We start from the raw sequence: 57,671 nt of genomic DNA on the forward strand, positions 1-57,671 counted from the left end.
TCCAACTCCGAGCGCGTCCGGCCCGCCATGGGCGAGCCCACGCTCACGTCATCCTGACCGGAGTAGCGCGCGAGCACTGTCTGCCAGCCCGCCAGCAGCACCATGAAGAGCGTCGCGCCTTCCTGCTGCGCCAGGACCTTCAACGCCTCCGTCAGCGGCCGGGGCCACTGGACAGGCTTGCGAGCCCCCCGGAAGGCACTCACCGCGGGCCGGGGCATGTCCGTCATCAACTCCAGCGCGGGCGGCGCGCCCCGCAACTGCTCGCGCCAGTACCCCAGCTGCTTGTCCAGCACCGCGCCGCGCAGTTGCTCGCGCTGCCAAACCGCGTAGTCCGCGTACTGGATGGGCAGCTCTGGCAGCGGCGACGGCTGTCCCTGCGCGAACACCCCGTAGAGCACCGCCACTTCCCGCACCAACACCCCCACCGACCACCCGTCCGACACGATGTGGTGCAGCACCACCATCAGGAGGTGGTCCATCTCCCCCAGCTTCACCAGCAGCGCGCGCATCAGCGGGCCCCGAGCCAGGTCGAACGGCTGCCGTGCACCGGCCTCCACCCGACGCCAGGCCTCCGCCTCGCGCGCGTCGGCGGGCTCCGCCGTCACATCGCCATGCTCCAGTTCCAGCACCCCGTCGTCGCTGAAGCGCTGCACCGGCCCCGCATCGTCCGCGTGGAACGTCGTGCGCAGCGATTCATGTCGGCGCACCACCTCGCGCAGCGCTCGCTCCAGCACGCCCACGTCCAGCACGCCCTCCAGCCGGACCGCGACCGGGACGTTGTAGAGCGCGGTGCCCGACTCGAGCTGATCCAGGATCCACAGCCGCTTCTGCGCGAACGAGAGCTCCGCCGGAAGTGCTCGATTCCTCCGGGGGAACGCCCCATGCCCCCCCGCGTCGCCGCCGGCCTGCTTCTGCGCCGCCAGCTTCTTCAGCAACTCCGAGCGCTTCTCTGGCGACAGATTCGCGATTCGCTTCGACAGATCGCTGCTGCTGCTCATCGAATTGACTCCGCACTCTGGACGGGAGCCGGCCCGTGACGGGCGCCCGGAACTCCGGACGCGGGCCCTCGAGGCAGTGCCACCCGTTATCGATCACGCACGGCCCACCGCTCCTGCGAGAGCGGTGTGGAGGGCCGGAATCCAGGTGCTCACATTATTCGCTCAGCAACCCGCCTGCCATGCGAACCACGTAACGTGGCTCGCCTGCTCTGCGGCGGGCCAGGCCCTCGTGAGACATGACGCGACAGGTACGTGAAACACGTGTTTCACGCAGCGTCGCAGAACGGATGAGGTCGGGCCCGCGCGAAGCGGATCAGTGCCCCGTGGAGCCGGGCGGCTCGATGCGCTCCACCTGCTGCTGGACGGTGGCGTCGGAGGCCACGTCCGGTCCCAGCTGCAGGTACGTCAGCAGGTAGGTGCGCCCGGTCGCCGGACCACTGGCCGCCGCGGTGCGGGCCAGGGCATCGCGCCGGGCCTCGAAGGAGGCCAGCGTCTCCTGGAGGGAGCGGCGCGCGTCCTCGTTCTTCTCCGTCTTGAGCCGCTCGTTCACCCGCGTGATGTTCGCCTCCACCATGCGCTGGCTCTCCCGGGCGCGGTTCGCTTCGCCCAGGTCGCTGAAGGGACCGGTGCCCTCCAGGGACACCTCCAGCTTCGCCAGCTGCCGGCCCCGCTCACCGGGCGGCACCAGCGTGGACACGCCCTGGCGCTGCGCCATGCCCACGCCCCGGCCGTCGTGCGACTGCACCACGAAGTCCACGCCCTCGGCCCCCTGGGCCAGCCGCACGGACTCCACGTAGGGCACCGCGGCCAGCACCACCACCAGGTCCACCGGGGCCGTCTGGCGCAGGCGCTTCACCTCCGCGGCCACCGCGGGCCCCACCGGCAGGCCCCGGACCCCTGGGGGCAGGAAGGCCGAGCCGTCCGAGCCTCCCGCCGGAGCCTGGGGGTCCGGCGACGCGGGCGACACGCCGATGATGCCCACCTTCAGCCCGCCCACGGACGTCACCACGGACGCGGGGAACAGGGGCTGGCCCTTCGCGTCCACGAGGTTCGCGGACAGCAGCTTGAGCTTCGCCCCCTTCGTCTTCTTCTTCAGGAAGTCCACGCCCAGCACGAGGTCGCGCTGGCCCACGGCCATCGCCGTGTAGCCCTGCGCGCCCATCTGCTCCAGCAGGAGCCCCGCGCGCAGCTTCGCCGTCGCATCCTGGCCATCCGCCAGGGTCTTGAAGAGCGCGTTGCCCGCGTCCAGTGCGAGCACCGGCACGCCCTTCGCGCGCTCCTGGTTCAGGACCGTCGTTCGTCTGGCCAGACCGCCAGACGGGTTGTAGCGTCAACCACAGGGGGCGATTTCGCCCCCATTGTCTCCGGTGAAGAGCAGCACGAGCTTCTTCGGCGCGGCCCCCGCGATGAGCGGCAGGAGCAGCAGCAGCGCCAGCGCGGCGAGCCGGGGCGCGCGCGGGCTCACTTCTTCGCCTTCTTCGGAGCGGGGGCGGCAGGGGCGGGGGCGGGCTTCTTGTCCAGCTCCGCCAGCTTCGTCTTCGCCGTCTTGGCCGCCTCCGACTTGGGGTAGCTCTTCACCAGCTCCTCCAGCGCGAGCTTCGACTCCTCCTTCATCTTCAGCTTCTGGAAGCACTCGGAGGAGCGCAGGTACGCGTCCGGCGCGGAGGCCGTCTTCGCGAAGTCCTGCACCACCTTGCCGTACTCGAAGAGGGCCTCGCGGCACTTGCCCTCGGTGAAGTACGTCTCCCCCAGGCCGAAGTGCGCCTCGCCGACGAGCGGGTCCTTGGGCCACTTCTTCACGAACTCGTTGTAGAGCTGGCGCGCCACCAGCGCGTCGCCCGCCTTCGCCTTGTCCTGCGCGAGCGCGAGGAAGTCCTTCTTGTCCGCGGGGCGCTGGAGCTCCTCGGCCTTCTTCTTCGCCTCGGCCTCCTTCACCGCCTCCGTGCCCTGGAGCGCCAGGAGCCGCTGGTTGGTCTCCTCCGTGCTCTTGCCGAGCGCCGCCTCCAACTCCCCGATCTTGTAGAGGTAAGTCTCCACCTGGCCGCGCAGCTGCGCCAGGTCCTCCACCGTCTTCTGGAACTGCACGCCGATGTCCGCGTCCTTGCGGCGCGCGGCGGTGTCCAGGCTCTGCAGGGCCTGGGTCACCTGGGCGACCTTCTCGTCGATCTTCGGCTGGGTGGCGGCGAGCTGCTCACGCGCCTCCTTCAGCTCCTCGGCGAGCCGGGCGTTGTCCGCTCCCAGGCGGTCCACCTTGGCTTCAAGGGCACGACCCCGGTCGGCGGGGTAGAAACATCCGGGGACGGCGGCGGTCAACAAGGCGAAGAGCACGAGCCTGCGCATGGGCCCGGCATCCTAGGTCCAAAGCGCTCCGCGCGCCGCTTCTGTTTCCAGGGGCGCCCGGCCGCACCGGCCAGGCAGGCAGGCCCCCCGGACCTCAGCGCGGGCCTTCGACCTCCAGCCGCTCCACCGCCCGCGCGCAGGCCACCCGGAGCCGGGACAGGTTGAGGAAGAAGGGCACGGGCCGGGCCCGCCCGGAGTCCACCGCGGCGAGCGCCCGGCGGTACGCGTCCACGGCCGCGCCGGGCTGGCCGCACTGCTCCAACAGGAGCCCCAGCAGGTAGCGGGCGGCGACGTGGTCTGGATCCAGCTCCAGGCACCGGCGCAGGTCGCGCTCCGACTCCGCGTCGGAGACGCCGGTGGAGGCGCCATCGAGCACGCAGGAGAAGAGCCAGTCCGCCTCCGCCATCCGGGACGCGAGCGCTTCGGGCGCCGCGACCTCCGAGGGCACCGGGCCGGGGTCCCGCTTCGGCGGCCCCTCCACGGGGAGCGCCGGGAAGCGACCGGAGCCCCGCTTCGGCGCGGGAGCGGACACGTCATCCAGGCGCACGTAGAAGAACGCGTGCTCGAACGGCAGCAGCCGCAGCATCCGGGGCACCTGGAGCAGGGGCTCCGCGGCGGACAGCACCAGCACGCCGCCGGGGACGAGCCGCTCCCCCAGGTTCCACACGGTGCGGTGGAAGGCCTCCGGGGTGAAGTAGATGAGGACGTTGCGGCAGAAGATGATGTCGAAGCCGCCGCCCCCCACCGGCTCCGGGTAGGGCGTCTCCATCAGGTTGTGGCGCCGGAAATCGGCCTGCGTGCGCAAAGCCTCCACCAGCGCGTGGCGCCGGCCCCGGGGCTCGAGGTAGCGCGCGCGAGGGCCGTCCGGAACCCGCCGCAGCGCCTCCGCCGGGAAGCTCAGCTCACGTGCCCGGGTCAGCACCTGTTCGGAGATGTCCGTGCCCAGCACGCGGCTGGCGGGATCCGCGCCCTCCTGCGCCATCAGCATGAGCAGCGTGGCCACCTCCTCGCCCGCGGCGCAGCCGGCGCTCCACACGCGCAGCGGCGCCTTCGAGCGCTGCACCCGGGGCGACAGCACGTGCTCGCGGAAGGCGGCCAGCTGCACCTCGTCCCGGAACACCTCCGACGTGTGCACGGCCGCCGCGTCCACCAGCCGCGTCAGGTCCGCCGCGCCCGCCGGCGAGCGCAGGTGTTTGAGCACCTGCGCGGCGGGGCCCTCCAGGCCCAGCGCCTCCAGGCGCGCGTCCAGCCTGCGCCGCTGGGCACCGCTCAGGGCCATGCCCGTGTGCGCCTGGAGCCACGCGTGGACGGGGGCCCAGCGCTCGGAAGGAGGCGTCATCGCGCGCGGTCAACGGCTCGCGGCCAGCGACTCTCCGCGCGCCAGCCGCGCCAGCGTGGCGGCGACGTCATCGCCGTGGATGAGGTGATCCACCGCCTTGCGCTCCACCGCCGCGCCCGGCATGCCGAACACCACGCAGGACTCCTCGTTCTGGGCCAGGGCCAGGCCTCCGGCCTGCTTGATGGCCAGGAGCCCATCCGCCCCGTCCGCGCCCATGCCCGTGAGCACCACGCCCACCGCGCGCCGGCCGTAGGCCTTCGCCACGCTCTCCAGCAGCACGGTGCCGCTGGGCATGTGCCCGTCGCGCTCCACCCCCGGCTTGAGCGCCACCCGCCCGCGCAGGGGCACCACCAGGTGCTGATCCGGCGGCGCCACCAGCACCTGACCGGCCACCAGGGTGTCTCCGTCCTGCGCCAGCCGCACCTTGAGCTTGCTCGCGTTGGCGAGCCAGCTGGCCAGCGACTCGGAGAAGGCCGCGTTGATGTGCTGGACGATGACGATGGGCGCCGGGAAGTCCGCGGGCAGCTCCGACAGCATCCGGTAGAGCACCTGCGGGCCCCCGGTGCTGGCGGCCACCGCCACGATGCCCATGGAGGCCGCGGGCAGGACCGCCGCGGGGTGCGGCGTCCCGGCGTGCCCGCGCTTCTGGCCGCGGACGTGGCGGATGACGCGCACGGAGGAGATGAGCTTCACCTCCTTGGTGAGGTTCCACGCCTCCGGGCCCGCGTCGATGGAGGGCTTGATCTGCAGCGCCAGCGCGCCCAGCTCCAGCGCGCGGTAGGTCAGCGCGGGGGCCTGGGAGCGAGGGTCACCCGTCAGCACCAGGATGGGCGTGGGGACCTCCGCCATGATGTGCTCCACGGCGGTGAGCCCGTCCATGACGGGCATGTCCACGTCCATGGTGATGACGTGGGGGCGCAGCTCCTTGGTGAGGGCAACGGCCTCCTGGCCGTTCGAAGCGGTGCCAACGACCTCGACATCCGGGTCGTCGCTCAACGCCGCGCTGATGAGCTGTCGGCAGATGACCGAGTCATCGACCACCAGCACCGACACTTTCTTGCCCATGGACGTTCCATACCCCGTACGCGCTCCGGGAGTATAGCAATGCGCGTGGCCCGGCCTTCAGGGACTTGTGCCCAGGAGCCGCCCCACGACATCCACCAGGTCCTGCCGGACGAGATCGCCCTTCGTGATGTAGCCGTCCGCCCCGGCCGCCAACCCACGCGCCCGGTCCTCCTCCCCTCCCCGGGTGGTCAGGATGACGACGGGCAGCTGGCCATGGGCGGGGGCCGCCTTGAGGCGCCGGGTGAGCTCCACGCCGTCCATCTCCGGCATCTCCAGGTCGGTGACGACCAGCTCCACCGGGGGCCCCTCCTCCAGCCGCTCCAGCGCCGAGGGCCCATCCGGCGCGCGGAGGGTGTCGTACCCCACCGCCTCCAGCAGGTTCGCCACCAGCTCGCGGGTGAGGGGCGAGTCGTCCACCACGAGGATGCGGCGGCGGCGCGGCGCGGGCGTGCGGAGGGAGGGACGGGCGAGCTTCAGGGGCGCGGTGCCATGCACCCCCGCGGCCAGCGCGGCCGCCGACAGCACCATGGCCAGACGCCCGTCCGCGAGCGACGTGGCCCCGGTGAGGTGGGTGAAGCGCGCGAGGATGCCCTTCAGCGGGAGGATGGCCTGGACCCGCTCCTCCAGCACGCGATCCACCGCCAGTGCGGCCTCCATGCCCTGGCCCTTCACCACCAGCACCAGCTCACCCTCACGGGCAGGGCGCTCGGGGCCCATCCCGAGCAGCGACGCCAGCGAGGCGAAGGGCAGCACGCGGCCCTCCATCCGGAGGGTGGGCCTGCCAGCGACCTCGCCCACGTCGGAGGCGTCCACCTTGAGGGCGCGGGAGACGTGGACGGCGCTGAGGGCGAGGGTTTCGTCGCCCACCTGGACGAAGAGCAGGGGCGCCACGGTGAGGGACACCGGCACGCGCAGGGTGAAGATGGTGCCCCAGCCGGGCGCGGACTCCACGCCCACGTCGCCGCCCAGGGCCTGGAGGGAGGTGCGCACCGCATCCAGGCCCACGCCCCGACCTGACAGGTCGGTCACCACTTCGCGGGAGGTGAAGCCGGGCAGGAAGACCAGGTCGCGCGCGGCGGCGTCGGACAGCGCGTGGGCGGCGGCCTCGTCGAGCATGCCCCTGCGCACGGCCACGCGCCGGAGGAGGACGGGGTCCATGCCCGCGCCGTCGTCCTCCACGCGGAGGATGATCCGGCTGCCCTCGCGCGCGGCGCGCAAGGTGAGGCAGCCCCGGGGGTGCTTGCCGGAGGCGACCCGGTCCACGCGCGTCTCCAGGCCGTGGTCCAGGGCGTTGCGAACCAGGTGCATGAGCGGTTCGCGCAGGGCCTCCACGACGGCGCGGTCCGCGCGGGTGTCCTCACCGTCCACGACCAGCTCCACCTCCCGGCCCAGCTCCCGGGCCAGGTCCCGCACCATGCGGGGGTAGGGTTCGAAGAGGACGGACAGGGGCAGCATGCGCAGGCCCTGGATCTCCTCCGACACCTGCCCCAGGTCGCGGAGCTCCGCGTTGGCGAGCAGCTTGGCCTCGCGGTGCAGGGTGGCGGCCAGCTCCTTGGCGCGCCCCAGCCGCTCCGCGAGCGGCATGCCGGCGGGGCCCAGGTCCTCCGCGGCGCGGGCCAGGTCGCTCAGCTCGCGCACGAGCTCCAGGCGACGGGCGGTGGCCAGCTCTCGGCGGCGCGCGACCTGTCCCAGGTTGGTCACCGCGCTGGTGAGCATGTCCAGGCTGGCCACGCCGATGCGCACGGCGGTGTCCATGCGGACGTCCCCGGTCCGCACCGGGCTGGCGCCATGCTTCGACGAGGCCCCGGAGCGAGCGCGCGCGGAGGGCTCGCCCATCCGCGGGCCCGGCAGCGCGCCAGTCGTCGAGAGGTGCCCGCTCACAACGCTTCCAGTGGCGGGGCCCACGAGGAACGCGCCCCCCGAGCCACCAGCGCCGAGGCCTCCCAGGTGCGAGCCCGGCACGACACCGGGGCTGGCAACCGGCGCGTGCGCACCCGGCGAAACTCCCGCACCGACAGCCGGCGCGTGCGCACCCGGCGCGGCTCCGGAACCCGCGGTCGGAGCGTGAGCCCCCGGCACGGCACCGGGGCCAGCAGACGACGCCGGCGCCCCCTGCGGAACAGCAGCACCCGAAGGCAGCGCGTACGTCCCCGGCACGGCACCAGCGACAAGCCCATCAGGGCTCGCCCCAACGGACTCCGACCGGAGGGCCGCCGTCAGGAACTGCGACGCTCCACCGGTCGCCGACGTTCCTCCGGGCGGGGAGACCTCCGGGCGCGGCGCCCCCGCGCCCCAATGCGCGCGCCCCCCCGAGCCCCCCGGCGGCTCCGGACGGGCCGCCACGAGCAGGTGAGACACGACAGGCGACGCGCCTTCTCCCCTGGCCACGGGCCCCGTGGCACGCCCGAGGCCCTGCCCCATCCAGCCGCTCTCCTCCGGACGGGGAGCCGCCGGAGGGCGCGCGGCCTCCACGATGGCCCGCTGCTGGAGCGTCGCCACCAGTGTCTCCACCGCGAGCAGGGGCTCCCCAGCCTGCATCGCGCCCGACAGCGCGAGCACCGTGTCCGCCGTGGCCAGCAGCGCGTCCGTGGACTCCGGCGACAGCCGGTAGCGGTGGGGCTCCGCGCAGCGGACCAGCTCCTCCATCTGGTGCACGAGCGTGTTGATCTCATCGAAGCCCATCATCCGGGCCTCGCCCTTGAGCCCATGCAGCTCGCGCAGCACCCGCTGCCCGGCCTCCAGGCTGCCCCCGGTCTCCAGCTCCATCAGGGAGCGGTTGATGCGCTCCAGGCGCACCGTGACCAGGTCTCGGAACTGCTTGAGGAGCCGTTCGCTGGGGTTCACCCGCCGTCCCCCTTGCGCAGCGTCTCATGGTGGATCTGGAAGCGCTCCACCACCCCTCGCAGATCCTGCGCCAACCCCAGCAGGTCCCCGTTCGCGGCGCCCACCTGCTTCGTCGCGTTGAGGCTCTGCTGCGTGATGCGCAGGATGTCCGCCATCGTGTCCGCGAGCTGATCCGTTCCCGCCTGCTGCTGCTGCGTGGACCGGGAGATGATCCGCACCGCGTCCGACGTCTGCCCCGCCAGGCTCACGATCTGCCGGAGCGACTCCGACACCTGCTCCGCGAGCCCCGTCCCCGTCTCCACCGCGCGCACGCCGCCCCCCGTCACCATCACCGCCGCGGCGGACGCCTCGCGCACCTCCTCGATGAGCCCTTCAATCTCCTTCGTGGACTCCAGCACGTTCTCCGCCAGCCGGCGCATCTCCGCCGCCACCAGCGAGAAGCCCCGCCCCACCTCGCCCGCCTTCGTCCCCTCCAGCTCCGCGTTGAGCGCCAGCAGGTCCGACTTGTCCGCGACGCCGTTGATGAACTCGACGATCTTCCCGATCTGCTGCACGCGCTTGTTGAGCCGCGCCACCGCCGAACCAATGGCCCGGTTGTCCTGGCGCATGCGCGACATGGCGCCCAGGAATGACTCCGCGCTGCGCTGTCCCCCCTGGGCCGCCGCCAGCGTGCGCTGGGCGATCTCCGCCACCGACCCCGCGTTCTCCGCGATCTGCTTCGCCGAGCGCGCCAGCTCCTCCGTGGTCGCGCTCGTCTCATCCAGGCTGCTGGCCTGCTCCGCGGCGCCCGCCTCGTAGCGCCCGGAGGTGCTGAGGATCTCCTCGGTGGTGGCCGAAATCTGGGCGCCCGCGCGCTTCAGCTGCGCGAGCACGTCCGCCAGGTGCGCGCGCATCGTGGTGAAGGCCGCGGACACCGCCCACACCTCGTCCTCCGCGGGCACGAGCCGGGGACTGGCCAGGTCGCCCCCGGCGATGCGGCGCGCCTCGCCGGACAGCTCCCGCATGGGCCGGCCCAACAACGTGCCCCCCAGGTACGCCGTGGCGAGCGCCAGCCCGAACACCACCGCGCCCAGCAACACGCTGGACGTGAACGCCTCCACGCGCAGCGCCTCCACCAGCACGCCCTGCACGTCCGGGCTGCCCGCGTCCAGCAGGCGCATGAAGACGCGGTCCGACAGCGCCGTGACGACCTGGGAGCACAGGACGGCGGGCGTCACCACGCAGATGGCGGTGAAGGCCACGAGCCGCGCGCGGATCCGCGCCCGCCGAGGCAACGCGGCGATGACCTGCGCGTGCGTCAGCCCCTGCTCCACCACCCACAGCACGCCCCGCCGGGCCCGCAGCGTGACGAGCCCGTACACGAGCAGCGACGTGAGCGGACCGAACAGCGCCCCCAGCCCCGCGACCCGCAGGGTGACGTCCCCCGGCAGCTCCATCACCGTCCAGAGCGCCAGCGCCACCACGCCCGTGGTCAGCCCCCACAGCCCCAGCGAGCGGAAGAACGCCTCGCCCGGAGCCCGCGCCACCTCGCCCACCGCCACCGACAGGTGCTCGGGCGTGGGCAGCAGGTCGCCCCGCTCCAGGGCCCGCAGCGTGGGGAAGCGGCGCAGCGACACGCCCACGCCCAGGAGCATGTGCAGCGCGCTCACCCCCACCACCAGGATGACGAGCGTGCCCAGGCGCTCCACCACTGGCCGGCCCATCACGAGCGACGCGAAGTGCAGCCCCAGCGTGGAGCCCACCAGGTTCGCCAACGGGATGGGGAACATCAGGTGCCGGCTGAAGGAAGCCCGCCGGGGACCCGCGCGCGAGGCCATGGCCATCTCACCCTTCTCCAGAGCCACCGGGCGACTCGATGTGGAAGCGCCGCACCACGTGTTGCAGGTCGTGCGCCAGGGTGGACAGGTCCGCGTTGGCCGCCACCATCTGCTTGGTGGCCGCGGCGTTCTGTTCGGTGACGCGCAGGATGTCGCCCATGGCCGCCGCGAGCTGATCCGTGCCCGTCTGCTGCTGGAGCGTGGCCAGCGAGATGCTGCGCACCGCGTGCGACGTCTGCCGCGCCAGCTCCAGGATGAGCCCCAGGCTGTCGTCCACCTGCGCCGCCAGGAGCGTGCCCAGCTCCGTCGTCTTCAGGCCCGCCTCGGTGGCCATCACCGCCGCGTTCGTCGCGTCGCGGATCTCCCCGATGAGCCCTTCGATCTCCTTCGTGGAGCGGATGACGTTCTCCGCCAGCCGGCGCATCTCCGCCGCCACCAGCGAGAAGCCCCGCCCCACCTCGCCCGCCTTCGTCCCCTCCAGCTCCGCGTTGAGCGCCAGCAGGTCCGACTTGTCGGCGATCTCGTTGATGAACTCCACCACCTTGCCAATCTGCTGCACGCGCTTGTTGAGGCGCACCACCGCGTCCGCGATGGCCTCGTTGTCCTCCTTCATCCGCTGCATGGAGCCCAGGAAGGCGGTGGCGCCGCGCTGGCCGGACTGCGCCGCGCCAAAGGTCGTCTCCGCGATGGCGGACACCGACTCCGCGTTGTCCGCGATCTGCTGCGCCGACCGCGCCAGCTCCTCCGTGGTGGCGCTGGTGGCGTTGAGCGCCCCGGCCTGCTCGTCCGCGCCGACCTCCTGGCCCGTGCTGGTGGCCACCAGCTGCTCGGTGGTGGTGGAGATCTGGATGCCCGCGCGCCGCAGCTGCGACAGCGCCTGCACCAGCTGCACCTGCATCTGGGTGAAGGCCGCGGACGTGGCCCACACCTCGTCCTCCGCGTGGATGACGCGCGGGGGACGCACCTCGCCGCTCGCGATGCGCGTCGCGTCCTCCGTGATGGCGCGCAGGGGCTCCGACAGCGCCGTGCCCGCGAGCGCCGCGGTGCCCAGGATGAACAGCGTGACGAGCCCCGGGACGAGCCCCAGGGGAGGCCCCCCGCCCTCGCGCGCCCGCGCCACCACCTCCGCCCGCGCCTCGGGCGTGGAGGCCCGCGCCCACGCGTCCACCACCGTCACCGTCCGCGTGAAGGCCACGTCCAGGATGAAGAGCGACGGACTCACGACGGCGATGGCGGTGAACAGCACCAGCCGCCGGCGGATGTGCATGCGCCGGGGCGGCAGCGCCGCCAGCACCTCCAGCGGCGACGGCCCCAGCGCCACCAGCCGCTCCAGCGTGACCCGCGCCCGGCGCACCATCATCAGGTAGACGAACATCCCGCTCAGGGGGCCGATGGACATCCCCAGCACCATCACCCGCAGGCCCTCCGTCCACGACACGTGCGCCAGCAGGGGCAGGGCGAGCGACACCATCAACGTCCCGCCCAGCCACCCCTGCATCACGAAGCCGAAGCTGCGGCCGGGGATGGCCGCCACCTCCTGGAGCGCCACGCGCAGGTGCTCGGACTGGACAGGCAGCCGCCCGTCGCTCAGCGCGAACAGCGTGCGCAGGGCCCGGTTGTCGCGCGCGAACCCCACGCTGACGAACAGCACGAGCGCGCACAGCATCAGCCCCGACAAGGGCGTGCGCGCCGCCTCCGGCAGCGTGCGCGGCACGTGGATGTGCAGCAGCGCCAGCACCACGCCAACGCAGCTGCCCGTGATGCGCGGCCGCGTCGTCCACCGGCCCAGCGAGCGCAGCTCCGGAAGCGGACTCATGCGCCCTCCCGCGCCAGGCCGCGCAGGTAGCGCTGGAAGGTGTCCAGGTGCAAGAGCGGCCAGAGCACCCCGCGCGTGAGCACGAAGCCGCGCAGGCTGCCCCCGGAGGCGCCGGCCACGAGCGGGGATGGCGGCAGCACCGACAGGACCTCCGCGTCGATCTCCAGACCGTCCACGCCCACGGCCTCGCCCAGGGCCGTCAGGAGCACGCGCTGGGCACAGCCCTCCTCCCGGAAGGCCCGATGGGCGGACAGCGACGCGCTGTCGGGCGCCGCGATGGAGGCCACCTCGCCCGCCTCGAAGGCGATGCGGTGGGGCCCTACGTGGCACAGGAGCGTCCCCTCGACCCGGCCCGCGGGAGCCATGGGGCTAGCCGCCCTGGCTGAGGTGGTCGAAGAGACCTTCCGGGTCGATGACCGCCACGTCGCGCGCGCCGCTCTTGACGGGGCCGCGCAGGTGGACGTGGACGCCCGAGGGGCCCAGGGGCTCCAGCGCGCCCATCAGGGCGGACACGCCCGCGACGGTGCTGGCGGTGAGGGCCAGGGTGCCTCGGGTCAGCCGCACCAGCACGGCGCGGCGGGACCCGGCGGTGGCCCCGCCCACCAGGAGGCTCATGTCCACGACGGGGATGACTTCACCCCGGTGCGCGAACACGCCCAGCAGGTGGGGCGGGGAACCCGGTACCCGCGTCAGCTCGGGGAAGGTGACAACCTCCGCCGCGGCTTCCGCGGGCACCGCGTACCAACTGCTTCCACACGCGAAGACGAGGTAGGACTGACGCGTTTCCGACTCAAGAGCGGCCATTCGCGCCAGAGCCTACCTCAGAACTAGCGCTGGAACTCCACGCGGCGGTTCTCCGCCCAGCCTTCCTCGGTGGACGCGTTGGACACCGGGCGGGTCTCGCCGTAGCCCACCGTGGACAGCCGGTTGGACGGCACGCCCAGGTCCACCAGGTAACGCTTGACCGCGGCGGCGCGGCGGTTGGACAGCTGGAGGTTGTACTCTTCCGTGCCGCGCTCGTCGGCGTGGCCGCCCAGGGTGATCTTCCCCTGGCTCGCCTTGATGCAGGCCGCCAGGTCGCTCAGGCGCGACTGCGCGCTGGAGTCCAGGGTGGACTCATTGAAGCCGAAGCGCACCGGCGAGTAGTCGCAGCGCGAGCTGGTGTTCGCCGCCACGCAGCGGCCGGACTCGCACTCCTGGCCCTCGGCGCAGTCGGTGCTGGCGGAGCAGGTGTCCTTGGGGGCCTGGCAGCGGCCGGCCTGGCACTTGCCGCCGTTGCAGGAAGAGTCGTCCTTGCACTGGGCCTCGGCGCACTTGCCGGCCTCGCAGATGCGGCCGGAGCCACAGGCCGCGTCCGTGGTGCACTCAGGGGGCTTGGGGGCGCACTTGTTGGCCTGGCAGGTGAAACCCTCACGGCAGTTGGCGTCCGTGGCGCACTCCTGGCACTGGCCCTGGACGCAGACTTCGCCCTTCTCCTTGCAGTTATCGTCGTTGTTGCACTTGGGGTAGGTGGGCGGGCACCCGGTCATCACGGCCACGGCGAGGGCCAACCCGGCCCAAAGCGAAATCCGACGCATCATTCCTCCGACAGCAACCACGGGAAAAAGGGGACCCACGCGCGCGCGGGCCAAGGCTGTCGCGTGTAGTCGGACCCGCCGGGGAGAGTCAAAAGATTTGTCTTTTCCCTGCCCTTGGGGATGGCACGAGACCCTTGATGCCCCGATTATTTCCGTGAGAGTGTGAGCGGTTTGCCCATGCCCGCCGCCGTCCTCATCGTCGATGACGAAAAGAACATCCTCCTGACCCTCAGCCAGTCGTTGCAGCTGGCGGGCTACCGCACGGAGCTGGCCAGCAGCGGCCAGGTGGCCCTGGACGTGGTGAGCGCACGCCCGGTGGATGCGGTCTTGATGGACGTGAAGATGCCGGACATGGACGGACTGACGGTGCTGGCCCGGCTCACGGAGCTCAAGCCGGACCTGCCGGTCATCATGATGTCGGGCCACGGCACCATCGACACGGCGGTGAAGGCGACGCAGCTGGGCGCGCGCGACTTCCTGGAGAAGCCCCTGGCGCGCGACCGGCTGCTGGTGGCGCTGCGCAACGCGCTCAAGCACCAGGCGGCGATGGAGGAGTTGCAGGAGTTGCGCGCGCAGCTGGGCCGCTTCGACATGGTGGGCGGAGGGCCCGCCATGCAGCGCATCTTCTCCCTCATCCAGCGCGCGGCGCCCAGCGAGGGCCGCGTGCTCATCACCGGGGAGAACGGCACCGGCAAGGAGCTCATCGCCCGCGCGCTGCACCAGCACTCCCGGCGCAAGGGCGGGCCGTTCGTGAAGCTCAACTGCGCCGCGGTGCCGCACGACCTCATCGAGAGCGAGCTGTTCGGCCATGAGAAGGGCGCGTTCACCGGCGCGGTGAGCGTGCGGCGCGGCAAGTTCGAGCTGGCGCACGAGGGCACGCTCTTCCTGGATGAGATCGGCGACATGCCGGCCGCGATGCAGTCGAAGCTCCTGCGCGTGCTCCAGGAGGGAGAGCTGGAGCGCGTGGGCGGCGCGGAGACGCTCAAGGTGGACGTGCGCGTCATCGCGGCGACGAACAAGAACCTGGAGAAGGAGATCGCCGCCGGGCGCTTCCGCGAGGACCTCTACTACCGCATCAACGTGGTGCAGATTCACTCCCCGCCGCTGCGCGAGCGCCGGGAGGACCTGCCGGACCTCATCGACACGTTCCTGCGCGAGGCGTGCGCGAAGAACGGGCGGCGGCCGCTGGCGCTGTCCCCGGACGCGCTCGCGGTGATGAGCGCGTATGACTACCCGGGCAACGTGCGCGAGCTGCGCAACCTGGTGGAGCGGCTGGCCATCCTCTGCGAAGGCCCGGTCGTGTCGCGCACGGACGCGCTGGAGCTGCTGCCCAGGGGCCGGCCGCTGCCCCCCATGCCCGAGCCCACCGTCGGCGGGGACGCGGCGTCGCTCCAAGCGCCGGCGGCGGCCCTGCCCGCGGCGTCCGAGCCCGCCGCCCCATCAGGCCCGGGCGGCTGGCGGCCCCGCGTGGACCAGACCTTCCGCGAGCAGGTGGAGGACGCGGAGCGGGAGATCATCCAGCGGGTGCTCGCCCACACGCATGACAACGTGACGGAGGCGGCGCGGATCCTCGATCTGGAGCGGGGGCACTTCTACAAGAAGATGAAGGCCCTGGGCCTGCGCCGGGGACAATCCGAGGCGTGAGGCGCCCGCCCGGCCGCGTGCTTCCAGGCGCGTTGACGGCCCCGGAAGGGGTCTGGTCTATTGCCGCCACGGGTGCCGAGGGGCGCCCGCCACCCGGAAAGACGACGTCACCCTCGCTTCACCCGCTGTCGACAGACTCCCGATGAAGTCCTTCCACGGTCCCCCAACGGGTGAGGGCCAGCACCGGAGGATTCGTCATGGGAACCGGCAGCACCCGCCCCACCTCGCTGCATGATTACAAGGTCCGAGCGTCGCTCCTGCTCAAGGACCTGGGCTCGCCCGAAACCGCCCGCGCCACGCGCGCCGCGGAGCGGATGCGCGCCCTGCCCTTCTTCGCCAGCCTGTCCCTGGGCGAGGTGCTCGCGCGCCGGGACACCGTGAAGCACAAACATGGGCTCACCGTCATCGCCCGGGAGGCGGGCCACCCCACCTGGACGGAGCTGAAACACGCGCTGGAGGACAGCGACGCACCCCTGCCCGGCCTGGACACCCGCGCCTTCTTCCAGCAGAGCCGGGGCGTCTTCCTCAACCGGTGGTTCTCCACCTACGCGGAGGCCGCGCTGTCCTTGAAGGCACACGGGGGCTTCCTCTTCCCCTTCCGCCACCAGTGCTTCATCTGCGAGGCCGACTTCCTCCAGGCGCTGGGCATCGACGCGCAGGACGCGGACTGGGACCGGCTGGGGCGCGACTGGGTGCGCCCCCTCGACCGCGCCGCGAAGGAGCGGCTGGAGACGAAGCTCGTCTCGCTCGGCTACGGAGGCGCCCATGTCCAGCGGTGACGACTCGCGGGCGTCTCGCGCCGAACGCAAGCGCGCCTACAAGGAGGCGGAGGTGCCCATGGGCATCTACGCCATCCGCAACCGCGCCAACGGCAAGGTGTTCGTGGGCCACAGCCTCAACCTGCCCGCTGTGTTCAACCGCGCTCGCTTCGAGTTCGCCCAGCGCATGCACCGCATCCCGGAACTCCAGGCGGACTGGGAGCACTTCGGCGAGGCGGCCTTCTCCTTCGAGGTGCTGGACACGCTCCCGCCCCGCGAGGAGTCCGGGGGGCCCCCACCCCTGGAGGAGCTGAAGGTGCTGGAGGAGATGTGGCTGGAGCGCCTGAAGCCCTACGGTGACGCCGGCTACAACCCACCTCCCAGGTCGTGAGCCCCGGGCCCGTGACGGGAGGACTCCCGTCACACCGCCGGGCCGGGTGCCCTGACTCGCCGGGACGTGCGAGGATGGGCGCCTCTCATGAGCACGAGCGCGGCCCCCATCCTCGGCATCGACTTCGGGACCACCAACACCGCGGCGGCGTACTTCGACAAGGCGGGCAAGCTGCGCGTGGTGCCCATCGCGGAGAAGAGCCTCACCCTGCCCTCCATCGCGTGGTTCCACGCGGGGGACAAGGCCATCGTCGGCCCCGCGGCGCGGCGGCAGATCATCGACGACCCGCGACACACCGTCTTCGGCGCCAAGCGCTTCCTGGGCCGCCGCTTCCAGTCCGAGTACGTGGCCCGCCACCGGGGCCGCTTCGCCTTCGAGCTGGTGGAGGGCCCGGACGGCTACACCGCCGTGGAGGTGTACGGCAAGGTGACGCCGCTCATCGACGTGGCCCACTTCATCCTCAAGCACCTGAACACGCTGGCCACGCACGCGGCGGGGATGAAGTTCGAGGAGTGCGTCCTCACCGTGCCCGCGCACGCCAACATCCGCCAGCGCGAGGCCATCCGCCGCGCGGCGGAGAAGGCCGGCCTGCGCGTGCGCGCCATCGTCAACGAGCCCACCGCCGCGGCGCTCTACTACGCCAACCTGCGCAACCCCGAGCAGACGGTGATGGTGTTCGACCTGGGCGGCGGCACCTTCGACGTCACCCTCATGTCGGTGCGCAACCGCGTGGTGAAGGTGCTGGCCACCGGCGGCGACGCGTTCCTCGGCGGCGCGAACTTCGACGAGGCCATCGTCGAAGCGCTGGTGGACGACTTCCAGAAGCAACACGGCGTCGACCTGCGGGACAACAAGGTCGTGATGCAGCGGCTCGTCTTCGCCGCCGAGTCCGCGAAGATGGCGCTGAGCAGCCACCCGTCCGTCCCCCTGCGCATCCCGTGCATCACGCAGAAGAACGGCGCCTTCGTGGACTTCAACGTCACGCTCACCCGCGAGCGGATGGAGGCCATGGTGTTCCAGCTCATCGAACGCACCGCCGCCGCGTGCGACGACGTGCTGGAGAAGGCGGGCCTGAAGCCGGACGCCATCGACGAGCTGGTGCTGGTGGGCGGCCAGACGCGCATGCCCGCCATCCGCAAGCGCCTGTCCCACTTCAAGAAGCTGTCGTCCGACAAGGAGGTGCACCCGGAGCTGGGCGTGGCCGTGGGCGCGGCCATCCTGGGGCGCAACCTGGCGCGCGGCATCAGCGGCCTGTCGGACGTGGTGCCCATGCCCATTGGCGCCATGGTGCCCGGCGGAGGCCAGCACGAGGTGCTCCCCGCCAACACCCCCGTGCCCGGGGTGCGCAGCGTGGACCTGGAGCTGCCGCCCTGGCCCGGCCCCGTGCCCATCGCCCTCTTCGAGGCCCTGGACCGCACCACCGTGGAGCGCGAGCTGCTGGGCACGGTGCGCATCGAGCCGGACTGGCGCGTGGCCCACCCGGGCCCCACCACGCTGGAGCTGCGCATGGGGCCGGACTTCGCCCTCACCGCCAGCCTCGTCGCCCCGGGCGGACAGCGCCAGCCCCTCACCATCAGCGACCCGAACGCGCCCCAACCCGCCTGAGGCCTCAGCCCCGAGCGTGGGCCGTCACGGTGCCCTTCAGCTCCTCCAGCAGCCGCCGGCTCTCCTCCAGCGCCTGCTGGCAGTGGGCGACCAGCGGCTCCAGCCCTTCCAACACCCGGGCATCCGCGCGCTGCTCGATGTCCCAGCAGAGCGACTCCAGGGTGGCCGCCCCGAAGTAGGCCGCGTTGGACTTGAGGGTGTGGGCCGCGCGGGCCAGGTTCTCCAGCTCCCCGCGCGCGAGCGCCCCCCGCGCGTCGTCCATCAGCCGGGGCATGCTGTCCAGCGCGGTGTCGATGAGCTCCGGGAGCATCCGCTCCACCTGCCCGTCCAGCGACTGCCACAGCCGCTCCAGCGCGCCGGAGTCCAGCCCCCGGATGCGCGGGGCGCCCACGCGGGGAGCCTCCAGGGCGCGTGCGACGGGGGCGGCACCGGGCTCGCGCGGCAGACGCTCCCAGGCGCGGCGCAACGCGGAGATGAGCTCCTCCACGCGGATGGGCTTGCTGAGGAAGTCGTCCATGCCCGCGTCCAGGCACTCGCGCCGGTCCGCCGTCATCGCGTTGGCCGTCATCGCGATGACCCACGGCTGCTCGCGGACGGGCACGTCCTTGCGCAGCTGGCGCGTCGTCTCCAGGCCGTCCATCTCCGGCATCTGGACGTCCATCAGCACGACGTCGTAGCGCGTGCGCGCCATGAGGTGCAGGCCCTCGCGGCCGTTGCTCGCGGTCTCCGCCGGGTAGCCCAGCCGGTCCAGCACCAGCAGCGCCAGCTTCTGGTTGGTGGGGTTGTCCTCCACCAGCAGGATGCGCAGCGGCATCTGTTCGCCGGGGCGCGAGTTGAACACGGAGCGCTCGCGCGTGGCGGGCGCGGGCACCGTTGGCAGGGGCCGGGCGGAGATGAGGTCCTGCGCCAGGCACGTCATCAACGCGTCGTGGAGCTGCGACGCCTTCACCGGCCGAGGCAGCACCGACGTGAACAGGCCGGGCGGCTGCGCGTCGCGCTGATCATACGAAGTGAGCAGCAAGAGGGGCAGCTCGCGCGCGTCGCGCTGCTGACGGATGTGCGCCGCCAGCGACGGGCCGTCCATCAGCGGCATGCGGTGGTCCAGGATGGCCAGGTCGAACCGGGCCCCCGACTCCAGGCGGGACAGCGCCTCCGCGCCGGACCCCACCTCCACGATGGCCATGCCCCACGCGGCCAGCTGCCGGCCCAGCAGCTTGCGGTTGATGGCGTTGTCGTCCACCACCAGCACGCGCCGGCCCTGGAGCTTCAGCGCGTCCGGGCGGAGGGCGTCCGCGCTGCGCGGGGCCTCGCGCGCCTGGAAGGTGAAGTGGAACGTGGCGCCCCGGCCCGGCACGCCCTCGCTCTCCATCCACAACCGCCCGCCCATCGCCTCCACCAGCCGCTTGCTGATGGCGAGCCCCAGGCCGGTGCCCCCGTAGCGGCGCGACACGGACTCATCCAACTGGTTGAAGGGCTGGAACAGGCCGCCGCGCGCGGCCTCGGTGATGCCCAGGCCGGTGTCCTGGACCGCGAAGTGCAGCTCGAACAAGCCGCCCGGCGCGAGCGGCTGACGGGGCGTGTCCACGGAGATGGACACCCCGCCGCGCTCCGTGAACTTCACCGCGTTGCCCACCAGGTTGAGCAGCACCTGCCGCAGGCGCGCGCCGTCGCCCACCACGCTGACGGGCGTCTCGTCGGTGACGTGGTAGCCCAGGTCCAGGGACTTCTCGCTCGCGCGCATCGCGAGCAGGTCCAACACGGACTCCACGCACTGGCGCAGGTTGAAGGGCTGCTGCTCCAGTTCGACCCGGCCGGCTTCGATCTTGGAGAAGTCCAGCATGTCGTTGAGCAGCCCCAGCAGCGCGTCCCCGCTCTGGCGGATGGTGGACGCGAAGTCGCGCTGCTCGGGCGTCAGCGCCGTGTCCATCAACAGCCCCGCCATGCCGATGATGGCGTTCATCGGCGTGCGGATCTCATGGCTCACGGTGGCCAGGAACAGGCTCTTGGCCTGGTTGGCGTCCTCGGCGGACTGGCGCGCGCGCTGGAGGTCGGTGACGTCGTGGTAGATGGCGATGAAGCCCAGCGACTGGCCCGCCACCGTCACCGGCAGGGCGCGCAGCTCCACGTCCACCACCGTGCCGTCCTTGCGCACGCGCTTGGTGACGACGTGCACGCGGTCCTTGCGCAGCACCTCGCGCGACGTCTCCTCGGCCTCTGGACGGATGTCGTCCACGTTGGCCACCAGCTTGAGGATGTTCTTCCCCAGGGACTCCTGCGGCGTGTAGCCGAAGAGCCGCTCCGCCGCGGGATTCCAGGTGAGGACCTCGAAGTCGCGGCTGATGGTGACGATGGCCACCGGGCTGTGGCGCACCACCGCCTCGAAGAACTCCTTCTGCTGCCGGAGGCTGGACTCGGCCTCCAGCGCGGCGTCCAGGCCCCGGAGCAGCAACATCCAGCCGCCGTCCTGCGGCAGCGCCAGCACCCGCACCGGGTACCCCAGGCCGGCGCGCCACTCCGTCTCCGGCGGAGCGCCTCCCTCGGAGGAGACCTGGGGGGGCGTCCAGCCTGGCAGCACACCCGCCGCGGACTGCCCGACCAGCGCGTCACGGGGACCCAGCAGCGCCTCCGCGGCGCGGTTCACGGCCACGACCCGCAGGGTCGCGTCGAGCACGAGCACACCGTCTCGCGTGTGCTCGAACAAGGCCGGATACGCGCTGGGTGGCAGTTCGGGCAACCTTCCCCCTCCGTTCAAGAACTGTAGGTCAGTCGAGGCGCCAGTTCCATGTCATCCATGGAAAACCATGGAGGTGGGTAGGCGCCAGTCCCTTCCCGTCCTTCCAGTGGCCCGCGGGAGTCTAGGGCGCTTCCGAAGACGCTCCCAGGAAGTGTTTGGGGGCGCCAGTCGCAGTTTCGTGGCGGGCGTCCGGGAGGGCCGCTCCAGACCCGGCCGGCGCCAGTGCCGCCGAGCGGGCCCCCTGCGCCCTCCGCGTGACGCGGTGGGGCTCCTCGGGAGCCCCCTGCTGGAGGCTGTAGCACCGTATTTCAAGTCTTCAGATGAAAACAAGGACTCGCCTCGGAGCTGACTTGGAGGGGTGCCGGGCATGTTTCATGGCCCGGGAGGAGGATGAAACACCGGAGGCCCCTGGTGCGATGGGGCAGGGATTGGCGGAACACGCATCCCGCGACGGTGAATCCACCGTGTCCGGGCCCCGCGTGATGTTTCAGCGCGACCAGGACGGCGGCGCGCCGCTCCCGAGCCCCCCACCCCCTCGGCCCAGCGACACGGCGGGCCGCGGGTGTCCCGTTCCACGCGGGCGCGCCATGACAGGATGCGCCGCGACGCGGGTCTTCACGAAGGACATGGATCATGGCGGAACGAAGCGCGGTGGGCTGGACGCTGGTGAGGGTGGTCTTCGGGATGACGCTGGCCCTGGGCCATGGCCTGGGCAAGGTGACGGGAGACCTGTCCGGCTTCGCGGAAGGCGTGGCGAAGCTGGGCTTTCCCGCGCCCCTCTTCTTCGCGTGGTGCGCGGCGCTCGCGGAGTTCCTGGGCGGGCTGCTGGTGGCGCTGGGCCTCTTCACCCGCCCCGCGGCGATGTTCGCCGGGTTCACCATGCTGGTGGCGCTCTTCCGCCACCGCGTGGATCCGTTCGCCAAGGCGGAGATGGCCCTGCTCTACCTGACGGTGATGATCGCGGCGCTCATCATCGGAGGGGGCCGCTTCAGCCTGGACGCGCGCCTGTTCCGCAAGAAGGCCTGAGTCAGGCCGCCACGCGGGCCACGCACTCGGGCCCGTCGTTGGCGGGCGAGTTCACGACCCGCGCGACCTCATAGGCCTCCAACGGAGCCTCCGGCGCGGGGACGAGCAGCGGCAGGAGCACGGAGGCCTCCTGCGGCTCCGGGCGCAGCCACACGGCCTGGGCTTCCGGCGACAGGATGACGGGCATCCGGTCGTGGATGGGCGCCATCAACGCGTTCGGCCCGGTGGTGATGAGGGTGCAGGTGCGCAGCACCTCGCCGGTGTCCGGCGCCGTCCACTCCTCCCAGAGGCCCGCCAGCGCCAGCGGCTTCCCGTCGCGGCGGTGGAAGAGGTACGGCGTCTTGGGCTTCGTGGACTGCTTCCATTCATACCAGCCGTCCACCACCACCAGGCACCGCCTGCGCTTCAGCGCCGAGCGGAAGCTGGGCTTCTCCGCCACCGTCTCCGCGCGCGCGTTGATCAGCTTGTTGCCAATGGACGCGTCCTTCGCCCACGAGGGGATGAGCCCCCAGCGGAACACGTCCAGCAGTCGCGCGCCGTCGTTGGGCACCACGGGCAGCAGCTGCGTGGGACAGAGGTTGAAGCGCTCGCGCTCCAGCGTCGCGCGCGCGCCCGCGAGCTCCAGCTCGGCGACGAGCTGCGCGGGGGAGGTCCGGACGGTGACTCGGCCACACATGGGAAGGGAGCGTAGCGCCCGGCGCCCGGTCTCGCACGCGCCCCGTGCCCGTCCGGTGGGGAACCGGACGACGCGTTACGTGGGCAGCTGGATGCCCGACAGGCGCTGGAACAGCTCCACCGCGCGGCTGTCGGACAGCCCGGAGATGTAGTCCGTCACGCACAGGAGGCGTTGATAGGGCGTGAGCCGGAGGATGGCCTCGTCCCGCCGAGGGGGCTTGCGCGCCGCCGCGTCCGCCGCCGCGAACTCCGGACGCTGGAAACACTCCAGGGGCAGCAGCTGCCGCAGCTTCTTCTCCTCGCGGTTGGGCGCCTCCGCCACGACCGCGAAGGCGAACATGTCCAGCAGGCCCCCCAGCGTCTTGAAGCCCGCGCTCTCAATCTGGAGCACGCGCTCGCTCTCGTAGCCGTGCTCGCGGGTGAAGTCGGTGATCTCCTCCAAGGGCGTGCGCACGTCGGCCCGCAGGGCGGTGAGCGGCGTCTCCGTCCGCCCCGCCTCCAGGTCGCGCGCGTGCTCCAGGAAGGCCTCCACGCACTTCGGGATGAGCTTCCCGATGGCCCGCGCCCGCGCCTGCGCCATGCGCGTCTCCAGGTGCCGGGGCGGCGCACGGCCTCCGGACTCCGGCAGCACGGACTCCAGCAGCTCACAGGCCCGCGCCATGGGCACGAGCCCCAGCTTCGCGGAGTCCTCCAGGTCGATGACCGCGTAGCAGATGTCATCCGCCGCCTCGACGAGGAAGGCCAGCGGGTGGCGGCTGAACACCCCGGGCTCGCGCTCCCGCAGGCCCGTGGCGCGGTAGGCCTCCAGCGCCAGGTCCAGGTCGTCCTGGAAGTAACCGAACTTCTTCTCCGACACGACGCCCTTCGCCTTCGGGCGCGAGCCGGGGAGCACCGACGGGCGCGGGTACTTGCTCATCGCGCCCAGCGTCGCGGCGGTGTAGCGCAGGCCGCCCCGGCGCTCGCGCGACTGGAGGCGGTTCAGGATGCGGAAGCCCTGCGCGTTGCCCTCGAAGTCGCGCAGGTCGCACCACTCGGCCTCCGTCGCGAAGGGGCTCTTGCGCCCCTCCCCCGGCGGCGACAGCCGCTGCGCCACCCAGTGCTGGATGGCCGCCTCCCCCGAGTGACCGAAGGGCGGATTGCCGATGTCGTGCGCCAGGCACGCCGCCGCCACGACGGTCCCCAGGTCCGCGGGGTCCAGCGCCACGCCCTGCGCCTTCAAGCCCAGGCCGGCCTGATGTCCCAGGGAGCGGCCCACGCAGGACGCCTCGATGCTGTGCGTGAGCCGCGTGCGCGTGTAGTCGCTCGTCGACAGCGGAAACACCTGCGTCTTGTCGTGCAGGCAGCGGAACTCGCTGGAGAAGACGATGCGATCATAGTCCCGGTAGTAGTCGCTGCGCTCATCCAGCTGCCGGTGCGCGGCCTCCTGCTCCTCGTGCGGCGCGGCGCGCGGCTCGGAGCCGATGCGGGCGTCCGACAGGAGCCGCCGCCAGCGGTCCGTCCGTTCCAGGCTTTCACTGCGGCTCACGCGGGGGACCTCACTGTGCGAGGGGAGCCCCGGCATCGTGCCCCCCCGCACCGCCTGCGCAAGTTCCCTCGCCATCCGGAACCCGACGCGCTCCAGCCCCCCGGTCCGTTCAGGGTTGGCGGGGCCCGGGGCGCTTCCCAACATCCCCCCTCAAGCCACGGTGCCGTCCGCAGGAGCTCACGGGCACGGCCCACACGAAGGGGACAGCGACATGGGGTGGAGGGGACGGATGGGGCTGGGGGGACTGGTCGCGCTGATGGCGGCAATCTCCCCCCAGGTGGCGAACGCGGACTCGGACTCGGACGCGCAGGTGGATCCGGAGGAGCGGCCCGGAGTCCATCTGCTCGACAGCTCCCAGGGCCGGCACCACGGCCGCCATCACGCGGAGGCGGGCACGGGCGGCTCCGGCGCGGAGGAAGCCTGGCCCAAGCTGGGCGGCCACTGGGGAATCGTGGTGCCCATCGTGAGCTTCACCGACGAGGACACCACGGTCATCTTCGCGGACTTCATCCAGGTGGGCATCGCGCCCGGCGTGACGGTGAAGCTCAACAAGAAGTGGTCCATCGACTTCGAGTTCATCGGGTTCACGCGCTGGCGGTTCTCGGATGACGGGACGCCCGCGAGCGCCAGCACCAGCATCGTGGTGGATCCGGGCGTCGTGTATGACTTTGGCGAGTTCTCCGGCGGCCTGCGCACCGCCGTGCAGGTGGGCTCCGGCGTGCCGTTCAACCTGGGCCTGGTGCCCATCATCAACAAGGGCTTCCCCATCCAGGACGGCCTGAAGTGGTTCGTGGAGTTGGACCTGCCCTTCTTCATCACCGGCAGGCCGGGCCACGGCGGCGTCAGCTTCTCGCCGCAGGTGCAGACGGGCATCGCGTTCTGACGCGGCGGCGCCGGGGACCGGGACCGCGCCCCCGGCCCCCGCCAGAAGCCCTACTGGAACATCCGCCAGCCCGTCTCCTTCACGATGCCCGTCGGCACCACGACGGGCGAGTCCCACGAGATGAGGTATTCGGTATCCAGCAGGCCGAGCTTCCGGCCGTGGACCGTCGGGTTGCGCGCGCCCACCATCGTGAGCACCTCGCGCAGCACGCCTTCATGGTAGGGCGCCGGCATGAAGTCGCGCCGCATGACGAACAGCGCGTCCACCTCCCCCTTCCACTCCACGGACCGGTCCCCGTAGCTCACCGCCATCTGGTAGCCGGACGGCAGGTTGGTCACGAGCTTGCGCGGGTCGCCCGCCGCCAGCAGCAGGAAGGTGCGCCCCACCGCGGACTCCAGGAAGCTGCGCGTGGCCTGCATCCCCATCTGCCGCAGCGCTTCGTCGTCTCCCCCCCACCGTGGCGCGAGCACGCGCGACGCCGCCTGGGCCAGCTTGAGGAAGCTGGCCACCGGGTAGTTGAAGAAGCCCACGAAGCGGCGCTCCTCCGTGGCGGCGCGGCACGCCGCCACCGCGTCCTCGCCCACCCCGGTGCGCACCGACTCCAGCACCCCGAGGAAGAACATGCCTCGGGCGGTGTCCAGCTCCGTCGCAGCCATGCGCCGCACCGCCCAGTCCGCTTCCACCGAGCCCGCCTCCTTCGACGGCTTCCCCTGTGCCTGCATGCCTACCTCCGTGACCGCATGGGCCCACACGCCCGGTTTGCATGAAGCCAACCCACCGCGACCTCTTCAGGGATGCACGGGCACCGCCCCCGCTGGCCCGCGCACGTCGGGGAAGAGGACGGTGAAGCGCGAGCCATGGCCGAAGTCGCTCTCCGCCTGGATGCGGGCACCATGCCCCTGCACCAGGCTCTTCACGATGGCGAGCCCCAGGCCGGTCCCGCGCAGCTTGGTGGTGAACATGGGCTCGAAGATGCGCTCCAGCAGCGGCGCGGGGATGCCCGGCCCGTCGTCCGTCACCCGCAGGCTCCAGCCGCCGTCCCGCCCGGCGTCCGCGTGCACGCGGACCTCGCCGGTGCGCTCCGGGGGAATGGCCTCCACCGCGTTCTGGATGAGGTTGACGAGCACCTGCCGGAACTGTTCGCGATCCAGGTGCGGCACCGGCAGCGCCTCCGGCACCTCGATGCTCACGTGCACCCCCTCGCGCACGGGCACCACGCTGAGGGCCTCCTCCACCAGCGGCTTGAGCGGACACGGCATGCGGCGCGGCGGCCGGCCCTTCGCGTAGTCCAGCAGGTCGGAGATGATGACCGAGCACGCCTGCAGCTCCCGGTCGATGATGTCCAGGAAGCGAGGGATGCGCGGGTCGGTGGAGGCATCCTGGAGCTTGCGCATGCGGCGCAGGACGAACGCGTGCGCGGTGCGCGCGGCCGCCAGCGGGTTGCGCAGCTCGTGGCTCACGCTGGCCGTCAGCTGCCCCAGCGACGCCAGGCGCTCCAGCCGCTCCACGTGGTCGCGGAAGGCGTGCACCTCGCGCACGGCGGCGTCCAGCTGCCCCGCCCGCAGCGCCAGCTCCTGTTCGCTCGCCTCCTCCGCCAGGGCCTGCCGGCAGGCCCGCTCCCCCACCTCGCGCAGCGCGTCCCGGCACGCGACCAGGAGCACCGCGTCGATGACCGCCACCCAGAAGGCGTGCTCCAGGAAGCGCCACCACTCCGGGTGGAGCTGGCCGTAGATGGACTCCGGCCACAGCGCGCCCCGCAGGCAGTGGTCCACGACGATGGCCAGCGTCGCGGTGAGCAGCACCTTCGGGTCCCGGTAGAACGACAGCACCGCCAGCGAACCGAAGATGTGGAAGTGCGTCTCGATGCGCCCCCCCGTCAGGTGGATGAGCAGCGCGGACCAGAGCATCTGACTCACCGCCACCACGTGGCGCGTGCTCTCCTCCCCGGGGCGCATGCGCGTGAGCATCACCGGGAACACGCTCAGCGCCGCCCCCAGCAACACCGCGCTCTGCACGTGCAGGTGCAGCGCGCGCACCTTGCCCTCCCACCCATAGGGAGAGATGAACACCGCCACCAGCACCGCGGCCCCCCACTGCCCCAACATCAGCCAGGTGAACAGCGCGTCCACGCGCCGGCGGGAGTCTCGCATCTGCAATGACAGCAACGCCGCGGCCCGCCCCTCCAGACGCTGACAGACACTCACCGGAGCACGAATGGAAAAGGCTGACATGGACGAAGCCATCTCTTCACCCGACCGGAAAGGTGGCGGAAGCGATTAACCCTGTAAATTATGAACTACATGGAATTCACGGAGCCAACCATGCTGCCTGGGGGCACGGGGAGTGCCTGAGCATGAACACTGCCGGCCCCCACCCCGCCGGCGGTGTGAGACCGATCCGACACGGACCGGGCCCTTTCATTCATAGCCAACATTGACATCCTCGCCATCCCCGCGTCCATGCGACAAGCCGCATCCGGGACCGGAGTACGAGGCCGTCGATCACGGCTGGCCACTGAGGCTCGTCCCAGGGTCGCAAGGGGGCACAAGCGAGGGCGGCGCACACGCCCCGTGGGGCAAGTGCGTGCGCGAGGGCGGCCCCACTCAGGAGGCGGCGGCGTGGGACGGGGACGCGAGGGAATCGAGCGCGGCGTCGGTGTCGCCGCGGGGCCGTTCGCGGGCGGCCGGGATGAACGTCATCGCGCGCTCGGCGAGGGCGGTGATGGTGAGAGAGGGATTGACGCCCGGGTTGGCGGAGATGGCCGCGCCATCCACCACGTACAGCCCTTCATAGCCATACAAGCGATGGCGGGCATCGATGGCGCCGGTCCTGGGGGAGTCCCCCATGCACGCGCCGCCCAGGATGTGCGCGGTGGTGGGGATGCCCATGAGCGTCTCGCTGACCATGGTCATGGGGTAGCCGTCCAGCTTGCCGGCCACGCGCTCCGCCAGGTCGAAGGCCTCCGGCATGTTGGCGGTGGGCGCGGGGCCCTCCTGCAGGCCGGTGGTGAGGCCCGAGCGGAAGCCCGTGGTGAGCGCGCGGCCCCGGCGCATGCGCAGGTGGCCCTCCATGGTGCGCATGTAGAGGAGGATCATCGTGCGGCGCGCGAAGTCCGGGACGAACCACGCCTGGAGGAAGCGCAGGGGGCGCCGGGCGAGCAGGCCCACCAGCCGGGCCACGCGCGTCCACGCGGTGGCGCCGGGGACGTGGGGGGCCATCAGCAGGCGGAAGAAGCCGGAGCCCGCCGGGTAGCGCACCGGCTCCAGGTGCGAGTGCGAGTCGGTGTGGAGGATGGACCCGATGGCGATGCCCCGGGACAGGTCCCGGTCCTTCTGCTGCTTGCCGCTGACGATGCCGATCAGGGCCTCGGAGTTGGTGCGCACGCCGTCGCCCACGCGCTCGGAGAGGTTCGGCAGGCCGTCCGGCGCGTCCTTGAGCTTGAGCAGGAGGTCCATCGTGCCCAGCACGCCGCCCGCGAAGATGACGTGCTTCGCGGTGAAGCGGCGCGTCCTCTTGAAGAAGCCCGTGCCCTCCTTCGCGGTGACTTCGTAGCCCTCGCCACCGGGCAGGGGGCGCACCCACGTCACCTCCGTGTCCGCGTGGAGGGTGAGGCCGCGCTTCTCCGCGAAGTGGAGGTAGTTCTTGTCGAGCGTGTTCTTGGCGTTGTTGCGGCAGCCCAGCATGCAGCCGCCGCACGCGATGCAGCCGGTGCGGTCCGGGCCCTCGCCGTTGAAGTAGGGGTCCTTCACCGTGACGCCGGGCTCGCCGAAGTAGACGGCCACCGTGGCGGGCTGGAAGTCGGGGCGGCCCAGCTCCTGGCCCACCTCCTGGAGCACCTGATCCGGGAAGGTCTGGAGCGGATTGACGGTGGCGCCCAGCATGTGTCGCGCCGTCGCGTAGTGCGGCGCGAGCTCCTCCTTCCACGCGGCCAGGTGACCCCACGAGGCCGCGTCGAAGAAGTCGTCCTTCGGGATGGGCAGCGTGTTGGCGTAGACGAGCGAGCCGCCCCCCACGCCCACGCCGGACAGCACGGTGACGTGGCGGAAGAAGGTCATCTTGAACAGGCCGCGCCACCCGAGCTGGGGCATCCACAGCCAGCGCTTCAGGTTCCAGTTCGTCTTGGGAAAGTCCTTCCCCTGGAGGCGCCGGCCCTTCTCCAGCATCACCACGCGATAGCCCTTCTCGACGAGCCGCAACGCGCTGACGCTGCCGCCAAACCCCGAGCCGATGATGAGCCAGTCGCAATCCATGACGTCCTCCCATCCAGGGCGCGCGCCACCCAGGAGGCCCGCACTGTATGCCACCCGCGCGGGCCGTCCCGGGTGGCGTGACACCGGTGCGTGGAGGGCAACACGGGCCGGCGCCTCAGGGCCCGCTTCCTCGCCCGCCGCGCGGCGACGGCGCCACCCCTGCTTCAGGCAAGGATAGGGATGCCCCGAGCGGGATGGGCCAGGGCCCGGGCTTCCGCCGTGCCGTCCGCCGCCCGGGCGGCGCTCAGGTCGCTTCGGTGCCGGGGGGCTGGGGACGGAAGAGCGAGCACGCGCGCACCGGCTGGGGCGCGTACTTCTGGGGCAGGAGCGGACAGAGGATGAACGTGGAGGTCCGCGACTGGACGTAGCGAGGAGGCGCGGCGCAGCGGTGGCAGAGGCTGTCCGGAAACGGCAGTGGGTCGGGGGGCGGCGTCATGGCAGTGGCCAGCATCGCACGGAGGGGCGGGGAAGGACGGGTGCGAGCGCGGTGTGACTCCTGGGCTGCACGGAATGCACGCCACGGACGGCCTCGTCGAACCCTCGCGGCTGAGCCTGTCCGGCCGGCACGCCGTCCTGGAGGTGTCGGGTCCACTGCCGGCGGATTGGACGCGGCTGGACGTGGAGCCGTAGCTCCATTCAGGCGTCAACGACAGGGACTTCCATGAACACAACGCCTTCCAACCCAAGGCGAGCAACAGCCTCCACGAACCGGTCGGTCGCGATGATGACGGTCGTGTAGTCCCGGAGCCGGAACAGGTCCAAGTCGGTCGTCAGGGTGCGCCCATCCAGCATGGGCGCATCCGGGAGGCGGCCTCCCTGGCGGCCACACCGTTCACAGGGCGGCTCGCGCCCACCTGGGAAGCAGCTGTCGTGCAGGCGCCCCTGGCAGTGGAGCTCGAGCTCCAGCAAGTCCACCTCCTCCCGGCCCAGGAAGCGCAGGTCCATGTTGCTCGCATGGAGCGAAATGCCCTGGTCATCACGCATCCGCTTCAGGGCATCACGTCGCATCACCAGCATCCATGGGTCTGGCAGATGGAGGTCCCCCCATTTGCCGGAAGCCTTTCCGCTCAGAGTCCCGAACTCAGCTCCGGGGAGCAACGGCGCTTCGAACGGCACCTGGGACCGAAGCAGGTCACGCAACCGCTCGTATTCTTCAAGCGGCACCTGCCTTGCCTCGGCGAGTTCCTGCCGGTGAGCCCACCCCGACAAGTCCACGGAAGGATATGCCTCCCCCAGGCCACCAGGGCTTGCATGACAAACCGGGCAGAGGCCTCCCGGCAGCCCCCACTTGTGCACCCCGTTGATGTAGCCAGTGAAACGAGGGCCGTCCGCGGGATGCAGCTCAAAGAACTTCACGAATCCTCCCGGGCCTAGCGCAGGTGGTAGTAGGGGACGATGGGGCCCATGATGTCGAATTGAACAATCATCCGGGCCAACTCATCTTGGATTTCCTTCGGAGTCGCACTCGGGTGGTTGCGAGCGAAGTCGCGCCACGCCTGATTCCAAGGACCGCCCCTTCCGCCCGCGCCATGCAGCCTCACATGTTCAGCGCGAGGGATGACCATCGTGAAATCATGCACGTTGATATTCCCCTGCCGCAGGAAGAACTTCGCGAGGTTTGGATCCTGTGGATAGAGATGGTGACGAACCCAGCCGGAACCTGAAGGCTTCCGACCATCCGTCGGCGTGGGGGCCGGGTGGTCGTACCAACGGATGACGAAGATGGCTTCCCGATCTCCAGGGAGAAGCTGAGCGCTGCCCCAGTTGCGCCGAGGCCCCGAGCCGGGCGCGGCCGCCGATACGGGGGGCCGGATACCTCCCCGTGCCAGCAGCGCGCCGGTGTCCTCGCAAAAGTAGAGCCCGCACAGGTCGTCAGCGCAAACGAGCGCCACACACCTGTCGGCGCCTTCGCAGGAGGCCCCGTCCTCATGCTCCGCACGGCTCCAGTCCTCGATGGCGGGCACCGGCGCCACCGCGCACCCCGCGATGGCTCCGGCCAACAGCACCGTGAAGGCCGCCCTCACCACAGCGGCGCCATGTTCTCCACGTACTTGAAGCCCGTGCCCGTGTTGAACACGACCACGGTCTCCTCGGGCGTCACGTCCCCGGCGGCGTGCAGCTTCTTGAGCGCCGCCACGCACGCGCCGCCCTCGGGCGCCACGAACAGCCCCTCCGCGGCGGCGATGTCCTTCGTGCCCTGGACGATCTCCTCCTCCGTCACCGACACCGCCGTGCCGTGGCTGTCCTTCACCGCGCGCAGGATGAGGAAGTCCCCCAACGCCCTGGGCACCCGCAGGCCATGCGCGTGCGTCGTCGCGCCCTGCCACATCGGCGCGTCCGGCTTGCCTTCCGCGTGTGCCTTCACGATGGGCGCGCAGCCCTCCGCCTGCACCGCCACCATCCGCGGCCGCTTCGCGCCGATGAGCCCCATCGCCTCCAGCTCCTCGAAGGCCTTCCACATCCCGATGAGCCCCGTGCCGCCGCCCGTCGGGTACAGGATGACGTCCGGCACCGTCCACCCGAGCTGCTCCGCCAGCTCGTAGCCCATCGTCTTCTTGCCCTCCACGCGGTAGGGCTCCTTCAGCGTCGCGCACTCGTACCAGCCGTGCTCCTTCGCGAGCCCCGCGCACACGCGCCCCGCGTCGGAGATCAACCCCTCCACCGTCTCCACGTGCGCGCCGTACGCCCGCGTCTCCATCAGGAACAAGGACGCGATGTCCTTCGGCACGAAGACGTGCGCCTCCAACCCGCCCCGCGCCGCGTACGCCGCCAGCGCGCTGCCCGCGTTGCCCGCCGACGGCAGGCACACCGCCTTCGCGCCCAGCGCCTTCGCCATGGAGACCGCCGCGGAGAGGCCTCGGGCCTTGAACGAGCCCGTCGGGTTGCCGCTCTCATCCTTCACGAGCACCCGCTTCAATCCCAGCCAGTCCCCCAGCCGGGGCGCGGGGAGCAGCGGCGTGAAGCCCTCGCCCAGCGACAGCCGGTGCGCCGGGTCGTCCACCGGCAGCACCTCGTGGTAGCGCCACATCGAACGCTCGCGCCCGGGCAGCGCTTCCTTGCGCAGGGTGCGCGCCGCGCGCTCCAGGTCGTAGCGCACGAAGAGCGGCGCCTGACAGGCCGTGCACAGGTTCCACACCGCGCCCGGCGCGTACGTCCGGTCGCACTTCGTGCATTCGAGTCGGAGGACGGGCATGCCTCCGACTCTACTCAGTCCTTCAACTCCAGCCACACCGGGGCATGGTCCGACGGCTGCTGGCCCTTGCGCTCCTCGCGGTCCACGTCACACGCCGTCAGCCTGGGCACCAGCGGCGCCGTGAGGAACAGGTGGTCGATGCGCACCCCCTTGTTCTTCGGGAACATCAGCATCCGGTAGTCCCACCAGGAGAACTTCTGCACGTCCGGGTGCAGCTTCCGGAACGCATCCGTCAGCCCGAAGGTGCACACCTGCTGGAGCACGTCCCGCTCGCGCGGCGTGAACAGCGTCTGGCCCTCCCACTGCGCCGGGTCGTACACGTCGATGGGCTCCGGCGCGATGTTCCAGTCTCCGCCCATCACCACCAGGTCGTCCGGCTTGTGCCGCGCGTCCAGGTAGCGGCGCAGGCGCCGGAACCACTCCAGCTTGTAGACATACGCGGGCGAGTCCACCTGCTGCCCGTTGGGCGCGTAGGCACTCACCACACGGATGCCGTTCACCGTCGCGGAGATGAAACGCGCGTGCGTGTCATCCACGCCGTCCGACAGGCCCCGCACCACCTCCAGCGGCTCCGTCTTCGCCAGGATGGCCACGCCGTTGTACGTCTTCTGCCCGTGCACCGCGGCGAAGTAGCCCGCCTCCTTCACCGCCTCGAAGGGGAAGTCCGCATCGGTGCACTTGAGTTCCTGCAGGCACAGCACGTCTGGCTGGGCGCTCTTCAGCCAGTTGACCAACCGCTGCTGCCGGGCCCTCACCGAGTTCACGTTCCAGGTCGCGATTCGCATGCGCCGCCGACCGTCGCACGCGGCCCACGCCCCTGCCATGCTTTTCCCCCTGCGTGTGGCCCCAGGGACACACCCCGTCCCCCATCCCCGGGGGGAGGCCGGTTGGCACACCGGTCGCATTAGGAGGGCCTGGGCCGCCACCACCGCGGCCCCGGGACGCCACTCCAGGCGACCCGACGCGACAGCACGAGCAGCCCCGAGGGGATTGCCATGAACCCGAAGACGCGCACCCGGTCCCGCCACCCCGCCTCCTCCCGGCGCTTCACCGTGCCGCCCGCGCTTCGCAAGGCCCTCGTCCCCGCCGCGCTCGCCGCCCTGGGCCTCGCCGCCTGGGAGGACGTCCCCCTGCCCCGCCTGCTCAAGCCCTGGCTCGCCCACGCCGTCGAAGCCCGCTCGGCCCCCGCCGCCGCCCCCCTCCCGCGGGACCTCCCCGCCGGGGAGCCGTCGCTGATGGCCGCGCCGCGCCTCCTGGACGAGGCCGCCCCGGTGGAGGTCCCGGCCTTGGGCGACGCCCTGGCGCTGCCGCATGTGCACGCCCGCCGCGTGGACCACGTGGCCCGCGCGCAGGGGCTGCGCGACCTGGGCGACCTGTCCGGCGCGGTGACCGAGCTGCGCCGCGCGCTCCACGACGCCCCGGGCGACACGGACACCCTGGCCCAGCTGGCGCGCACCGCGCGGCTCGCCGGAGACACGGCGCTCGCCCTCGACGCGTACGCCCGGCTGGGGCAGGCGGAGCCCACCGAAACGGGGGCGCTCGTGCAGCAGGCGCGGCTCCTGGTGTCGCAGGGCCGCCATGCGGAGGCCATCCGCATGGGCGAGGAGGCGCTCCTGCGCGACCCGGAGGACGCGGAGGTGTACCAGGTGCTCGGCCGCGCGCACCTGGGCGCCAACGAGCTGGGCTCCGCCATCCTGCGCTTCCAGCAGGCCGTGCACCTGGCGCCCGAGCACGGCCACGCGCTCAACAACCTGGGGTTCGCCTACCTGCGCGCCAACGACAATGCCCGCGCCGTGGAGGTCCTCACCCAGGCCGCCGCCCTGCTTCCCCACGTGGCCTACGTGCAGAACAACCTGGGCGTCGCCAACGAGCGCCTGGGGCGGCTGGAGGAGGCCCGCGCCGCGTACGCCGCCGCCACCCGGCTGTCGCCCCGCTACGTGCAGGCCCGCGTCAACGCGGAGCGGGTGGGCCGCGTGGCCCGCGCCGACCCGACCTCCCAGGGCGCCCCGTCCGAGCCATCCGAGCCCGTCGTGCCGTAGGGCGGGCAACCAGGAGATACCTCGCCAGACCGGGGGGAGGTCCCACGCGGGTTCACCCCGCCCCTCCCCCGGTCTAACCTTGCAGCCTTCTTCTGCCTTCAAGAGCCTCATGACTCCGGCCCGACCGATGCCCCTCTCTCCCGAGCCCCTTCCCCCGGCCCCGACCGGGGCCCCGCCGCCATCCCGGAAGGGCGGCTTCGGCGCCGCGCTCTGGCGCTGGACGAAGCGGCTCATGGTGCTGGGCGTCGTCGGGCTCGGGCTCGTCATCGCCGTGTGCGTGGGCGCCTACGCCTACTTCAGCCGCGACCTGCCGTCCGTGGAGTCGCTGCGCAACTACCGGCCGCCGCAGGTGACGAAGGTGACGTGCGCGGACGGCACGCTCTGCGCCGAGTTCGCGCTGGAGCGCCGCACGCTCATCCGCATCGAGGACCTGCCACCCCACGTGCGCAACGCGTTCCTCGCCGCCGAGGACGCGGACTTCTACAAGCACGAAGGCCTGGACCCCTTCGGCATCCTGCGCGCGGGCGTGAAGAACCTCATCCCGGGCAGCCGCAAGTCCGGCGCGTCCACGCTCACGCAGCAGGTGGTGAAGAACATGCTGCTCACGCCGGAGCGCAGCCTGGGCCGGAAGATCCGCGAGTGGATCCTCACCCCTCGGCTGGAGCAGGCCCTCACGAAGGATCAGATCCTCAGCCTCTACATCAACGGCGTGTACTTCGGGCAGCGCCGCTACGGGCTGGAGGAGGCGGCGCTCTTCTACTTCGGCAAGCACGCGAAGGACCTGTCCGTGGGCGAGGCCGCCGTGCTCGCGGGCACCGTGCAGCAGCCCCATCGCATCAACCCGGTGACGAACATCACCCGCGCCAAGTCGCGCCAGCGCTACGTGCTGGAGCAGATGGCCAAGCAGGGCTTCGTGCCGCGCGCGGTGGTGGACGTGGAGAAGGAGAAGCCCATCGTGCTCGCGCCGCGCAAGGCGGTGAGCGCGGGCGCCTACTACGCGGAGGAGATCCGCCGCGCGCTCATCGAACGCTACGGCGAGAAGATGGTCATGGAGGGCGGCCTGCGCGTGGACATCGCGCTGCTGCCCAAGCTCCAGGCCACCGCCGAGCAGGCCGTGCGCGACGGCCTGGAGGCGCTCGACCGGCGCCAGGGCTACCGGGGCGCGCTGGGCAAGCTGGACGAGTCCCAGTGGAAGCGCTACCGCGCGCTCATCGTCCAGCGCATCGAGGAGGCGGGCCGCCGGCAGAAGGACCAGGGCTATGTCGCGGACCTGGCGCCGCTCGCCCTGGCCCCCGCGCCCGCCGCCCCGTCCAAGGCGCTCGCGCCGGAGACGGAGGGCGCCGAGGAGCAGCGCCCCGCGGCCCTGGCGGCCGACGAGGAAGAGGAGGAGGCCCCCCAGTCTCCGGAGCGCGAGCGCGCGGGGCAGGTCATCCTCCGTCCGATGGAGGAGGGCCTGCGCCTCGCCGGCTACGTCACGGAGGTGGACGTGAAGCGCGACGTGGCCCGCGTGGACCTGGTGGGCCGCACCGCGGAGGTGCCCTTCGCGTCCGTCAACTGGGCGCGGCAGAAGGGCAAGAAGGCACCGAAGGACATCTCGGAGGTGTTCACGCCCGGGGAGCTGGTGTTCGTGCGCGTGCTCAAGGCTCCTCCGGCGCCGGCCTTCGTGGAGGCCACGTTGGACCAGGTGCCCGTGGTGCAGGGCGGCCTGGTCGTCATCAACCCGGCCAACCGCAACGTGGTGGCGATGGTGGGCGGCTACGACGCGGAGCGCTCGTCGTTCAACCGCGCCACGCAGGCGAAGCGCCAGCCGGGCTCGTCCTTCAAGCCCTTCATCTACGCGGCGGCGCTGGCCAGCGGCCGCTTCACGCCCCTGTCCATGGTGAACGACGCGCCGGAGTCCATCCGCGACCCGTACACGGGCAAGATGTGGAAGCCGAAGAACTTCGACGCCCGGTTCGAGGGCCCCATGACGCTGCGCACGGCGCTCAGCAAGTCGAAGAACACGGTGTCCGTGCGGCTCATCGAGGCCATCACCCCGGCGACCGCCATCGACTTCGCGCGCCGGGCGGGCATCCGCTCCGCGATGCCGGAGAACCTCACGCTGGCGCTGGGCACCGGCGAGGTGACGATGCTGGAGGCCGTCAACGCGTACGCCACGCTCCAGTCCAACGGCCGCTACGCGGAGCCCCTGACGCTGCTGCGCGTGACCGACGCGAAGGGCACCGTGCTGGAGGAGCACCAGCCCGCCTTCGAGGAGACGCTGCCCCCGGCGGTGGCGTACCTGGCGACCTCGCTGATGCGCAGCGTGGTGGAGGACGGCTCGGCGCGCGCGGTGCGGGAGCTGAACCGCCCCGCCGCGGGCAAGACGGGCACCACCAACGAGTCCAAGGACACGTGGTTCACGGGCTACACGATGGACTGGGTGGCCAGCGCCTGGGTGGGCTTCGACGACAACTCGCCCCTGGGCAGCAGCGAGACGGGGGGCCGGGCCGCGCTGCCCATCTGGCTCAACTTCATGCGCGTGGCGGAGGACGGCCTGCCCGCGCGCGACTTCGAGGTGCCCCCGGGCATCACGCAGGTGCGAATCGACCCGGCGACCGGGCTGCTGGCGGGCAACGCCGTCCCGGGCCGCCTGGAGCCCTTCCTCGAAGGAACGCAGCCCACCGCCGAGGCGCCTCCCCCCGGACAGGTGACGCCGGACAACTACTTCCTCGAGGAAGGTGGCAAAAGGGGTCTGTGAGTCGCTCGCTCCTTTCGCTGCTCCTGGCGCTTGCCTTCGCCGTGCCCGCCCGGGCGGACATGGACGAAGCCGCGCCGCCTGCCTCCGCCCGGCTGGCCCTGGCCGTGGCGGACGCCATTCGCAACGCGCCCGCGGAGGCGCCCGTGGCCCTCTGCCTGACGGGAAGCTCCGCCGAGCTGCGCCAGGCGTTCGGGACGCTGCTGGCCGCGCGGCTGTCCGCCCTGCAACTGGGGCCGGTGGTGCTGGAGGTCCCGCCCGAGCGCGCCGAGGCCGCCGCCCGTGAACAGGGGGCCCGCTCGCTGGCGCGGCTCCGGCTGGACGTGGAGGGCGGTGAGCTGGTGGCGCGCGGCGACGTGCTGGGCACGTGGGTCAACTTCTGGTCCGGCCGTACGCCCACGCGCCCGCCGAAGCCCGCGGCGGCCGTGGCCGAGGGCGTGGAGGCGGACGCCGCGGTGCTGGCGCTGGCCTCGGTGGCTCCGCAGGGCACGGGCGTGACGGGGACGGGACCGCAGCCTCGGCGGCCGGTGCGCCTGTTGGGCGCGGTGTTCGCGAGGCTGGAGGCGCCGCTCGGCGCGCTGGCCTCGGGGGACCTGGATGGGGACGGCCGCGACGAGGTGGCCGTGCTCACCGAGCACGAGGTGGTGGTGTTCGCGGCGGATGGACGGGTGCTCGCGCGCCGGGAGCTGGAGGGCGCGCCCTCGGCGGCGGTGACGCGCGAGCCCTTCGGGGCGCTGGCGGTGCTCGCGGGGCCGCCGAGGCTGGCGGCCTGGAGCACGCGACTGGCCCGGGGCGAGGTGCTCGTGCTGGACAGGGCGAAGGGCGTGCTGAGGCCGTCGGGGACGCTGGACGCCGCGCCGCTGGGGTCGGCGGAGCGTGGGGCGTTCGTGCCGGGTCAGACGGTGTTCGCCCCGGAGCTCCGGCTGGCGGATGGACGGGCGCTCACCGTGCCCGCGTCCTTCGGCACGGCGAGCTTCGCGCCGCCGCACATGCTGTTCGTCCATGCGGATGGCACGGCGTCCCTCTATGCGCGTCCCACGTCCGCGCCGGCGAGGCTGTCCGGGTTGGGGGCGGGCAGCGCGCTGGCGGACCTGGATGGGGACGGCGTGCCGGAGCTGCTCACGACGTCGCCGCAGCTCCAGCCGGCCCCGGACACGCTGCGGGTGCTGTCGCTGACGCCCGACGCGCCGATGGCGCATGAGCCCCTGTGGCAGGGCGCGCTTCCTTCGGGCCGCGCGCTGTTCGTGGTGACGGCGGACCTGGATGGCGACAAGCGCCGGGAGGTCATCGTCGGTTCGTGGAGGCCGGATGGCACGAGCGAGCTGTTCCTCCTGCGCCAGGGTGCACCGTGATGATCCGCTCCGCCCTCGTGGGCCTCGTCCTCGTCGCTTCCTCGCCAGCGCTGGCGGCCAGCCGTCCCCGCTACGGCGGCGAGCTGCGCGCGGCCCACGCCGGCCCGCCCGAGATTGGGGAGCCCGCGCTCGCCGACACCCCGATGGAGGCCGCGCTGTTGGGGCTGTTGACGCGGCCCGTGTGTCGCCTGGACGCCGATGGCCGGCTGCACCCGACGCTCGCGCGTGAGCTGTCGCGGCCGGTGCCCCAGGCCCTGCGCGTGACGCTGGCCTCCGCCGCCAGCGCCACCGCCCTGGCGCGGGCGTGGACGCGGCTGTCCTCCCCGGAGGCGCAGTCGCCGTACCGCGCCTTGCTGTATCCGTTGCGAGGCGAAGGCAGGCAGGTGACGTCCACGGGCGCCACGCTGGAGCTGCCCCTGGCGTTCCCGTGGCCCGACCTGGAGCGCTCGCTCTGTCACCCGGCGCTCGCGACGCCGCCGGCGCCAGGCTCCGGGCCCTTCAAGGCCGCGGGGCGGGGTGTGCTGGAGGCACAGACGGCGTGGCCCGAAGGGCGGCCGTACCTGGACCGCCTGGCGCTCACGGCCACGGATGAACGAGGCCTCACGCGGCTGTGGACCGCGAGGCAGGTGCAGGTGGAGCTGGGCACGCCCCCGGACACGGACACGCTCACGGGGGCGGCGCTCTACGCGACCTATCTGGCGTATTCGCCACGGAAGGTGCCCACGGACTTCCGGCAGGCCGTCGAGAGCGCCATCGACCGCGAGGACCTGACGCGGCTGTTCGTGAAGGGGCCCGCCGTGCCCATGGCGAACCTGTTGCCGCCCGCGCTGATGCCGCCAGGGGCAAGGCCCCGGCCCGGAGCCCCACCGGTGGGGGCGGCGCGCAAGGTGACGCTCGTCTACGACGGTGCGCTGGCGGATCAACGCGCGGTGGCGGAGCGCATCCAGGTGAAGCTGCACGACCAGGGCTACACGGTCGCGCTGGAGCCGCAGTCGCGTGCCGCCCTGCGAAGCCGTCAGGCGAAAGGCGACTTCGAGCTGATGCTGAGCGCCGTGCTGCTGCCGCCTGTTCCCGGGCCGGCGCTGGCGGTGGTGTTGGAGGCAGGAGGGCGGCGCGACCTGCTGGGCGTGGAGCTGCCGCCCATCGGGGCGCTGACGGACGCCGGAGCCCGGGATGCGCGCAGCCGCGAGCGGGCCCTGGCGCTCGCCCCCTCCGTGCCCCTCATCCCGCTGTACGCCCAAGGGCTCGGCCTGCGTGCGGCGCCGGAGGTGACGGACCTGGAGCTGGATGCCCAGGGCCTGCCCGTGCTGGAGGGCGCGTGGCTCGCCCCCGCCGAAGCCTCGGGTGGTGGAGGCCGGCCATGAATCAAGCCGACGTGGAGCCCCACACAGGAGCGGCAAGCGACGGCCCACAAGCGATGGAGCCCAGTGAACTCCGAGCCGCCACGTCCAGATGTAGCGTGGCGACAATTGACGGCGGACGAGCGCTGGAGCTGTACGAGCCCCGCGCCGAGTTCAATCGCCGCAAGACAGCTGCACACGACATGGGCCGAGTGTCGGAGCTTCACGAGCGCCGCGCCGGCAGCAGCCTCCGCACGACGGCGGCACACGGTATCAGCCGAGCGCCGGAGCGGCATGAGCGCCGAGCCGAGTTCAACCGCCACACGACGGCGGCACCCGGTAATCGCCGAGCGCCGGAGCGGCATGAGCGCCGAGCCGAGTTCAACCGCCACACGACGGCGGCACCCGGTAATCGCCGAGCGCCGGAGCGGCATGAGCGCCGAGCCGAGTTCAACCGCCACACGACGGCGGCACCCGGTAATCGCCGAGCGCCGGAGCGGCATGAGCGCCGAGCCGAGTTCAACCGCCACACGACGGCGGCACCCGGTAATCGCCGAGCGCTGGAACGACACGAGCACCGTGCTTACGTCAACCGCCGCACGACGGCTGCACACGGTAATCGCCAAGCGCCGGACCGACACAATCACCGTGCCGGCATCAACCGCCGCACGGCGGCGGCACGCGACAGCGGACACGCGCCAACGCGACCCGTGCGCCCTGCCATCCTGAAGGAACACCCCGCATGCGCCTGAGAACCCGGCTCGCGCTCGCCTTCGCCCTGCTCGCGCTGGTGCCGCTGGCGGTCGTCGTCCCGCTCACCGTGACGCGCCTGCGCGACACGCTGTCGCGCGAACTGGACGCGCGCATGACGGCCGCCACCGCCTCCGCGCAGGAGTCCCTGGAACGCTCAGCCGCCACCGCTCGCCGCGCCGTGGAAGAGCTGGTGGAGAGCCCCGCCATGGAGGACCTCGTGCGCGAGGCGCGCACCGCCCCCTTGCGCGTCATCCAGGCCAACACCGCCGAAGGCCTGATGAAGAGCCGGGGCCTCACCGTCCTCACGATCTTCGACCGCAACGGCACCGTGCTCTCCTCTGGCCACCTGCCCGCCCGCCGCGGAGACCCCGACCCCGTGCTCTTCGCCGTGACGAAGGAGCCGTCTCCCAAACCCGTCCCCGTGCGAGTGGACGTCCGGGGCGACGCGGGCCTCCGTCAGGTCCCCGCGCTCGTCACCGCGCGGCCCGTCGACTACGGAGACGTGCGCCTGTGGGCCGTGGGCGGCGTGGTGCTGGATGACGGCCTCGCCCAACACCTGGCCCGCCTCACCCAGTCGGACGTGACGCTCCTGTCCGGCGATACCCAGGTCGCGCACGCGGGCAGCGCGGCCCCGCCCACCGTCGCGCGCGTGCTGCCCCTGGGCGACGTGGCCTCCGTGCGCCTCACCTTCAGCCGCGCCGCCGCGCGCGAAGCGGAAGAGGGCGTCATGCGCGCGTTCCTCCTCCTCGCCGGCCTGGGCCTGGGCTTCGCCGCGCTCCTGGGCCTGCTGGTGTCGCGGTGGATGACGCGGCCGGTGGAGGCCCTCACCTCCGGCGCGCGCCGCGTGGCGGAAGGCGCGCTGGACGTGCAGGTGACGTCGAGGGCCTCCGGCGAAGTGGGCGAGCTGGTCCGGACGTTCAACCACATGACGTCCGAACTGAAGAACACCACCGAACGGCTGATGGCCACCGAGCGCATCGCCGCGTGGCAGGAGGTCGCCCGGCGGCTGGCGCACGAAATCAAGAACCCCCTCACCCCCATCCGCATGTCGCTGGAGACGCTGATGGCCGCGCACGAGGCGCGCCACCCCAGCTTCCCCGTCCTCTTCAAGGAGAGCGCGCGCGTGGTGCTGGAGGAGGTGGAGCGGCTGCGGCGCATCGTGGACGAGTTCAGCCGGTTCGCCCGCCTGCCCAAGCCCCAGCTCGCCCCCGTGGACCTGGGGGAGCTGGCCCAGGGCGTCCTCTCGCTGTACGCCGCGCCCCCCGAGGGCATCCAGCTGGTGCCCGCACTCCAGACCGGCGTGGTGGCCCAGGCGGACCGCGACCAGCTCACCCAGGTGCTCGTCAACCTGGTGAAGAACGCCGAGGAGGCGATGACGGGCAGGGGCGGCGCGCTCCGCGTGCGAGTGAAGGGCACCGACGCGGACGCCATCGTCGAGGTGGAGGACGACGGGCCCGGCATCCCCCCGGAGAACCGCGCCCGCATCTTCGAGCCCTACTTCACCACCAAGGACGGCGGCACCGGCCTGGGGCTCGCCATCGCCTCGCGCATCCTCCAGGAGCACGGCGGCCGGCTGGAGGTCGGCGGAGAACCGGGCCAGGGCGCCCGCTTCAGCGTCGTGCTCCCCCGCGCGAGCTGAACACCGCCCACGCCCCATGAACAGGAAGGCCCGGCACCTCGCGAGGAGGTCCCGGGCCTTCGGGCACGACGCGGCGGAGGAACCCGCCGGACCTCAGTCCTTGACGGGCGTCGCCTTGAGAGCGGCCTTGCCTTCCTTCACGTAGACCTGGAAGCGCACCGTCTTGCACGCGTACTTCGTGACGAGCTGCTCCTTGTTCTTGCGCAGCTTCTGCACGAACTTGTCGTACGTCAGGCCGTCCGCCAGCTCGCCGCAGCGCTCGCGCGTGGTGACGAACTCGCGGAAGACGTCCTGGAAGTGCTGCTCCTCCGATAGCGCCACCGCCGCCGCGCTGTTCGCGCCGGGCAGCGGCACCGCCTGGCCGCCGCTGGAGCGCGGAGGCGGCATCGGGATGGCCTCCGACGTGGGCCGGGTGCTCGCCTGGAGCAGCTCCCGGGGAATCGCCGCCACGCGCGTCGTCTCCGGCGAGTCCGGATCCGACGCCTGCGCCGCCGCCAGCGCGAACGGGTTGGCCGCCTGCTGGAGCGAGTACGCCGCCGTGGGCTGATCCTCGAAGGCGAACGCGCCATGGCGCGGCGCGGCCGGGGCGAGGGGCTCACTCATCGGGGGCGAGTGGTCGAAGGGCATCGCCCCGCCCTGCCCGTACGCGGGGGGCGGCGCGAACGGCTCCGCCGCGGGAGGCGGGTAGGATGCGGGCGGTGACGGGAACGGGAACGACTCCACGCCCGCGAACGGATCCGCCATCGGCGCGGCCACCGGAGGCGGCCCCCCGAACGGCATCGGCGCGGCGGCGGACGGCGCCGGCATCGCGAACGGATCCGCCAGCGGCGCACCCGCCTGGGGAGCCGGCATCGCGAACGGATCCGCCGCCGGGCTGCCCGGGAACGGGAACGCATCCGCGCCCGCGAACGGATCCACCGCCGGGTTGACGGGCGGCGGCGCGACCGCGGCGAACGGGTTGGACACCGGCTCCGAGGAAACGCTCGACGCGAACGGGTTGGAGGCAGGCTCCGAGGGGAGGCTCGACGCGAACGGATCCGCCAGCGGCGCGGCCACGGCGGCAGGCGCCACGGCGGCCGGAGCCGGCGGCGAGGAGGCCACGGGCTGCGCGGCGGGAGGAGTGGACTGCGCGGCGAGCGCCGCCGACCACCCCAGCGTGTCCGAGTTGCCCGACGCCGTCTCCTCGCCAGAGGACTTCTGGCCACCGCCCATCAGCGCCGTCCAGACGAGGCTCAGCACGAACAGGCCCGCGAGCCCCAGGAGCGCGGTGTGCTGGTACGCGGCCAGCGGAGCCAGCGTCGCCGCGGTGCCGGCGAGGACCACGACCTCGTAGGGCGTGCCCTCCAGCGCCCGGCGCGCGCCGATGAACAGCGGGGCCTGGCCCCCCATCGCGTCGCCGTTGGTGAACGCGGGCAACTGCACGGGGCCCAGCGCTTCGAGCGAACCCGACTCCAGCACCGTGTCCTTCGCGCCCACGCTCAGCCGGGGCAGCGCGCCATCCAGCCGCGCCTTCTCCGGACCGACGCCTCCCACCACCTTGTCGCCCTGCACCAGCCCGACCGCGGCCGCGGCCGACAGGTCCAGCGCGCCCTGCAGCGCGGTGTCCGCGCCCAGCGGCGCCCCCACCACCAGCGTCACGGCGGGAGCGGGGGTCGCGTCGCCCTTCCACGCCAGCGGCACGGACGCGAACACGTGAGGCGCCCCGAAGGCGTCCACCAGCGCCGTGCCCGCCTTGGCGAGCGCCGCCACATCCAGCGCGGCCGCGTCGGAGGACGGCTCGGCACCGGCGCGCGCATGGAAGCTCGCGTCACCGGCCACCACCGCCACCACCGCGCCCTGGAGCTCCTTGGGCAGGCCGGCCTCCGCGGCGGTGCGCAGGGCCCCGAAGCGCTCGGCGGTCAGCGGCAGGAGCGCGCCCGCGTCCTCCGCGTCCTTCGCGGCGTTGCGGTCGCGCGAATACGAATACGAAGACTTCGCCACCACCGGAGCGGGGCGCAGCGCGTGCACGGCGGCCGCCACTTCGGGGCTGCCGGCCAGCTTCAGCGCCAGGGACTGCACTTCCGCGCGGCGAGCATCCACGCGACGTGCCACCTCGCCGATGCCCGAAGCGGCCTGGAGCGCGGCACCGTCCACCGCGCGCGCGCGCTGAGGCGCCGACAGCGTCGGAAGGTGAGCCAGACCCAGTCCGAGGACCAGGAGTGCGAACAGCAGGAACTTGAGGCGGACCATCGCCGTCCTTTAGCCCAGGGGTGAGGGGTCCGCTTATAGCGTCCACCGTTCGACCCCAGCAAGGAACTGGCCCGAAGGAGCCCGGGGGCCGGACGCCCGGCTGGCATCCGGAATTCCCGGGCCCTTCGTCCCGCCGCGCCGCGAAGGGGGGCGCCTAGTAGTTCGAGGCGTCCGCGTTGAGGTCGTACGGCAGCCCGTTCGTCGCGATGCCGCGACGGCGCTCCACCGCGCGCTTGATGGCCTTCTCCAGGCGGTCACGCGTTGCGTCGATGGCCTGGAACAACGTCTCCGACGTCTCCGTCACGTGCACCGACTCCATGCCAGGCAGGCGCACCGTCACCCGGCACTCCTTGTCCACGCCTCCCTTGGGCCCGTTGATGTCCACGAGCGCGATGTCGATCTCCGACGCCTCGTCCTCGGCGAACCGCTCGATGTGGGCCACCAGGTGCGTGTCCACATACGCCTTGAGGTTGTCCGTCAGCCCCAGATGCACTCCACGCAACAACACCTTCATGGATTCACCTCCGGGCACAAACATGGGCAGTCCCCCGCCCGCCCGTGAGGGGCTGACGCAAGCCCTCCCGCCTGCCCTCCCCCAAGGCAGCCGTCCGGACGGCATGGCGCCCGGGACACCGTGGACGAATCCCGCCCAGCACCGGGTTGCTCTAGTCGCATGGATGGCGAGCGAATCAGGGTCCTTCTGGTGGAAGACGACGGGGACAGCCGCGAGCTGCTGGCGGAGCTGTTGGAGGACGCCTTCGACGTGACCACCGCCGTGGACGGCGTGGCGGGGCTGAAGGCGTTCGAGGACACGCGCCCGGACGTCGTGGTGACGGACGAGTCCCTGCCCGGAATGAACGGCACGGAGCTGGCCCAACAGGTGAAGGAGCGCGAGCCCAGGGCCCGCGTCGTCCTGGTCTCCGGCTACGCGCAGGTGGAGGGCGCGGACTACTGCGACGCCGTGCTGCGCAAGCCCATCGACGTGGAGCGCCTGAGCCGGATGGTGGGCGAGCTGGGAGACGCCGCGCGGCACTGAGGGACATTCGCGCGGGGCACCGCCTGCCATCCGCGCGATCCGTTCCTAACATTCCAGCCATCGCCCAGGAGGGCCCCATGAGGTACTGCGCACGGTGTGGCTCGGAGTATCAGGACAGTGTCGTGGACTGCACGGATTGCCCCAACCACCCGCCGCTCGTGTCGGCGGAGGAGATGCGCGACCGGGGGCTTCCCCTCCCGCATGAGCTGGACAAGCACCGCTTCGTGAGGGCGGGCACCGCGGACGACCCGGTGACGGCCCAGGTCTACGCGGAGGTGCTGGACGAGCACCGCATCCCGCGCATCGTGAGGCCCGGCCGCTCGGGCGTCGTGGACGAGATCACCACGGGCAACCTGATGCCCTGGTGGGAGCTGCTGGTGCCGGACACGCTCCAGGCGCGCGCCGCCACGCTGCTGGAGGAGACGAAGCTGCAGGGGCTCGCCACCGCGGCCGAGGCCGGCCGCGCCGCAGAGGAAGAGGAGCGCGAGGGAGAGCAGGCGCGTCAGCCGGTGGACACCGCGCCCCCAGCCCTCTGACAGCGACAGGGCCTCAGGGCGCGCCGACGTCCGCGCGGCCCCGGGCGGGCGCGGGCTGTGACGCGAGCGTGGCGGGCGGACGCCGGGCCTCGAAGAGGCTCACGCCCGTCACCCGCCACTTGTCGTACCGCGCGTTGCGGGCGAGGAACGTCTCCAGGTCCTCGTCCACCACGCGGTTGTAGCCGCCCTTGGACGCGTGGCGCAGGTACGTGCGCTTCTTCTTCTGCACCACGAAGCCCAGGTGCGTGATGCGCGTCGCCTTCTGGGGCAGGTCCTCGCGCATCACCACGAGGATGGTGCCGGAGGGCACCTCGCGCGCGTGGGTGAGCACCTTCTCCAGCGGAATCATGTTGAGGGTGAAGGTGCCCACGGGCTGGCGCTCGCGCGGCAGCTGCAAGGCCATGGACGACTTCGACTGCCAGGTGCGCGCGGTGAGCGTCTTGGTGACGGCGACGCTGTCGTCCTTCGCGTACTGGCGCGTCACGTCCACCAGCAGGCCCTTCTTGATGTTGTTGGGCAGCCACTGCGCTTCCATCAAGTGGTTGCGGTCCTCGTAGGAGGGCGTGCTCGCGTAGCGGATCCGCTCCAGCAGCGCCGGCACCTCGGGCTCGGCGTGGGCCATGCTCAGGGCCAGCGTCTCCTCCACGAAGGTGAGGCAGTCCACCGCGTCCAGGCGGAAGGGGGGGTCGGGGTCCACGCCCTGGCCCTCGCCCAGGGGCGAGAGGACGTAGGGCGTGTTGAGGAAGCGCTCGCTCATCCCCAGCAGGCGCTCGGCAAGCGGCGCCTCGGCCGGGTCCGCGATGAGGGCCGCGCGCTGTTCGGGCGTGAGCGGGGTCCAACCGTTCTCCCGCACGGGGGACATCGGCGCGGGCGCGGTGGGCACCGCCTTCGTGGGCGTCCTCGGGCTCATGGCCGGCGCCTGCGCCAGGAGCGCGAGCGCGAACACCCCGGCGAGGTTCACGGCGCCACCCCCGCCTTGCGCAGGATGGCCTTGCGCCGGTCGTCCGCGAGTTGCAGCGTCTCCAGCTCCTTCTCGTAGACGAGCTTCTCCTCGCCCTTGGCGTTCCAGGACGCGAGCACCAGCCAGTCGAGCGACGCGGCATCCCCGCCCTGGTACAGCACGCGCGCGGCGGTCGCGGCCACGGTGCGGTCCGCGTCCTGGAGCAGCGGCGACAGCACGGGGCCCGCCTTCTTCGCCGGCACGCCCTCGAAGAGCACGAGTCCCTGGCGGCGCACGAACTTGTCGGAGTTGCCAAGCAGCTTCTGCGCGAAGGCGAAGCCCTCGGGCGCGCCCAGCCGGCACAGCCCCCGCGCCGCGGCGAAGCGCGTGCTCTCCGAATCGCTGTCCAGGTAGGCCTTGAGCGGGGCCTTCTGCTTCGGGTCGCCGGAGGCGCCCACGGCCTCCAGCAGCGCCGCGCGGACCTCCAGGTCCTGCTCGGCCTTCACGGCGGCCATCAGCGGCTTGCCCATCTTGGGGTTGCGCGACGCGCCCAGGGCCCGGGCCGCCTCGCGGCGCACGCCGCTGCTCTTGTCCTCCAGGAGCGGCAGCACCGCACCGGTGTTGCGGCTGCCCAGGCGGGCGAGCCCTTGCGCCGCGTACATGCGCACGGTGCTGTCCCCGTCCGACGCCAGCTTCACCAGGGTGGCCTCCCCGGTGCGCGCGCCCAGCGACGCCAGGAGGGCCGCCAGGTTGCGGCGCGTGCGCTCATCGAAGGCGGTCCGCAGCAGCGGGCCAATCTCCTCGGCGGCGTAGGCCTCCTCGCGCAGGAAGTGCAGGCGCGACGCGGCGGCCGGCACGGGGCTGCCATTGGCCACCTGGGCGAGCACGACGTCCGCCTCCGCGCGGCTCTGGGCCCGCTTCGACGCGGAACCGGGGCCGCCCAGGGCGGTCAGGGGCAGGAGCAGCAAGGCAAGCAGGGCACGGACGGACGGAGCACGCACAGGGGCGGAACGATGGCAAGCACCGCCCCCGCCGTCAAAGTCCACCCCGCGCGCCCGGCGCCCTGCCCCACCCCAACCGCCCGATTCTTGACCCCCCCGAGGGCGATTGATACGACCGACGCCAGTCCCTCCGCTTCTGGACCGAGGCCCCCGTGATGACGAAGCAGTCGCTCCTGTTGGCGGTCGCGGGCGTGCTGACCGCATGTGGCCCCGTGAAGTCCACGTCGAACATCCTCGATGCCGAGGTGCAGATCCAGGCCGCGCGCACGGCCGGGGCGGAGAAGGAAGCCCCCTACGAGTGGACGGCCGCGAACCTCTACCTCCAGAAGGCGCGCGAGGAGGTCGGCTATTCGGACTACCAGTCCGGTGTGGACTTCGCGGTGAAGGCCTCGCGCTTCGCCAATGAGGCGCGCGAGAAGGCCATGTCCGCCGCCAACTCCGGCGACTCCCAGGGCCGCCCCCAGAACCCGTGACGCCCGAGCGCTCTCCGATGAAGCGTCTGACCCAGTCCGCGCTTTTCACCCTGCTGTTGGCCTCCCTCTCCTGTGTCAGCGGCAACAAGATCCGCGCCGACACGGAGGTCCTCACCGCTGACGTGGAGCGTGCCCGCCGGGGCGGCGCCCTGCGTTGCGCGCCCGCGGAGCTGGCCACCGCGGAGGCCAACCTCGACTTCGCCCGGGGAGAGCTGAGCCAGGGCAACAGCACGCGCGCCGCCCAGCACGTGCGCACCGCCGACACCGCGGTGAAGCGCGCCCTGGAGCTGTCCAAGAGCTGCGCCCCGCGCCAGGTGCTGGTGCGGGACCGCCCGGAAGCGCCTCAGCAGCCTGACCAGCCGCAGCAGACCGCCCAGCCGCAGCAGCCGCAGGTGGTGGTGAGCATCGAGGAGACGGACCGCGACGGCGACGGCATCCTCGACAAGGACGACCCCTGCCCCGACCAGCCCGAGGACGTGGACGGCTTCCAGGACCAGGACGGCTGCCCGGATCCGGACAACGACAACGACGGCGTGCTCGACGCGCAGGACAAGTGCCCGCTCATCCCTGGCGTGCCGGAGAACAACGGTTGCCCGCCGGAGGCCCCCAAGGACCGCGACGGCGACGGCATCCTCGACAACGTGGACAAGTGCCCGGACCAGCCCGAGGACAAGGACGGCTTCGAGGACGAGGACGGCTGCCCGGATCCGGACAACGACCAGGACGGCATCCTGGACGGCACGGACAAGTGCCCCAACGAGGCGGGTCCGCTGCAGAACCTGGGCTGCCCCATCGTCGACAGGGACGGGGACGGCATCAACGACAACGTCGACAAGTGCCCGGACGAGCCGGAGGACAAGGACGGCTTCCAGGACGAGGACGGCTGCCCGGACCTGGACAACGACAGCGACGGCGTCCCGGACGCGCAGGACAAGTGCCCCAACGAGTCGGGCCCGCCGGAGAACGGCGGCTGCCCGGATCCGGACCGCGACGGCGACGGCGTGGTGGACCGGCTGGATGCGTGCCCTGACGACCCGGGCGTGAAGGAAGAGCGCGGGTGCGCCAAGCAGTACAAGATGGTCATCGTCAAGAAGGACCGCATCGAGATCAAGAAGCAGATCCTCTTCGGTTCCGGCTCGGCGAAGATCATCGGCAAGCAGAGCACCACCATCCTCGACGACGTAGCGCAGGCGCTGCGGGACGCGCCGTGGATCCGCAAGATGCGCATCGAGGGCCACACCGACTCGATGGGCAACGACACCGCGAACCTGAAGCTGTCGCAGAAGCGCGCGGACGCGGTGATGGCGCAGCTGCTCAAGCGCGGCATCGACCCGGGCCGGATGGAGGCCGTGGGCTTCGGTGAGACGCAGCCCGTGGCGCCCAACAACACCAAGACGGGCCGCGCGCTCAACCGCCGCACGGAGTTCAACGTCGTCCGGCAGTGACGTCCGCCCCACCCCGCTCCACCTCGGAGCGGGACCCGCGGTCCCCAGCGCCTCCCCAAGCCTCACGCCCAGGGAGGCGCGGTCATTTCCAGCGGAAACACGAAGCCGTCATGGGAGTCAGGACGCAAGCGCCGGCGAGGAATGGGCGGCGTCCCGTCCGCGAGCAGGTCGGATCCACCGCCAGCGGGCCACCCCGGCCCTGTCCCGCGCAGGGGGCCTCCACCGTGACCGCGCGGCGGGGGAACGCCAGCGCGGCCCGTGGATGCCTCAGCCGTCCTTGAGCAGCTCGTGCAGGACTTCGGTGGCGTAGGCGCCGCGCGGCAGCTCGAAGGTGAGCAGCGCGTCCTCGCCCTCCACGGCGAGGTCTGGCGCGCCCAGGCGCACGCGGTAGGGCCGGCGCGTGCCCTCCGTCTCGTCGCCGCCGCGCTGGAAGTCCCCCAACGTGACGCCCGCGTCGGAGAGCAGCCGCGCCTCGGCCTCGGCGACCTCCCCGCGCGATGCGGTCATCTTCGGGCCGAACATCGGGCCCGCCGGGCTCACCTCGAACGCGGCGACGCGCGGCATGTCCACCTCTGGCGCCTCGCAGACGAAGAGCCCGCCCGTCTCCTCCTTGCGCAGCACGTCTCCCGCGAGCGCCGTGGCGAAGGTGCCCGCCGTGAGCCGCTGGACCAGGGCCTGGTTGAAGAGGCGCGACTGGAAGGCGGACAGGTACAGCTTGCGCTGGAAGCGGTCCGGCCGCTTCGGCAGCCGCTGCCCCAGGATGAGCATCCGGCCCAGGTCCGCGTTGTCCCCGGCCCGGCCGAAGCGCTGCTCACCGAAGTAGTTGGGCACGCCCTGCGCGGACAGCAGGGCGAAGGACTCGCGCGCCGCGCCCAGGTCCTGGACGCCGCGCAGCCTCAGGCGGAAGCGGTTCCCCTTGAGGTGCCCGGTGCGCAGCTTGTTTCCGTGCCGCTTCGCCTCCAGGACGCGCACGCCCTCCAGCGCGAATCCAGGCAGGCGCGGCTCGGCGATCGCGGGCACGGACAACCACTGCCGCGTCACCGCCTGCCGGTCCTTCATGCCCGCCACGCCGATGTCGTCCTCGCGCACCGCCAACGCGGCCGCCAGCGCACGCACCACCTCGCGCGTGTCCCGGCCGCGCTTCTCCACCCAGATGTACAGGTGCGTGCCCTCGCCGGACGGCAGGTAGGCGGGCAGCTCCTCCACCTCGAAGTCCTCGGGGGTGAGCTTGAACGCGCCGCCACACCCGGGCACGCCCGAGGTCAGCCTTGGGAATCCAGTGTCCGTCACGGTGCCTCGAGTGTGGCCAGGAGTTCCTTCACCCGCCGGGCCAGGTCCTCATCCGCGCGCGACTCCAGCAGCTCCCCCACCTGGAACAGCAGGAAGAACATCACGTCGCTCAGCGCCTGACGGAACGAGGCCAGCGGCTCGCTGCCCAGGTGGGCGCGGTGCTTGTCGAAGGCCTCCATCAACCGCCCCTCCGGAAGGCTGCCATCCGCCGCGAACGCCAGCCCCTCCAGCACCGGCGACGACGACAGCGCCTGACCGGACAGCGCCGCGTTGGCCGCGGCGATGAACTGCCGATCCATACCCGAGCGGGCCACCTCGTCGCGGATCTCCCGGAAGATGAAGTTGAAGACGCGCGCCACCGGGCGGGCATCCACCGGGGCCACCGTGCGCGCCGCCGGACGCGCGCGCTGCGCGGCCACCTTCTCCGGCACCGCCGCGGCGACGGGCGCGCCCACCGGCTTGTCCGTCAGCCCCGCGAAGCCGCCCTCCAGGAGCCGGAAGACGACCTTGGTGATGTCGAACTCGGACAGCCGTGCCGCGTGCCCCAGCTCCAGCACCGTGCGCCGCCCGTCCAGCATCGCGAGCACCCGGTCCTCGTCCTCCTCCAGCTTGCCGTCGGAGGGGCGCTTGCGCGCCACGTACATCCGGCCGTGGGGGATGCGCTTTCGGAAATGCGCCAGCTCGTCGATCTTCCGGATGCTGTCCATCAGCAGGCTCTGCGTGGACAGCTGGATGGAGTGCCCCGTCTTCTCGTCCAGGGGCTGGTCGACGAGGAAGAACGAGCCCTCGCGGCACAGCACGATGGCGTGGAAGATCTCGCTCACCTGGTGGGTGACGCACTTGAACAGGTCATGCGCCTGGAGCACGCCCTTCTCCACCAGCACCCGGCCCATCTTCGATGGCGACTGCTCGCGCAGCACCGCCTCCACCTGGGCCCGGTCGGCGTAGCCCAGCCGCACCAGCACCTCGCCCAGCCGGTCGGCGGGCTCGTCGGAGGTGGCGCCGCGCACCTCGCCGTCGCGCAGGGTCAGCGAGCGCTCGCCGCCCGGCGTGTGCACGCGGACGACGCCGCTCCAGCGCGACTGGCTGAGGAACGCGATGAGGTCCGACAGCGGAAAGCCGCCCGCGTCCCCGGCCAGCACCACGCGCGGCGTGGGGATGGAGCCCCCTTCGGGCGGCGTGCGGGAGAAGACGAGCAGGTCGGGCGCCGTGGGCATCAGCGCGTACGTGCCCGAGCGCCCCGCGAGCGCGGGGATGCCGGACCGGTCCTCGGGGACCAGCTGCGCGGCGCCATCGATGCGGAAGCGTTGGTTCATCGAAGGGTCAGTCGGCGGCCCACGCGTTGTTGTTCGCGCGCCACTCCACCTCGTCCTCCATGCTGTGCTCGAGCTGCCCTTCCTGATAGCCCAGGTCGTACGCGCGTCCGTTGAAGAACACCGTGGGCGTGCCGGTGATGGCCGCCGCGCGTCCCTGTGAACGGAAGCCCTCGATCTCGTCCTTGTACTGTTCCGTCTTCAGCACCGCGGCCAGCTTGTCGCCGTCCAGCCCCACCGACTTCGCCAGCGCGGGCAGCGCCTCCGGCTTGAGGTTCTCCTGCTGGCCGAAGAGCGCGTCGTGCATCTGCCAGAACTTCCCCTGGTCGCGCGCCCACAGCACCGCCTGCGCCGCCGGAATGGCGTTGGCGTGGATGGAGAGCGGGAACGGCAGGTAGCAGAAGCGCACCTCGGTGGGGTGCTTCTTCGCGAAGCCCTCCAGGATGGGCCGCGCCTTGCCGCAGAAGGGGCACTCGAAGTCGGAGAACTCCGTCACCGTCACGGGCGCGTTGGCGTCGCCCTGGCACATGCGCGGATCCACCTTGAGCTGCGTGCGCGGCTCGCGGAAGGACGCGTAGTACTTCGACAGCGTGACGATGACCTCGCTCGCGGGACCGCCTTCGGCCACCAGCCGGGCGGACAGCCGGGCCATCCGCTTGGCGTGCCGGCAGGTCGTGTGCTGCTTGAGGCACGCGCCCAGCGAATGTGGGCAGCCGCAGTAGCAGAACTCGTCGCTGAACACCGTGGCCAGCTCGCGCTTCGCCGCCGGGGGCAGCGCGGAGAAGTCCATGCCGGGGATGCCCGAGAGCGCCTGGGACGGATCCGCGGAGGGCGCCTCGGCGGCGGGGGCCGGAGCCGGGGTGGGGGCCGGGGCGGCGGCCACGGGGGCCGCCTTGGGGGCGGCCGGGACTTCCGCGCTCTTGGTGCAGCCGGCGCCCATCAGGGTCACCGCGGCCAGCACGGGAGCAACACGCTTCCATCGAGGGAGGAGCACGGCCCCGGGGTTTAGCCACGCGCGCAGGGCTTGTAAAGCAAGGCGGGCTTTGGCAGGAGGCCCCTCGCCCATGCCCAGAGTCCTGATGCTGCACACCGGAGGCACGCTCGGAATGGCCGGCGGCCGGCCCTCCGCCCTGCGTCCCTCGGCCTTCTTCCAGACCCTCCGCAAGCGCGCCCCGGAGTTGTTCCAGCTGGCCGACATCGAGCTGGAGCTGTTCTCCAACCTCGACAGCTCGGAGATGCAGCCCGAGCTCTGGAGCCGGATGGCCGCCCACCTCCACCGGCGCCTGCCTGAGTTCGACGGGGCTGTCGTGACCCACGGCACGGACACGCTGGCGTATACGGCGAGCGCGCTGTCCTTCATGTTGCGCAACCCGCCCTGCCCCGTGGTGCTGACGGGTTCGCAGCGGCCGCTGGGGGAGATCCGCTCCGACGCGCGGCTCAACCTCATCGACGCGGTGCTCTCCGCGCTCCAGGGCCCGCGCGAAGTGACCATCTGCTTCGACTCGCACCTGTATCGGGGCAATCGCACGCGCAAGGTGAAGGTGGCCGAGTACGACGCCTTCGAGAGCCCCAACTTCCCCGTGCTGGGCACGCTGGGCGTGGACGCCACCTTCGAGAAGGGCCTCGCGTCGCGCGGCCCCTTCCGGCTCCACGACAGGTTGGATCCGCGCGTCTTCCTCCTGAAGGTGTACCCGGGGCTGGATCCCGCGCTGCCCCTCCAGCTGCTGCCCCACGTGAAGGGGCTGGTGGTGGAGGCGTACGGGGCGGGCAACGTGCCCATCGCGCCGGAGCTGGGGCGCTCGCTGCTGCCGCTCTTCGTCCAGGCACGCGAGCGGGGCATCCCGATGCTGGTGGTGAGCCAGGCCTACCGCAACGGGGTGGACCTCACGCTCTACGAGTCCGGGGCCCAGCTGTTGGAGCAGGGGGCCGTGGGCGGTGCGGACATGACCCCTTCGGCCGCGCTGGTGAAGCTGATGCAGGGGCTGGCGGAGCATCCCCGGGGGGGCGAGGCGCTGGCGCGCTTCCTCCGGACCCCCGTGGCTGGCGAGCTGTCCGTCGGGCGTTTGACAGTTCCTCCACCGGAGAAAAAGCGCCGCCGGCCCACGCGGGTGGGGCGGGTCGGCTGACACCGGGTGCGTGAAAGGAGTGTGGGTGTGCTTGCCGCCGTGAAAAGGCGGCCCGTAAGATGGGAGGCGCGATGTCCGAGGAGAAAACTTCCGTCCATTCCATTTCGGACCTGCTGGGCAGTGCCCAGCAGCAGAGCGCCTATCTGATCGTCATCAGCGCGAAGTCCGCCGCCGGTATCGGGCGGATGTTCAAGCTGGACCGTTCGGAGGTGGTGCTGGGCCGCAGCTCGGAGGCCCAGTTCCAGGTGGAGGACGACGGCATCTCCCGCAAGCACGCGAAGGTGGTCGCCATTGGCGACGGCCGCTTCCAGCTGGTGGACCTGGGCAGCACCAACGGCACCTACCTGAACGGCCTGAAGGTGAGCGCGGCGCCGCTGTACGACGGCGACAAGATCCAGATCGGCTCCAACACGGTGCTGAAGTTCAGCATCCAGGATGCGCTGGAGGAGCAGTACCAGCGAAGCATCTACGAGTCGGCCACCCGCGACGGCCTCACCCGCGTCTACAACAAGAAGTACTTCATGGAGACGGTGCGCAAGGAGTTCGCGTACTGCCTGCGCCACCGCGTGCCGCTGTCGCTGGTGCTCTTCGACGTGGACCACTTCAAGCGCATCAACGACGTGTACGGCCACCCGGCCGGCGACTTCGTGCTGACGCGCATCGCGCAGCGGGTGAGCGACACCGTGCGAACCGAGGACCTGCTCGCGCGCTACGGCGGCGAGGAGTTCGCGCTGATGCTGCGCGAGTCCGCGGAGGACGCGGCCCTGGCGTGCGCGGAGCGCTGCCGCGTGGCGGTGGATCGCGCCGACTTCATCTTCAGCGGCACGCCCATCAAGGTGACCATCAGCCTGGGAGTGGCGACGCTGCTGGACTCGGACTTCTCCCAGCCGGAGGACCTCATCTCCGCCGCGGACAAGTACCTGTACCGAGCCAAGCACGCGGGCCGGAACCGAGTGGACGCCAAGGCCGTCAGCGGCCCCTGAGCAATGGAGGCCGGGGACCACCGGCCCTTCGGAGCCCACGCCTCGAGCGCTAACGCCGACGGCCCGCCTCGGGGCTTCGACGTCAGCGACCGAAGCCCAGCCGGCGCAGCCCCTCCGCCGACACATGCTGCACATGGGAGTCCGCGTCGTGGGCCGCCGCCTCGCTCAGCGCCGCGACGGCATGGGGGCCCCCCAGGGTACTCAGTGTCCTCGCCGCGGCGATGCGCACCTCCGCCACCGGATCCACGCGCAGGCGCTCCGCGAGGACGCGCACGTGCGGCGAGCGTCCCACGAACTCCAGCGCCCTCGCCGCCGCCGCACGCACCAGCGGGTGTTCTGAATCCAGCAGCCCCGCCGCGTCGTCCCCTCGCGAGGGCTGTCGATAGGAGGCCAGCACCTCCAGCGCGGCCACCACCACCTCCGGCGCCCCGTCCTCCAGCCCCTTCGTCGCCAGCGCCAGCGCCTCCCCATTCCGGGGAAGTGACCCGAGCGCGCGCACCGCGCCCGCACGCACGGAGGGAACAGTCGACACCAGGAACGGCGCCAGCCGTCGTGTGGGCGGAGGCCCCTCCACGCAGTCGCCCAACAGGGCCACCGCTTCGCCCTGGATCTCCGGCGTCCGCGCGTGGTGCCCCTCCGCCACGTCCTTCAGGAAGGCGAGGCACCCCTTCTCGCGAGCCATGGCCCCCAGCCACGGACGGGCGGCCTCCACCGTCTCCGCGTCCTTCACGCCCTGGAGCGCGGCGTCCCGCAGGGCCTTGCCGCCCGACTCCGCCAGCCCCCGCGCCGCCATCTCGCGGATCCGCCCGTCCTCGTCCGCCAGCGCCCCCGCCAGCTCACGCGACGCCAGCGGGCCGTAGCGGCGCAGCGCCGCCACCGCGATGCGCCGCCGCTGCACGTCCGCCGACGCCAGCTCCGGCCGCAGCGCGTCCAGTTCGCGCGAGTACACCGCGAAGAGCCGGTTGATGGCCGGCTCGTCTGGAGGCTTCGCATCCACCAGCAACAGCCGCCCCACCGAGGCGCGCTGGCGTTCGGCGACGGCGGACAGCAGCTGCGCCATCACCTCGTCGCCCGCGACGGGCCGCGACGCCACCGCGTCCAGCACCACGCGCGTCGCCGAGCGGCCCTGGAAGGTGGCCAGGTGAAGGAGCGCGGGCAGCCGCGCCGACGGCTCCTGCGAGAACATCTCCAGCGCCAGCGCCTGCCGGATGTCCTCCCGCCGCTCCCACACCCGCGCGGCGGCGGAGGGGCCCCGCGCACCGGCATCCCGCAGGAAGTCCGCCGTGGACCGCCCCGCGTCCGCCGCGGCCCGGACCGCGGTGAGACAGGCCCCCAGGTCCGCGTCCGGAGGGCTGTCCATGATCCAGTCCGCCAGGGCCCGCCGCTCCGTGAGCCCCCGGCTTCGGGCCTCCGTCCGCACCGCCGCCCACCGCACCCGCCAGTGGGCGTCCTTCAGGGCCGACTCCAGGGCGAGCCGCGCGTCCGCGCCCCCCGTCCCCAAGGCGGGCACCCAGCTGTCCACCCGCCCCCCGGTGACACAGACCGGACAGGTTCGCGCGCGCAGCGAGGGCTCGGTGACGTGGCGGCGGCAGGCGGCCCAGCACTCGGAAGCAGCCGTGCCGGCCCGGGAAGGGCTGGCCGCCAGCAGGAGCACCAGGAGAAGGAGGCGGAACACGCGAAGACGGACTTTAGCGCACCCCGGGCCCATCCTTTCCGTGCGGGTCTCCTTGCCTTTTGCGGCCCGCTGCGCCATACCCCCCGGCCCTCTAAAGATTTTTCAGATTGCATCCAGCTTAGGCGGAAGGAGGTGACTGCATGCCCGGTATTCGAGTGAAGGAAGGTGAGTCCATCGAAAGCGCCCTCAAGCGCTTCAAGAAGGCCACCGAGAAGGCCGGAATCCTTTCCGAGATCCGCAAGCGCGAGCACTACGAGAAGCCTTCCGTGAAGCGGAAGAAGAAG

The 57,671-nt window shown here is 72.0% G+C and carries 49 protein-coding genes (1 of these 49 running past the window's edge); 18 read left to right on the forward strand and 31 right to left on the reverse strand.

All coding sequences use genetic code 11. From position 1 onward, the window contains the following. From GTY96_RS21905 to GTY96_RS21955, 12 genes are all read right to left on the reverse strand, one after another. Positions 1–998 (reverse strand): condensation domain-containing protein (locus tag GTY96_RS21905; protein ID WP_235685773.1); only part of this gene is annotated, 998 nt, incomplete at its 3' end. A 313-nt stretch (positions 999–1,311) separates the two neighbouring features. Next, the gene (locus GTY96_RS21910) at positions 1,312–2,262 is read right to left on the reverse strand and encodes a bifunctional UDP-sugar hydrolase/5'-nucleotidase (protein WP_328700965.1); all 951 of its coding nucleotides are present in this window, start codon (positions 2,260–2,262) and stop codon (positions 1,312–1,314) included. Positions 2,263–2,328: 66 nt separating this feature from the next. Then, entirely contained in the window at positions 2,329–2,463 is a 135-nt protein-coding gene (locus GTY96_RS38315; protein WP_255442823.1) for a hypothetical protein, read from the reverse strand. Next, a complete protein-coding gene (locus tag GTY96_RS21915; protein WP_143907061.1) occupies positions 2,460–3,338 on the reverse strand; it encodes a tetratricopeptide repeat protein in 879 nt (292 codons plus the stop codon). The genes GTY96_RS38315 and GTY96_RS21915 overlap by 4 nt, the downstream gene beginning before the upstream one ends. Before the next feature lie 94 nt (positions 3,339–3,432). Then, positions 3,433–4,677, reverse strand: a complete 1,245-nt coding sequence (locus GTY96_RS21920) for a CheR family methyltransferase (RefSeq protein ID WP_143907059.1) — start codon at positions 4,675–4,677, stop codon at positions 3,433–3,435. A gap of 9 nt (positions 4,678–4,686) precedes the next feature. Beyond that, a complete protein-coding gene (gene cheB / locus GTY96_RS21925) occupies positions 4,687–5,742 on the reverse strand; it encodes a chemotaxis-specific protein-glutamate methyltransferase CheB (protein ID WP_143907057.1) in 1,056 nt (351 codons plus the stop codon). Positions 5,743–5,799: 57 nt separating this feature from the next. Further along, the gene (locus GTY96_RS21930; protein ID WP_161665689.1) at positions 5,800–8,586 is read right to left on the reverse strand and encodes a hybrid sensor histidine kinase/response regulator; all 2,787 of its coding nucleotides are present in this window, start codon (positions 8,584–8,586) and stop codon (positions 5,800–5,802) included. After that, complete coding sequence (locus GTY96_RS21935; protein ID WP_161665862.1) at positions 8,583–10,403, reverse strand: methyl-accepting chemotaxis protein; 1,821 nt, start codon at positions 10,401–10,403, stop codon at positions 8,583–8,585. The genes GTY96_RS21930 and GTY96_RS21935 overlap by 4 nt, the downstream gene beginning before the upstream one ends. 7 nt (positions 10,404–10,410) lie before the next feature. Beyond that, entirely contained in the window at positions 10,411–12,219 is a 1,809-nt protein-coding gene (locus GTY96_RS21940) for a methyl-accepting chemotaxis protein (RefSeq protein ID WP_143907053.1), read from the reverse strand. Beyond that, positions 12,216–12,584, reverse strand: a complete 369-nt coding sequence (locus GTY96_RS21945; protein ID WP_143907051.1) for a protein CrdC — start codon at positions 12,582–12,584, stop codon at positions 12,216–12,218. Before GTY96_RS21945 ends, GTY96_RS21940 begins: the two co-directional genes overlap by 4 nt. 4 nt (positions 12,585–12,588) lie before the next feature. Further along, on the reverse strand, positions 12,589–13,023 hold the full coding sequence (locus tag GTY96_RS21950) for a chemotaxis protein CheW (protein ID WP_143907049.1): 435 nt from the start codon (positions 13,021–13,023) through the stop codon (positions 12,589–12,591). A 23-nt stretch (positions 13,024–13,046) separates the two neighbouring features. After that, the gene (locus GTY96_RS21955; protein ID WP_143907101.1) at positions 13,047–13,796 is read right to left on the reverse strand and encodes an OmpA family protein; all 750 of its coding nucleotides are present in this window, start codon (positions 13,794–13,796) and stop codon (positions 13,047–13,049) included. A 177-nt stretch (positions 13,797–13,973) separates the two neighbouring features. Here GTY96_RS21955 and GTY96_RS21960 point away from each other — a divergent pair, with 177 nt between their 5' ends. The 4 genes from GTY96_RS21960 (at position 13,974) to GTY96_RS21970 (ending at position 18,194) form a co-directional block, all read left to right on the forward strand. Continuing rightward, positions 13,974–15,440 carry a sigma-54-dependent transcriptional regulator gene (locus tag GTY96_RS21960; RefSeq protein ID WP_143907047.1) on the forward strand — a complete coding sequence of 489 codons (1,467 nt, stop codon included), beginning with the start codon at positions 13,974–13,976 and terminating at the stop codon, positions 15,438–15,440. Between the two features lie 197 nt (positions 15,441–15,637). After that, positions 15,638–16,219 carry a hypothetical protein gene (locus GTY96_RS37250; protein ID WP_201756298.1) on the forward strand — a complete coding sequence of 194 codons (582 nt, stop codon included), beginning with the start codon at positions 15,638–15,640 and terminating at the stop codon, positions 16,217–16,219. Next, positions 16,206–16,589: a GIY-YIG nuclease family protein gene (locus GTY96_RS37255; RefSeq protein ID WP_186002119.1), complete on the forward strand. Its 384-nt coding sequence runs from the start codon at positions 16,206–16,208 to the stop codon at positions 16,587–16,589. Before GTY96_RS37250 ends, GTY96_RS37255 begins: the two co-directional genes overlap by 14 nt. Positions 16,590–16,676: 87 nt before the next feature. After that, positions 16,677–18,194 carry an Hsp70 family protein gene (locus GTY96_RS21970; protein WP_143907045.1) on the forward strand — a complete coding sequence of 506 codons (1,518 nt, stop codon included), beginning with the start codon at positions 16,677–16,679 and terminating at the stop codon, positions 18,192–18,194. Positions 18,195–18,198: 4 nt separating this feature from the next. Here the strand turns inward: GTY96_RS21970 and GTY96_RS21975 are convergent, their stop codons facing one another. Next, on the reverse strand, positions 18,199–20,928 hold the full coding sequence (locus tag GTY96_RS21975) for a PAS domain-containing hybrid sensor histidine kinase/response regulator (protein ID WP_143907043.1): 2,730 nt from the start codon (positions 20,926–20,928) through the stop codon (positions 18,199–18,201). Between the two features lie 633 nt (positions 20,929–21,561). Between GTY96_RS21975 and GTY96_RS21980 the strand changes: the two genes are divergently transcribed. Then, positions 21,562–21,954, forward strand: coding sequence for a DoxX family protein (locus tag GTY96_RS21980; protein ID WP_161665690.1), 393 nt, complete (start codon positions 21,562–21,564; stop codon positions 21,952–21,954). Position 21,955: 1 nt separating this feature from the next. Here the strand turns inward: GTY96_RS21980 and GTY96_RS21985 are convergent, their stop codons facing one another. Both GTY96_RS21985 and dgt read right to left on the reverse strand, forming a co-directional pair. Further along, complete coding sequence (locus GTY96_RS21985; protein ID WP_143907039.1) at positions 21,956–22,630, reverse strand: SOS response-associated peptidase; 675 nt, start codon at positions 22,628–22,630, stop codon at positions 21,956–21,958. 75 nt (positions 22,631–22,705) lie between these two features. Then, the gene (dgt, locus tag GTY96_RS21990; protein WP_255442815.1) at positions 22,706–24,154 is read right to left on the reverse strand and encodes a dGTP triphosphohydrolase; all 1,449 of its coding nucleotides are present in this window, start codon (positions 24,152–24,154) and stop codon (positions 22,706–22,708) included. 229 nt (positions 24,155–24,383) lie between these two features. On the opposite strand from dgt, the gene GTY96_RS21995 reads away from it, so the two are divergent. After that, the gene (locus GTY96_RS21995; protein ID WP_143907037.1) at positions 24,384–25,037 is read left to right on the forward strand and encodes a hypothetical protein; all 654 of its coding nucleotides are present in this window, start codon (positions 24,384–24,386) and stop codon (positions 25,035–25,037) included. A gap of 50 nt (positions 25,038–25,087) precedes the next feature. On the opposite strand, the gene GTY96_RS22000 is transcribed toward GTY96_RS21995, so the two are convergent. From GTY96_RS22000 to xth, 8 genes are all read right to left on the reverse strand, one after another. Next, entirely contained in the window at positions 25,088–25,759 is a 672-nt protein-coding gene (locus GTY96_RS22000; RefSeq protein WP_143907035.1) for a DUF2378 family protein, read from the reverse strand. A gap of 66 nt (positions 25,760–25,825) precedes the next feature. After that, positions 25,826–27,268 carry a sensor histidine kinase gene (locus GTY96_RS22005; RefSeq protein ID WP_161665691.1) on the reverse strand — a complete coding sequence of 481 codons (1,443 nt, stop codon included), beginning with the start codon at positions 27,266–27,268 and terminating at the stop codon, positions 25,826–25,828. A 372-nt stretch (positions 27,269–27,640) separates the two neighbouring features. Beyond that, entirely contained in the window at positions 27,641–29,287 is a 1,647-nt protein-coding gene (locus GTY96_RS22010) for a GMC family oxidoreductase (RefSeq protein ID WP_161665692.1), read from the reverse strand. 244 nt (positions 29,288–29,531) lie between these two features. After that, complete coding sequence (locus tag GTY96_RS22015; protein WP_235685775.1) at positions 29,532–29,723, reverse strand: hypothetical protein; 192 nt, start codon at positions 29,721–29,723, stop codon at positions 29,532–29,534. 200 nt (positions 29,724–29,923) lie between these two features. Continuing rightward, positions 29,924–30,643, reverse strand: coding sequence for a SitI6 family double-CXXCG motif immunity protein (gene sitI6 / locus GTY96_RS22020; protein WP_161665693.1), 720 nt, complete (start codon positions 30,641–30,643; stop codon positions 29,924–29,926). A gap of 14 nt (positions 30,644–30,657) precedes the next feature. Further along, entirely contained in the window at positions 30,658–31,311 is a 654-nt protein-coding gene (sitA6, locus tag GTY96_RS22025; protein ID WP_161665694.1) for a SitA6 family polymorphic toxin lipoprotein, read from the reverse strand. After that, positions 31,308–32,480 (reverse strand): threonine synthase, encoded by a 1,173-nt coding sequence (locus GTY96_RS22030; RefSeq protein WP_143907023.1) that lies wholly within the window; start codon positions 32,478–32,480, stop codon positions 31,308–31,310. The genes sitA6 and GTY96_RS22030 overlap by 4 nt, the downstream gene beginning before the upstream one ends. A 14-nt stretch (positions 32,481–32,494) precedes the next feature. Continuing rightward, a complete protein-coding gene (gene xth / locus GTY96_RS22035; RefSeq protein WP_143907021.1) occupies positions 32,495–33,265 on the reverse strand; it encodes an exodeoxyribonuclease III in 771 nt (256 codons plus the stop codon). 210 nt (positions 33,266–33,475) lie between these two features. Between xth and GTY96_RS38320 the strand changes: the two genes are divergently transcribed. From GTY96_RS38320 to GTY96_RS22060, 5 genes are all read left to right on the forward strand, one after another. After that, the gene (locus GTY96_RS38320; protein ID WP_161665695.1) at positions 33,476–34,519 is read left to right on the forward strand and encodes a tetratricopeptide repeat protein; all 1,044 of its coding nucleotides are present in this window, start codon (positions 33,476–33,478) and stop codon (positions 34,517–34,519) included. Between the two features lie 109 nt (positions 34,520–34,628). Further along, a complete protein-coding gene (locus GTY96_RS22045) occupies positions 34,629–37,259 on the forward strand; it encodes a penicillin-binding protein 1A (protein ID WP_235685776.1) in 2,631 nt (876 codons plus the stop codon). Then, entirely contained in the window at positions 37,256–38,608 is a 1,353-nt protein-coding gene (locus tag GTY96_RS22050; RefSeq protein WP_161665696.1) for a VCBS repeat-containing protein, read from the forward strand. Before GTY96_RS22045 ends, GTY96_RS22050 begins: the two co-directional genes overlap by 4 nt. Further along, positions 38,605–39,972 carry an ABC transporter substrate-binding protein gene (locus GTY96_RS22055; protein WP_161665697.1) on the forward strand — a complete coding sequence of 456 codons (1,368 nt, stop codon included), beginning with the start codon at positions 38,605–38,607 and terminating at the stop codon, positions 39,970–39,972. Before GTY96_RS22050 ends, GTY96_RS22055 begins: the two co-directional genes overlap by 4 nt. Before the next feature lie 718 nt (positions 39,973–40,690). Further along, a complete protein-coding gene (locus GTY96_RS22060; protein ID WP_161665698.1) occupies positions 40,691–42,340 on the forward strand; it encodes an ATP-binding protein in 1,650 nt (549 codons plus the stop codon). A gap of 93 nt (positions 42,341–42,433) precedes the next feature. On the opposite strand, the gene GTY96_RS22065 is transcribed toward GTY96_RS22060, so the two are convergent. Both GTY96_RS22065 and hpf read right to left on the reverse strand, forming a co-directional pair. Further along, a complete protein-coding gene (locus GTY96_RS22065) occupies positions 42,434–44,569 on the reverse strand; it encodes an MXAN_5187 family protein (RefSeq protein ID WP_143907011.1) in 2,136 nt (711 codons plus the stop codon). 154 nt (positions 44,570–44,723) lie between these two features. Further along, the gene (gene hpf / locus GTY96_RS22070; RefSeq protein WP_143907009.1) at positions 44,724–45,083 is read right to left on the reverse strand and encodes a ribosome hibernation-promoting factor, HPF/YfiA family; all 360 of its coding nucleotides are present in this window, start codon (positions 45,081–45,083) and stop codon (positions 44,724–44,726) included. 159 nt (positions 45,084–45,242) lie between these two features. On the opposite strand from hpf, the gene GTY96_RS22075 reads away from it, so the two are divergent. Together GTY96_RS22075 and GTY96_RS22080 are read left to right on the forward strand one after the other, a co-directional pair. After that, on the forward strand, positions 45,243–45,605 hold the full coding sequence (locus tag GTY96_RS22075; protein ID WP_143907007.1) for a response regulator: 363 nt from the start codon (positions 45,243–45,245) through the stop codon (positions 45,603–45,605). A gap of 77 nt (positions 45,606–45,682) precedes the next feature. Beyond that, a complete protein-coding gene (locus GTY96_RS22080) occupies positions 45,683–46,141 on the forward strand; it encodes a putative signal transducing protein (protein WP_143907005.1) in 459 nt (152 codons plus the stop codon). A 13-nt stretch (positions 46,142–46,154) separates the two neighbouring features. Here GTY96_RS22080 and GTY96_RS22085 read toward each other — a convergent pair whose 3' ends face one another. After that, positions 46,155–47,051 (reverse strand): N-acetylmuramoyl-L-alanine amidase-like domain-containing protein, encoded by an 897-nt coding sequence (locus GTY96_RS22085; protein ID WP_143907095.1) that lies wholly within the window; start codon positions 47,049–47,051, stop codon positions 46,155–46,157. 47 nt (positions 47,052–47,098) lie between these two features. Then, on the reverse strand, positions 47,099–48,049 hold the full coding sequence (locus tag GTY96_RS22090; RefSeq protein ID WP_201756300.1) for a HEAT repeat domain-containing protein: 951 nt from the start codon (positions 48,047–48,049) through the stop codon (positions 47,099–47,101). Between the two features lie 188 nt (positions 48,050–48,237). Here GTY96_RS22090 and GTY96_RS22095 point away from each other — a divergent pair, with 188 nt between their 5' ends. Both GTY96_RS22095 and GTY96_RS22100 read left to right on the forward strand, forming a co-directional pair. Then, positions 48,238–48,555 (forward strand): DUF4398 domain-containing protein, encoded by a 318-nt coding sequence (locus tag GTY96_RS22095; RefSeq protein WP_143907001.1) that lies wholly within the window; start codon positions 48,238–48,240, stop codon positions 48,553–48,555. 17 nt (positions 48,556–48,572) lie between these two features. Further along, a complete protein-coding gene (locus GTY96_RS22100; RefSeq protein ID WP_143906999.1) occupies positions 48,573–50,000 on the forward strand; it encodes an OmpA family protein in 1,428 nt (475 codons plus the stop codon). Between the two features lie 267 nt (positions 50,001–50,267). On the opposite strand, the gene truD is transcribed toward GTY96_RS22100, so the two are convergent. From truD to GTY96_RS22115, 3 genes are read right to left on the reverse strand one after another with little or no spacing between them, the layout of a single operon-like run. Next, positions 50,268–51,290 (reverse strand): tRNA pseudouridine(13) synthase TruD, encoded by a 1,023-nt coding sequence (gene truD / locus GTY96_RS22105; protein ID WP_161665700.1) that lies wholly within the window; start codon positions 51,288–51,290, stop codon positions 50,268–50,270. Further along, on the reverse strand, positions 51,287–52,606 hold the full coding sequence (locus GTY96_RS22110) for a DUF4388 domain-containing protein (protein WP_186002115.1): 1,320 nt from the start codon (positions 52,604–52,606) through the stop codon (positions 51,287–51,289). Before GTY96_RS22110 ends, truD begins: the two co-directional genes overlap by 4 nt. 7 nt (positions 52,607–52,613) lie before the next feature. Next, a complete protein-coding gene (locus GTY96_RS22115) occupies positions 52,614–53,564 on the reverse strand; it encodes a DsbA family protein (RefSeq protein ID WP_255442812.1) in 951 nt (316 codons plus the stop codon). 103 nt (positions 53,565–53,667) lie between these two features. Here GTY96_RS22115 and GTY96_RS22120 point away from each other — a divergent pair, with 103 nt between their 5' ends. Next, the gene (locus GTY96_RS22120; RefSeq protein WP_161665701.1) at positions 53,668–54,729 is read left to right on the forward strand and encodes an asparaginase; all 1,062 of its coding nucleotides are present in this window, start codon (positions 53,668–53,670) and stop codon (positions 54,727–54,729) included. 71 nt (positions 54,730–54,800) lie between these two features. Further along, entirely contained in the window at positions 54,801–55,712 is a 912-nt protein-coding gene (locus GTY96_RS22125) for a GGDEF domain-containing protein (RefSeq protein ID WP_143906988.1), read from the forward strand. Between the two features lie 82 nt (positions 55,713–55,794). Here the strand turns inward: GTY96_RS22125 and GTY96_RS22130 are convergent, their stop codons facing one another. Then, complete coding sequence (locus GTY96_RS22130) at positions 55,795–57,387, reverse strand: HEAT repeat domain-containing protein (RefSeq protein ID WP_328700968.1); 1,593 nt, start codon at positions 57,385–57,387, stop codon at positions 55,795–55,797. Positions 57,388–57,527: 140 nt separating this feature from the next. Here GTY96_RS22130 and rpsU point away from each other — a divergent pair, with 140 nt between their 5' ends. Beyond that, positions 57,528–57,671, forward strand: partial view of a 30S ribosomal protein S21 gene (rpsU, locus tag GTY96_RS22135; protein WP_014395136.1) — the 5' portion only. 51 nt of this gene lie beyond the right edge of the window; 144 of the gene's 195 nt are visible here — the first part of the coding sequence; it begins with the start codon at positions 57,528–57,530; the stop codon falls past the right edge of the window.

The organism is Corallococcus silvisoli, assembly GCF_009909145.1.
Classification (GTDB): Bacteria; Myxococcota; Myxococcia; order Myxococcales; family Myxococcaceae; genus Corallococcus; species Corallococcus silvisoli.

Bases quoted from the DNA above. Each gene is read 5' to 3' on its own strand.
- GTY96_RS21915 (WP_143907061.1), bottom strand. From the start codon at position 3,338: ATGCGCAGGCTCGTGCTCTTCGCCTTGTTGACCGCCGCCGTCCCCGGA.
- GTY96_RS21920 (WP_143907059.1), bottom strand. From the start codon at position 4,677: ATGACGCCTCCTTCCGAGCGCTGGGCCCCCGTCCACGCGTGGCTCCAG.
- cheB (WP_143907057.1), bottom strand. From the start codon at position 5,742: ATGGGCAAGAAAGTGTCGGTGCTGGTGGTCGATGACTCGGTCATCTGC.
- GTY96_RS21935 (WP_161665862.1), bottom strand. From the start codon at position 10,403: ATGGCCTCGCGCGCGGGTCCCCGGCGGGCTTCCTTCAGCCGGCACCTG.
- GTY96_RS21940 (WP_143907053.1), bottom strand. From the start codon at position 12,219: ATGAGTCCGCTTCCGGAGCTGCGCTCGCTGGGCCGGTGGACGACGCGG.
- GTY96_RS21945 (WP_143907051.1), bottom strand. From the start codon at position 12,584: ATGGCTCCCGCGGGCCGGGTCGAGGGGACGCTCCTGTGCCACGTAGGG.
- GTY96_RS21950 (WP_143907049.1), bottom strand. From the start codon at position 13,023: ATGGCCGCTCTTGAGTCGGAAACGCGTCAGTCCTACCTCGTCTTCGCG.
- GTY96_RS21955 (WP_143907101.1), bottom strand. From the start codon at position 13,796: ATGCGTCGGATTTCGCTTTGGGCCGGGTTGGCCCTCGCCGTGGCCGTG.
- GTY96_RS21960 (WP_143907047.1), top strand. From the start codon at position 13,974: ATGCCCGCCGCCGTCCTCATCGTCGATGACGAAAAGAACATCCTCCTG.
- GTY96_RS37250 (WP_201756298.1), top strand. From the start codon at position 15,638: ATGGGAACCGGCAGCACCCGCCCCACCTCGCTGCATGATTACAAGGTC.
- GTY96_RS37255 (WP_186002119.1), top strand. From the start codon at position 16,206: ATGTCCAGCGGTGACGACTCGCGGGCGTCTCGCGCCGAACGCAAGCGC.
- GTY96_RS21970 (WP_143907045.1), top strand. From the start codon at position 16,677: ATGAGCACGAGCGCGGCCCCCATCCTCGGCATCGACTTCGGGACCACC.
- GTY96_RS21980 (WP_161665690.1), top strand. From the start codon at position 21,562: ATGGCGGAACGAAGCGCGGTGGGCTGGACGCTGGTGAGGGTGGTCTTC.
- GTY96_RS21985 (WP_143907039.1), bottom strand. From the start codon at position 22,630: ATGTGTGGCCGAGTCACCGTCCGGACCTCCCCCGCGCAGCTCGTCGCC.
- GTY96_RS21995 (WP_143907037.1), top strand. From the start codon at position 24,384: ATGGGGCTGGGGGGACTGGTCGCGCTGATGGCGGCAATCTCCCCCCAG.
- GTY96_RS22000 (WP_143907035.1), bottom strand. From the start codon at position 25,759: ATGCAGGCACAGGGGAAGCCGTCGAAGGAGGCGGGCTCGGTGGAAGCG.
- GTY96_RS22005 (WP_161665691.1), bottom strand. From the start codon at position 27,268: ATGTCAGCCTTTTCCATTCGTGCTCCGGTGAGTGTCTGTCAGCGTCTG.
- GTY96_RS22010 (WP_161665692.1), bottom strand. From the start codon at position 29,287: ATGGATTGCGACTGGCTCATCATCGGCTCGGGGTTTGGCGGCAGCGTC.
- GTY96_RS22015 (WP_235685775.1), bottom strand. From the start codon at position 29,723: ATGACGCCGCCCCCCGACCCACTGCCGTTTCCGGACAGCCTCTGCCAC.
- GTY96_RS22030 (WP_143907023.1), bottom strand. From the start codon at position 32,480: ATGCCCGTCCTCCGACTCGAATGCACGAAGTGCGACCGGACGTACGCG.
- xth (WP_143907021.1), bottom strand. From the start codon at position 33,265: ATGCGAATCGCGACCTGGAACGTGAACTCGGTGAGGGCCCGGCAGCAG.
- GTY96_RS38320 (WP_161665695.1), top strand. From the start codon at position 33,476: ATGAACCCGAAGACGCGCACCCGGTCCCGCCACCCCGCCTCCTCCCGG.
- GTY96_RS22045 (WP_235685776.1), top strand. From the start codon at position 34,629: ATGACTCCGGCCCGACCGATGCCCCTCTCTCCCGAGCCCCTTCCCCCG.
- GTY96_RS22060 (WP_161665698.1), top strand. From the start codon at position 40,691: ATGCGCCTGAGAACCCGGCTCGCGCTCGCCTTCGCCCTGCTCGCGCTG.
- GTY96_RS22065 (WP_143907011.1), bottom strand. From the start codon at position 44,569: ATGGTCCGCCTCAAGTTCCTGCTGTTCGCACTCCTGGTCCTCGGACTG.
- hpf (WP_143907009.1), bottom strand. From the start codon at position 45,083: ATGAAGGTGTTGTTGCGTGGAGTGCATCTGGGGCTGACGGACAACCTC.
- GTY96_RS22075 (WP_143907007.1), top strand. From the start codon at position 45,243: ATGGATGGCGAGCGAATCAGGGTCCTTCTGGTGGAAGACGACGGGGAC.
- GTY96_RS22080 (WP_143907005.1), top strand. From the start codon at position 45,683: ATGAGGTACTGCGCACGGTGTGGCTCGGAGTATCAGGACAGTGTCGTG.
- GTY96_RS22085 (WP_143907095.1), bottom strand. From the start codon at position 47,051: ATGAGCCCGAGGACGCCCACGAAGGCGGTGCCCACCGCGCCCGCGCCG.
- GTY96_RS22095 (WP_143907001.1), top strand. From the start codon at position 48,238: ATGACGAAGCAGTCGCTCCTGTTGGCGGTCGCGGGCGTGCTGACCGCA.
- GTY96_RS22100 (WP_143906999.1), top strand. From the start codon at position 48,573: ATGAAGCGTCTGACCCAGTCCGCGCTTTTCACCCTGCTGTTGGCCTCC.
- GTY96_RS22110 (WP_186002115.1), bottom strand. From the start codon at position 52,606: ATGAACCAACGCTTCCGCATCGATGGCGCCGCGCAGCTGGTCCCCGAG.
- GTY96_RS22120 (WP_161665701.1), top strand. From the start codon at position 53,668: ATGCCCAGAGTCCTGATGCTGCACACCGGAGGCACGCTCGGAATGGCC.
- GTY96_RS22125 (WP_143906988.1), top strand. From the start codon at position 54,801: ATGTCCGAGGAGAAAACTTCCGTCCATTCCATTTCGGACCTGCTGGGC.